Source organism: Nonomuraea sp. NPDC049624 (genome assembly GCF_040675255.1).
Lineage (GTDB): Bacteria > Actinomycetota > Actinomycetes > Streptosporangiales > Streptosporangiaceae > Nonomuraea.
In genome coordinates, this window is sequence record NZ_JBFAOR010000001.1 from 324793 (window position 1) to 379700 (window position 54908).

General features: G+C 70.9%; 57 protein-coding genes (3 of these 57 cut by a window edge). 15 read left to right on the forward strand and 42 right to left on the reverse strand.

Translation table 11 applies throughout. The features are described 5' to 3' along the window. Positions 1 to 997: the 5' portion of a hypothetical protein gene (locus tag AB0J76_RS01830; RefSeq protein WP_352322468.1), read on the reverse strand. 986 nt of this gene lie to the left of the window's left edge; the window shows 997 of its 1983 coding nt (coding positions 1-997); its start codon is at positions 995 to 997; the stop codon falls past the left edge of the window. Positions 998 to 1346: 349 nt separating this feature from the next. Between AB0J76_RS01830 and AB0J76_RS01835 the strand changes: the two genes are divergently transcribed. Together AB0J76_RS01835 and AB0J76_RS01840 are read left to right on the forward strand one after the other, a co-directional pair. Continuing rightward, positions 1347 to 2156 (forward strand): AfsR/SARP family transcriptional regulator, encoded by an 810-nt coding sequence (locus AB0J76_RS01835; RefSeq protein ID WP_352322498.1) that lies wholly within the window; start codon positions 1347 to 1349, stop codon positions 2154 to 2156. 64 nt (positions 2157 to 2220) lie between these two features. Beyond that, a complete protein-coding gene (locus AB0J76_RS01840) occupies positions 2221 to 3312 on the forward strand; it encodes an acyltransferase (protein ID WP_352322467.1) in 1092 nt (363 codons plus the stop codon). On the opposite strand, the gene AB0J76_RS01845 is transcribed toward AB0J76_RS01840, so the two are convergent. From AB0J76_RS01845 to AB0J76_RS01865, 5 genes are read right to left on the reverse strand one after another with little or no spacing between them, the layout of a single operon-like run. Beyond that, positions 3309 to 4184, reverse strand: a complete 876-nt coding sequence (locus AB0J76_RS01845; RefSeq protein ID WP_352322466.1) for a Gfo/Idh/MocA family oxidoreductase — start codon at positions 4182 to 4184, stop codon at positions 3309 to 3311. The genes AB0J76_RS01840 and AB0J76_RS01845 overlap by 4 nt on opposite strands. Beyond that, entirely contained in the window at positions 4181 to 5473 is a 1293-nt protein-coding gene (locus AB0J76_RS01850) for a hypothetical protein (RefSeq protein ID WP_352322465.1), read from the reverse strand. The genes AB0J76_RS01845 and AB0J76_RS01850 overlap by 4 nt, the downstream gene beginning before the upstream one ends. Positions 5474 to 5484: 11 nt before the next feature. Next, complete coding sequence (locus AB0J76_RS01855) at positions 5485 to 6774, reverse strand: hypothetical protein (RefSeq protein ID WP_352322464.1); 1290 nt, start codon at positions 6772 to 6774, stop codon at positions 5485 to 5487. Positions 6775 to 6799: 25 nt separating this feature from the next. Beyond that, on the reverse strand, positions 6800 to 8893 hold the full coding sequence (locus AB0J76_RS01860) for a glycosyltransferase (RefSeq protein WP_364388444.1): 2094 nt from the start codon (positions 8891 to 8893) through the stop codon (positions 6800 to 6802). A gap of 24 nt (positions 8894 to 8917) precedes the next feature. After that, on the reverse strand, positions 8918 to 9781 hold the full coding sequence (locus AB0J76_RS01865; protein WP_352322252.1) for a WecB/TagA/CpsF family glycosyltransferase: 864 nt from the start codon (positions 9779 to 9781) through the stop codon (positions 8918 to 8920). A gap of 62 nt (positions 9782 to 9843) precedes the next feature. Between AB0J76_RS01865 and rfbC the strand changes: the two genes are divergently transcribed. Continuing rightward, complete coding sequence (gene rfbC / locus AB0J76_RS01870) at positions 9844 to 10389, forward strand: dTDP-4-dehydrorhamnose 3,5-epimerase (RefSeq protein ID WP_352322251.1); 546 nt, start codon at positions 9844 to 9846, stop codon at positions 10387 to 10389. On the opposite strand, the gene AB0J76_RS01875 is transcribed toward rfbC, so the two are convergent. Beyond that, entirely contained in the window at positions 10328 to 11680 is a 1353-nt protein-coding gene (locus AB0J76_RS01875) for an O-antigen ligase family protein (RefSeq protein ID WP_364388448.1), read from the reverse strand. The genes rfbC and AB0J76_RS01875 overlap by 62 nt on opposite strands. Beyond that, positions 11677 to 12396, reverse strand: coding sequence for a hypothetical protein (locus tag AB0J76_RS01880; RefSeq protein WP_352322247.1), 720 nt, complete (start codon positions 12394 to 12396; stop codon positions 11677 to 11679). The genes AB0J76_RS01875 and AB0J76_RS01880 overlap by 4 nt, the downstream gene beginning before the upstream one ends. Before the next feature lie 169 nt (positions 12397 to 12565). On the opposite strand from AB0J76_RS01880, the gene AB0J76_RS01885 reads away from it, so the two are divergent. After that, positions 12566 to 13450, forward strand: coding sequence for a DUF6492 family protein (locus tag AB0J76_RS01885; protein WP_352322246.1), 885 nt, complete (start codon positions 12566 to 12568; stop codon positions 13448 to 13450). Here AB0J76_RS01885 and AB0J76_RS01890 read toward each other — a convergent pair. After that, a complete protein-coding gene (locus AB0J76_RS01890; protein WP_352322244.1) occupies positions 13447 to 14193 on the reverse strand; it encodes a hypothetical protein in 747 nt (248 codons plus the stop codon). The two genes, AB0J76_RS01885 and AB0J76_RS01890, sit on opposite strands and share 4 nt — an antisense overlap. Before the next feature lie 257 nt (positions 14194 to 14450). Here AB0J76_RS01890 and AB0J76_RS01895 point away from each other — a divergent pair, with 257 nt between their 5' ends. Further along, positions 14451 to 15407, forward strand: a complete 957-nt coding sequence (locus AB0J76_RS01895; protein WP_364388452.1) for a glycosyltransferase — start codon at positions 14451 to 14453, stop codon at positions 15405 to 15407. A gap of 10 nt (positions 15408 to 15417) precedes the next feature. Here the strand turns inward: AB0J76_RS01895 and AB0J76_RS01900 are convergent, their stop codons facing one another. Genes AB0J76_RS01900 through AB0J76_RS01930 form a run of 7 tightly spaced genes read right to left on the reverse strand, consistent with a single transcriptional unit; the run spans position 15418 to position 22767 of the window. Then, positions 15418 to 16869 carry an oligosaccharide flippase family protein gene (locus AB0J76_RS01900; protein WP_352322240.1) on the reverse strand — a complete coding sequence of 484 codons (1452 nt, stop codon included), beginning with the start codon at positions 16867 to 16869 and terminating at the stop codon, positions 15418 to 15420. Beyond that, positions 16859 to 17839 (reverse strand): hypothetical protein, encoded by a 981-nt coding sequence (locus tag AB0J76_RS01905; RefSeq protein WP_364388456.1) that lies wholly within the window; start codon positions 17837 to 17839, stop codon positions 16859 to 16861. Before AB0J76_RS01905 ends, AB0J76_RS01900 begins: the two co-directional genes overlap by 11 nt. After that, entirely contained in the window at positions 17827 to 19104 is a 1278-nt protein-coding gene (locus AB0J76_RS01910) for a DUF4910 domain-containing protein (protein ID WP_352322236.1), read from the reverse strand. The genes AB0J76_RS01905 and AB0J76_RS01910 overlap by 13 nt, the downstream gene beginning before the upstream one ends. Further along, positions 19101 to 20123 carry an SDR family oxidoreductase gene (locus tag AB0J76_RS01915; RefSeq protein ID WP_352322235.1) on the reverse strand — a complete coding sequence of 341 codons (1023 nt, stop codon included), beginning with the start codon at positions 20121 to 20123 and terminating at the stop codon, positions 19101 to 19103. The genes AB0J76_RS01910 and AB0J76_RS01915 overlap by 4 nt, the downstream gene beginning before the upstream one ends. A 6-nt stretch (positions 20124 to 20129) precedes the next feature. Continuing rightward, positions 20130 to 20783, reverse strand: a complete 654-nt coding sequence (locus AB0J76_RS01920) for a PIG-L family deacetylase (protein WP_352322233.1) — start codon at positions 20781 to 20783, stop codon at positions 20130 to 20132. After that, complete coding sequence (locus AB0J76_RS01925) at positions 20780 to 21553, reverse strand: glucose-1-phosphate cytidylyltransferase (RefSeq protein ID WP_352322231.1); 774 nt, start codon at positions 21551 to 21553, stop codon at positions 20780 to 20782. Before AB0J76_RS01925 ends, AB0J76_RS01920 begins: the two co-directional genes overlap by 4 nt. Further along, the gene (locus tag AB0J76_RS01930) at positions 21550 to 22767 is read right to left on the reverse strand and encodes a class I SAM-dependent methyltransferase (protein WP_364388461.1); all 1218 of its coding nucleotides are present in this window, start codon (positions 22765 to 22767) and stop codon (positions 21550 to 21552) included. Before AB0J76_RS01930 ends, AB0J76_RS01925 begins: the two co-directional genes overlap by 4 nt. Positions 22768 to 23072: 305 nt before the next feature. Here AB0J76_RS01930 and AB0J76_RS01935 point away from each other — a divergent pair, with 305 nt between their 5' ends. Beyond that, positions 23073 to 23678: a dTDP-4-dehydrorhamnose 3,5-epimerase family protein gene (locus tag AB0J76_RS01935; protein ID WP_352322227.1), complete on the forward strand. Its 606-nt coding sequence runs from the start codon at positions 23073 to 23075 to the stop codon at positions 23676 to 23678. On the opposite strand, the gene rfbD is transcribed toward AB0J76_RS01935, so the two are convergent. The 8 genes from rfbD to AB0J76_RS01975 all read right to left on the reverse strand — a co-directional run bounded on the left by rfbD (position 23601) and on the right by AB0J76_RS01975 (position 30563). After that, positions 23601 to 24521, reverse strand: a complete 921-nt coding sequence (gene rfbD / locus AB0J76_RS01940) for a dTDP-4-dehydrorhamnose reductase (RefSeq protein ID WP_352322225.1) — start codon at positions 24519 to 24521, stop codon at positions 23601 to 23603. The genes AB0J76_RS01935 and rfbD overlap by 78 nt on opposite strands. Beyond that, positions 24522 to 25445: a dTDP-glucose 4,6-dehydratase gene (rfbB, locus tag AB0J76_RS01945; RefSeq protein ID WP_352322224.1), complete on the reverse strand. Its 924-nt coding sequence runs from the start codon at positions 25443 to 25445 to the stop codon at positions 24522 to 24524. Beyond that, positions 25442 to 26509: a glucose-1-phosphate thymidylyltransferase gene (locus AB0J76_RS01950; RefSeq protein ID WP_352322222.1), complete on the reverse strand. Its 1068-nt coding sequence runs from the start codon at positions 26507 to 26509 to the stop codon at positions 25442 to 25444. The genes rfbB and AB0J76_RS01950 overlap by 4 nt, the downstream gene beginning before the upstream one ends. 2 nt (positions 26510 to 26511) lie before the next feature. Continuing rightward, entirely contained in the window at positions 26512 to 27966 is a 1455-nt protein-coding gene (locus AB0J76_RS01955; protein WP_352322220.1) for a sugar transferase, read from the reverse strand. Positions 27967 to 28231: 265 nt separating this feature from the next. Next, positions 28232 to 28582: a hypothetical protein gene (locus tag AB0J76_RS01960; RefSeq protein ID WP_352322218.1), complete on the reverse strand. Its 351-nt coding sequence runs from the start codon at positions 28580 to 28582 to the stop codon at positions 28232 to 28234. Between the two features lie 70 nt (positions 28583 to 28652). Next, on the reverse strand, positions 28653 to 29285 hold the full coding sequence (locus AB0J76_RS01965; protein ID WP_352322216.1) for a GntR family transcriptional regulator: 633 nt from the start codon (positions 29283 to 29285) through the stop codon (positions 28653 to 28655). Beyond that, positions 29282 to 30166, reverse strand: coding sequence for an EamA family transporter (locus tag AB0J76_RS01970; RefSeq protein ID WP_352322214.1), 885 nt, complete (start codon positions 30164 to 30166; stop codon positions 29282 to 29284). Before AB0J76_RS01970 ends, AB0J76_RS01965 begins: the two co-directional genes overlap by 4 nt. 19 nt (positions 30167 to 30185) lie before the next feature. Continuing rightward, positions 30186 to 30563, reverse strand: coding sequence for a hypothetical protein (locus AB0J76_RS01975; protein WP_352322213.1), 378 nt, complete (start codon positions 30561 to 30563; stop codon positions 30186 to 30188). A 518-nt stretch (positions 30564 to 31081) separates the two neighbouring features. Here AB0J76_RS01975 and AB0J76_RS01980 point away from each other — a divergent pair. After that, positions 31082 to 32920, forward strand: a complete 1839-nt coding sequence (locus tag AB0J76_RS01980; RefSeq protein WP_364388469.1) for a PIG-L family deacetylase — start codon at positions 31082 to 31084, stop codon at positions 32918 to 32920. Positions 32921 to 32987: 67 nt separating this feature from the next. Here AB0J76_RS01980 and AB0J76_RS01985 read toward each other — a convergent pair whose 3' ends face one another. Genes AB0J76_RS01985 through AB0J76_RS01995 form a run of 3 tightly spaced genes read right to left on the reverse strand, consistent with a single transcriptional unit; the run spans position 32988 to position 34324 of the window. Further along, complete coding sequence (locus tag AB0J76_RS01985; protein WP_352322211.1) at positions 32988 to 33482, reverse strand: GNAT family N-acetyltransferase; 495 nt, start codon at positions 33480 to 33482, stop codon at positions 32988 to 32990. A 22-nt stretch (positions 33483 to 33504) separates the two neighbouring features. After that, the gene (locus tag AB0J76_RS01990; protein WP_352322209.1) at positions 33505 to 33864 is read right to left on the reverse strand and encodes an MmcQ/YjbR family DNA-binding protein; all 360 of its coding nucleotides are present in this window, start codon (positions 33862 to 33864) and stop codon (positions 33505 to 33507) included. 40 nt (positions 33865 to 33904) lie between these two features. Then, on the reverse strand, positions 33905 to 34324 hold the full coding sequence (locus AB0J76_RS01995) for a VOC family protein (protein WP_352322207.1): 420 nt from the start codon (positions 34322 to 34324) through the stop codon (positions 33905 to 33907). Positions 34325 to 34478: 154 nt separating this feature from the next. Here AB0J76_RS01995 and AB0J76_RS02000 point away from each other — a divergent pair, with 154 nt between their 5' ends. Genes AB0J76_RS02000 through AB0J76_RS02010 form a run of 3 tightly spaced genes read left to right on the forward strand, consistent with a single transcriptional unit; the run spans position 34479 to position 36616 of the window. Continuing rightward, positions 34479 to 34769, forward strand: coding sequence for a hypothetical protein (locus tag AB0J76_RS02000; protein WP_352322205.1), 291 nt, complete (start codon positions 34479 to 34481; stop codon positions 34767 to 34769). A 32-nt stretch (positions 34770 to 34801) separates the two neighbouring features. Continuing rightward, on the forward strand, positions 34802 to 35632 hold the full coding sequence (locus tag AB0J76_RS02005; RefSeq protein ID WP_352322204.1) for a hypothetical protein: 831 nt from the start codon (positions 34802 to 34804) through the stop codon (positions 35630 to 35632). Positions 35633 to 35662: 30 nt separating this feature from the next. Then, positions 35663 to 36616, forward strand: a complete 954-nt coding sequence (locus tag AB0J76_RS02010) for a helix-turn-helix domain-containing protein (RefSeq protein ID WP_352322202.1) — start codon at positions 35663 to 35665, stop codon at positions 36614 to 36616. A gap of 35 nt (positions 36617 to 36651) precedes the next feature. Here the strand turns inward: AB0J76_RS02010 and AB0J76_RS02015 are convergent, their stop codons facing one another. The 3 genes from AB0J76_RS02015 to AB0J76_RS02025 all read right to left on the reverse strand — a co-directional run bounded on the left by AB0J76_RS02015 (position 36652) and on the right by AB0J76_RS02025 (position 42687). Beyond that, positions 36652 to 40407 (reverse strand): S8 family serine peptidase, encoded by a 3756-nt coding sequence (locus AB0J76_RS02015; RefSeq protein ID WP_352322201.1) that lies wholly within the window; start codon positions 40405 to 40407, stop codon positions 36652 to 36654. Positions 40408 to 40552: 145 nt separating this feature from the next. Continuing rightward, positions 40553 to 41470: an RNA polymerase sigma-70 factor gene (locus AB0J76_RS02020; protein ID WP_352322199.1), complete on the reverse strand. Its 918-nt coding sequence runs from the start codon at positions 41468 to 41470 to the stop codon at positions 40553 to 40555. Further along, on the reverse strand, positions 41467 to 42687 hold the full coding sequence (locus AB0J76_RS02025) for an FAD-dependent oxidoreductase (RefSeq protein WP_352322197.1): 1221 nt from the start codon (positions 42685 to 42687) through the stop codon (positions 41467 to 41469). Before AB0J76_RS02025 ends, AB0J76_RS02020 begins: the two co-directional genes overlap by 4 nt. Positions 42688 to 42815: 128 nt before the next feature. Between AB0J76_RS02025 and AB0J76_RS02030 the strand changes: the two genes are divergently transcribed. Further along, on the forward strand, positions 42816 to 43418 hold the full coding sequence (locus AB0J76_RS02030; RefSeq protein ID WP_352322195.1) for a hypothetical protein: 603 nt from the start codon (positions 42816 to 42818) through the stop codon (positions 43416 to 43418). Here the strand turns inward: AB0J76_RS02030 and AB0J76_RS02035 are convergent. From AB0J76_RS02035 to AB0J76_RS02045, 3 genes are read right to left on the reverse strand one after another with little or no spacing between them, the layout of a single operon-like run. Then, a complete protein-coding gene (locus tag AB0J76_RS02035; RefSeq protein ID WP_352322193.1) occupies positions 43415 to 44608 on the reverse strand; it encodes an MFS transporter in 1194 nt (397 codons plus the stop codon). The genes AB0J76_RS02030 and AB0J76_RS02035 overlap by 4 nt on opposite strands. Further along, a complete protein-coding gene (locus AB0J76_RS02040) occupies positions 44605 to 44808 on the reverse strand; it encodes a thioredoxin domain-containing protein (RefSeq protein WP_352322192.1) in 204 nt (67 codons plus the stop codon). The genes AB0J76_RS02035 and AB0J76_RS02040 overlap by 4 nt, the downstream gene beginning before the upstream one ends. Positions 44809 to 44835: 27 nt before the next feature. Further along, positions 44836 to 45789 carry an NAD(P)/FAD-dependent oxidoreductase gene (locus AB0J76_RS02045; protein ID WP_352322190.1) on the reverse strand — a complete coding sequence of 318 codons (954 nt, stop codon included), beginning with the start codon at positions 45787 to 45789 and terminating at the stop codon, positions 44836 to 44838. 93 nt (positions 45790 to 45882) lie between these two features. On the opposite strand from AB0J76_RS02045, the gene AB0J76_RS02050 reads away from it, so the two are divergent. Further along, positions 45883 to 46476 carry an XRE family transcriptional regulator gene (locus AB0J76_RS02050; protein ID WP_352322189.1) on the forward strand — a complete coding sequence of 198 codons (594 nt, stop codon included), beginning with the start codon at positions 45883 to 45885 and terminating at the stop codon, positions 46474 to 46476. Positions 46477 to 46486: 10 nt separating this feature from the next. On the opposite strand, the gene AB0J76_RS02055 is transcribed toward AB0J76_RS02050, so the two are convergent. Then, positions 46487 to 46876 carry a PPOX class F420-dependent oxidoreductase gene (locus tag AB0J76_RS02055; protein WP_352322187.1) on the reverse strand — a complete coding sequence of 130 codons (390 nt, stop codon included), beginning with the start codon at positions 46874 to 46876 and terminating at the stop codon, positions 46487 to 46489. A 70-nt stretch (positions 46877 to 46946) separates the two neighbouring features. Here AB0J76_RS02055 and AB0J76_RS02060 point away from each other — a divergent pair, with 70 nt between their 5' ends. Next, the gene (locus AB0J76_RS02060; protein ID WP_352322186.1) at positions 46947 to 47369 is read left to right on the forward strand and encodes a MarR family transcriptional regulator; all 423 of its coding nucleotides are present in this window, start codon (positions 46947 to 46949) and stop codon (positions 47367 to 47369) included. A 128-nt stretch (positions 47370 to 47497) separates the two neighbouring features. Here the strand turns inward: AB0J76_RS02060 and AB0J76_RS02065 are convergent, their stop codons facing one another. From AB0J76_RS02065 to AB0J76_RS02075, 3 genes are all read right to left on the reverse strand, one after another. Beyond that, positions 47498 to 48382, reverse strand: coding sequence for a GNAT family N-acetyltransferase (locus tag AB0J76_RS02065; RefSeq protein WP_352322184.1), 885 nt, complete (start codon positions 48380 to 48382; stop codon positions 47498 to 47500). 53 nt (positions 48383 to 48435) lie between these two features. After that, positions 48436 to 48735: a hypothetical protein gene (locus AB0J76_RS02070; protein WP_352322182.1), complete on the reverse strand. Its 300-nt coding sequence runs from the start codon at positions 48733 to 48735 to the stop codon at positions 48436 to 48438. A 304-nt stretch (positions 48736 to 49039) separates the two neighbouring features. Further along, complete coding sequence (locus AB0J76_RS02075) at positions 49040 to 49552, reverse strand: hypothetical protein (protein ID WP_352322180.1); 513 nt, start codon at positions 49550 to 49552, stop codon at positions 49040 to 49042. Positions 49553 to 50152: 600 nt separating this feature from the next. Between AB0J76_RS02075 and AB0J76_RS02080 the strand changes: the two genes are divergently transcribed. Beyond that, positions 50153 to 50749 carry a hypothetical protein gene (locus tag AB0J76_RS02080; RefSeq protein WP_352322178.1) on the forward strand — a complete coding sequence of 199 codons (597 nt, stop codon included), beginning with the start codon at positions 50153 to 50155 and terminating at the stop codon, positions 50747 to 50749. A 199-nt stretch (positions 50750 to 50948) separates the two neighbouring features. Here the strand turns inward: AB0J76_RS02080 and AB0J76_RS02085 are convergent, their stop codons facing one another. From AB0J76_RS02085 to msrA, 4 genes are all read right to left on the reverse strand, one after another. Continuing rightward, positions 50949 to 51503 (reverse strand): PIN domain-containing protein, encoded by a 555-nt coding sequence (locus AB0J76_RS02085; protein ID WP_352322177.1) that lies wholly within the window; start codon positions 51501 to 51503, stop codon positions 50949 to 50951. 3 nt (positions 51504 to 51506) lie between these two features. Beyond that, positions 51507 to 51962 (reverse strand): helix-turn-helix domain-containing protein, encoded by a 456-nt coding sequence (locus AB0J76_RS02090; protein WP_352322175.1) that lies wholly within the window; start codon positions 51960 to 51962, stop codon positions 51507 to 51509. An 873-nt stretch (positions 51963 to 52835) separates the two neighbouring features. After that, positions 52836 to 53168 carry a hypothetical protein gene (locus AB0J76_RS02095; RefSeq protein ID WP_352322173.1) on the reverse strand — a complete coding sequence of 111 codons (333 nt, stop codon included), beginning with the start codon at positions 53166 to 53168 and terminating at the stop codon, positions 52836 to 52838. Then, positions 53165 to 53827: a peptide-methionine (S)-S-oxide reductase MsrA gene (msrA, locus tag AB0J76_RS02100; protein WP_352322171.1), complete on the reverse strand. Its 663-nt coding sequence runs from the start codon at positions 53825 to 53827 to the stop codon at positions 53165 to 53167. Before msrA ends, AB0J76_RS02095 begins: the two co-directional genes overlap by 4 nt. 170 nt (positions 53828 to 53997) lie before the next feature. Here msrA and rarD point away from each other — a divergent pair, with 170 nt between their 5' ends. Continuing rightward, positions 53998 to 54908, forward strand: the 5' portion of a protein-coding gene (rarD, locus tag AB0J76_RS02105) for an EamA family transporter RarD (protein WP_364388485.1). 19 nt of this gene lie beyond the right edge of the window; the window shows 911 of its 930 coding nt (coding positions 1-911); its start codon is at positions 53998 to 54000; its stop codon lies beyond the right edge, outside the window. Further along, positions 54889 to 54908, reverse strand: partial view of a polyprenyl synthetase family protein gene (locus tag AB0J76_RS02110; RefSeq protein ID WP_352322500.1) — the end only. The gene runs 970 nt beyond the window's last position; only the last 20 of its 990 coding nucleotides appear in the window; its start codon lies off the right edge, out of view; its stop codon occupies positions 54889 to 54891. The genes rarD and AB0J76_RS02110 overlap by 39 nt on opposite strands.

A 54908-nucleotide genomic window follows, 5' to 3' on the forward strand; every position in this document is an offset into this window, starting at 1 on the left:
GGTCGGCGCCCTCGCCGTTGTAGGCGAGGTTCAGCTTGAAGCCCGAGGCGAGCGGGTTGGCGCCGGTGAAGGCCACCTGCTGGTTGTACGTGCTGATCGCGTCGGCCCTGGTCATGCGGTAGCCAGGGTTGGACTCGACGTGGCCGTCCGGGTAGAGGTGATCGGTGGAGTTGAAGTAGTCGTCGACGTCGGCGTTGAGGTAGTGGCGCTGCTCGCCCAGGTAGAGGCCGCGGGTGGCCCAGCGGAACAGCCCGAAGGTGAGCAGGTCGGCCTGCGGCAGGTACTGGTTGGAGGTGAACGTCAGCGCCATGCGCTCGCGGCCGTCGCCGGAGGTGCTGCGTACGCCGAGCACGTCGGAGCCGCTGGTCATGACCACGTCGGCGGCGCAACCGGGCGCGACCGTGCTGCGGTAGACGTACGACAGCGAGATCGGCACGTTCACGCCGGTCTTCAGGTAGTCGAACACGCCGGCGCCCGCCGTGGTGAGCTGGGTGCCGATGGGCGTGCTCGCGACACCGCCCTCACTGCCCGCGCGCAGGCAGTAGTCCTCGGGCCAGGTGCCGTAGGCGGTGTAGAGCGAGGCCTGACGGACGCCGTAGTCCCGCTCGTACGCCCATAGAACGTTCCATTCGGTGGCGTCGAGGCCGCTGAGATAGCTGGAGCCGTCGTAGTAGAGCAGCGAGTTGTTGGTCAGCAGGACGGCGTTGTACTTGCCGACGCCGTCCGGGCGTACCAGGTCGGCCGCGGTGAGCGCCTGGGTCTTGCTGAGCAGCACGTCGTACTGGGCGCCGACCCGGTCGAGGGTGGCCCGCCAGGTCGCGATGCCCCAGTCGTCCTGGTCCACGGCGACGACGAGCACGCGCAGGCCGACCTTGTCGTCGGCGGCTGCCGCGAGCGCGGCGGCCGACCTGGCGACCGTGGTGGAGCGCTTGACGGGAACGGTCCCCTGCCTGGTTCTGGGCAGCGGACCGAGTTTGGCCGCCTTGGCCCGCTGCACGTCGGCGCGTACAGGTGCGGCGTGCGCATGATCCTGTCCACGTCCGTCGGCACCGGCCGTAAGAGAAGAGACGAGCACGAAACCGCCGGCCGCGGCCAGAGCGCGCCGACGCCAGAGTGAAAACACCACGATCCCCCCCATTCGGGCAAGTCCCCCGAATGCTTCCAAGTCGCTATAGACACCAACGACCAGCATTGAGTGTGAGATCACTGAGTTTCAGTTGAGTTTCAGCCCAATTTCCTCCCATACGGCTCCCGCCCCTCAGGAAACCCCCATATGCTTGCCGTCTAGAAAAGTCGGGCACTTGCAGGGGGGACCCATGCAGTTCGGCATCCTCGGAACGTTGGAAGTGACCGACGGGGAGCATGACTTATCCCTCCGTTCGATCCAGCAACGCACCCTGCTGGCCCTGCTGCTCTGTCACCACGGCACCGTCGCTCGCAGCGACGTGCTGATCGACGCCCTGTGGGGCAGCGGCGCGGGCGAGGCCGGAGCCCGGCGCCTGCGCCTGCAACTCCACCGGCTGCGCCACACGCTGGGCGACCGGGCGCCGATCATCCACCGCTCCACCGGTTACCGGCTCGACGTGCCGCGCGAGGCGGTGGACGCCTTACGCTTCGAGGACCTGGTGCGCAGAGGCCGGACCTTGATCCAGTCCGGGAACGATCCAAAGGGCGGCGACCTGATCAGGAGCGCCCTGGCCATGTGGCGCGGCCCGGCCCTGTCCGGCCTGAGCGACATCTCCCTCCTCCACCACCAGGCCACGCGGCTGGAGGAGCAGCGCCTCGGCGCGCTGGTCGACCGGATCGAGGCAGATCTGCGCCTGCGCAGGCACGCCGACCTGGTGGCCGAGCTGTCCGACCTCGTACGCGAGCATCCCCTGCGGGAGAAGTTCCGGGGCCAGCTCATGATCGCGCTCTACCGGACCGGCCGGCAGAGCGACGCCCTGGAGGTCTACCGGGAGGGCAGGCGCATCCTCGCCGCCGACCTCGGCCTCGAACCCTCCCAGGAGCTGCGCCGCCTGGAGCTGGCCATCCTCACCAGCGACTCGTCGCTGGCCCCCGGCCACCCGCCGGCGGCGGCCAAGCGGCCGGTGCACCGGCGCCTCGCGCCCCGGCACGCCGCGGGCTGTCCACATTGCGCCAGATACGTCCGGTAACGCGGCTCCGCGCTGGATCGATACATCTCCGGACGCGTCGGAGTACTCCCCAGGGGGCTGCTGAGTGGCCGGAGCAAGCGCGTTACGCACAGGTCCCGGCTCCTCCCGGGCCAACGCCTTCAACCTGCTGCGGCTGCTCGGCGCGTTCGCCGTCGTCGTCGAGCACAGCTGGGTGCTCTCCGGGCACGGCACGCCGCTCACCCCGGCCAGCGGGATCGGCGCCGGCGGCATCGGCGTCGGCGTCTTCTTCCTCATCAGCGGCTACCTGATCAGCGCGAGCTGGCTGGCCGACCCGTCGCCCGCCCGCTACACGCTGCGCCGGGCCCTGCGCATCTACCCCGCGTACGCGCTGGTCATCGTCCTGACCGCGCTGCTGCTCGGGCCCCTGGTGAGCACGCTGCCCGCGGCCGGGTACTTCTCGGGACCGGGCGCGTGGACCTACGTCGCCCGGGGGCTGCTCGTCCAGCCGGTGAGCTACGCGCTGCCCGGCGTCTTCGAGGGGCTGCCCTATCCAGGCGCGGTCAACGGCTCGTTGTGGACGATCTGGGTCGAGGTCCTGTGCTACGCGGGCGTGGCCGTCATGGGAGCGCTGGGACTGCTGCGGCGCCGTACGGTGCTGGCCGGGCTGGTGGCGGTCACCCTCGCCGTCACCACGGTCATCCATCTCACCGGCTACAGCGGCCCCCTGATCCCGCTGGTCGTCTCGGCCTTCGCCGCGCAGCCGCTGGCGTTCTTCGCCCTCGGCATGCTGGTCAGGGAGCTGCGCTGGGTGCCGCCCGCGTGGCTGACCCCGGCCGCGCTGGTGGCCTGGTGGTTGTCGTGGGGCACGCCCGCGGCCAACCTGTGCGCCATCGCCGCCATCACCTGCGCGACCTTCTTCGTCGCCTTCCGCTCGCCGGCGGCGCTGCACCGGCCCACCGGCTCCTACGATCTGTCCTACGGCGCCTACCTGCTGGCCTTCCCCGTCCAGCAGGTGCTGGTACAGCTCGGCGTCCGTACGCCCTGGCTGGTGCTGACGGCCACGGCCTGCGTGGTGCTGCCGTTCGCCGCGCTGAGCTGGCGCCTGGTCGAGGCCCCCGCCCTCCGGCTGCGCCGGCACAGGCCCGACCCCGTCCCGCCGGACGCGGCTCCGGAGGCGGCGGCGGGCGCGCCCTAGGACGGTTCGGCCTGCGCCAGCAGCCGCTGCAGGTGCAGGCCGCGATGCACGTCGATGGGGTGCGGCTCGCCGGTGCGCACGGCATGCGCGAACTCCGCCCGCAGGTTCGCCCTGGTCGCCCCCGAATCCTCCGGGAGCCGGTCGAAGTCGAGGGTCAGCGTGCCGCGGGGGCCGTACAGCTCGTAGTGGCTGCGGCGGCGCGGCGGCACCCGGCCGCAGATCGTGAGCTGGCTGACGGCGTCGTTCTCGTGCCGGCAGGTCAGCGCGAGCAGGCCGTCCTTGTTGCTCATGCTCCTGACCTCCTCGATCCGCCCCAGCGCGGCGTCGAGCAGGTCGAGCCCGTGCGGCCCGGTGTTGTAGAGCACCCCCGCCGTCGCCCGCCACGGGCTGTCGTCGTACGTGCCGTCCAGGAACTCGCCGGTGAGCTGGCAGCCGCGCGCCCCGAACACGGGGAAGTCGCGCAGCCGCGCCAGGAAGTCGCGGATGACCGGCCGGTACCGGTGGGTGAGGACGATCTGCGTGGCCACGCCCGCGGCCGTCACGGCCTGCGCCAGCGCCTCGGCGTCGGCCACCGACAACGCGATCGGCTTCTCCAGCAGCAGGGCACGGCCCGCGCGGGCCGCCCGCACCGCCAGCGCGGCCTGGACGTCGGGCGGCACCGCGAACACGACCCCCGCGCACCGCCCGAGCAGTTCCTCGTACGAGCCGAAGGCCGGCACCCCGTACTCTGCCGCCAGGCGTTCGGCGGCCGGGCGGCTCCTGCTCCACACTCCGGCGAGCCTGGTCTCGGGGCCCGCCGCGAACGTGGGCGCGTGGAAGATCCGCGCCCACGGACCCGCCCCGACCAGGCCCACCTCCACCGGCGCGGTCACGGCGTGATCCGGTAGACGTGGTAGGAGTCGGCCCGCGCGAACGCGTCGGTGAAGGAGCCGCCGCGTACCGGAAGGCTGCGGTTCTCGAACATCACCTCCACGTTCCGCGCCCCGGCGAGGGTGCCGGGCAGTCGCAGCGCGTACTCGCCGGGCGCGGCGTCCTCCTTGGTCATGGCGAAGACGTAGAAGGAGCCGTCCTTCTCCTTGAGCATGGTGTCGAGCCTCGGGCTGAAGGAGTGGGCGTACGACTGGGTGTTGAGCACCGGCGCCAGGCCGGTGATCCTGCGGTTCAGCTCGGTGACGGCCGCCCTGGTCTCCTTGGCGCACGGCTCCCGCAGCACGTGCTGGCTGGCGCAGGGGCCGCCGAAGCTGTGGTTGAAGTAGATGACGCCGCGGGCCTCATGGATGAGGGAGCTCATGACGGCTCCGGCGATCTCGTCGGGGGTGATGGCCCGCCGGCCGTTCGAGCCGGGCCAGCCGAGTTCCACGAACGCGTAGACGGGCTGCCTGCGGCCGTCCAGGGCGTCGAGCTGCCGGCCGCGGTCGACGACCCGCCCGTAGTTGGCGGCGCGCGGGCAGCGGTCCCTCGGGAGCTTGATGAAGTTCTCCGCCTCCGGGCAGATGCCGGTGTCGGTGTACCAGTAGACGTCGGTGGACATGACGTCGGTGTAGCCGTTGACGAACCGGGTCGCCTCCTGGTCGGACTCCCACATGGCGATGCCCTTGCCGTAGTTGGCGTAGTGCAGGCGGCCGTCCCCCTTGGGGAGCCTGTCCTTGAGCGTGCGCATCGCCGTGTAGCCGCAGGGCGGCTTGTCCGGCAGGCACACCTGCCCTTCCCCGCCGTACTTGCCGCTCCAGACGCCGTCCCCGGGGCCGGCGAACATGTCGGGCTCGTCGGCGATCATCCAGCCCACCGTCTCGGCGCCCGCGCCGGGCAGCGGCTTGCTGGTGATGGCGTACATGCCCGAGGAGCGGACCAGGTCCATCCTGCTGTTGGCGGTCAGCTCGACGTAGGTGTTGAGCCCGGCCTCCTTGTCCAGCCGTACGTCATGTTCCTCGACCACGGACTCGAACCAGACGCCGATCGGGAAGAACGCCGGATCGGTCCAGCCCGCCTTCGCCGGGGCGCCGAACCCGGCGTAGTAGGCCGGGCCGCCCTCCCAGGGGATGCGGGACAGGCCGGGGTGGCCGGGCTTCGGTTCCGGCCGCGTGACGAGCCACCCCGCGCAGAACAGCACGACGATCACCGGCAGCACGAACGCCCACCTTGGTACCTTGCGGAAAGCCATGTTCCTCCCAGCTAGGGCCTGATGCGATAGACGTGGTAGACGTGCTCCGCGTCGAACGTGGCGGTGAACCGGCCCTCCTGGTCGGCCGCGATGGGACGGTTCGTCAGATAGTCCTCGATCCGGCCGCTCTTCGACAGGTTCGCGGGCACGGTGAGCGTGTACGTCCCGGGCGATCTGCCGCCCGCGAGCATGGCGAACAGGTAGTAGGAGCCGTCGTACGCCTTGACCATCGTGTCCAGGTCCGGCGCGAAGTCATAGGCGTAGGACTGCGTGTTCAGCACGGGGGCCAGGCGGTCGATCTGGCCATCGACCTCGGTCACCGCCTTCCTGAGCGCCTGGCCGCAGGCGCTGCGCAGCACGTTCTCGCTCCGGCACGCCGGGCCCGCGGCGTGGGCGTCGTAGACGATGCCGCGGGCGCCGTGGATCAGCGAGCTCATCACGGCTCCGCCCACCTGCGGCGGCGTCAGCCCGGCAAGCGCGATGACCGAGAAGACGGGCTTGCGGCGGCCGTCGGCGGCGTCCAGCTCCCGCACCCGGTCCACGGTCGCGCCGTAGTTCGCGGCCCGGCGGCACCGGCCGGACGGCAGTTGCCGCCAGCGGGCGGCCTCGGCACAGATGTTCGGATCGCCGTACCAGGAGACGTCCACCCCGGCGATGCCGGCGTAGTCGTCGACGAACCTGGCCCCCTGCGGGTCGGTCGCCCACAGGGCCACTCCCTTGCCGAACGTGGCGTAGCGCGGACGAGAGTCGTGCGGCAGCCTGCCGTCGAGCGTGCGCAGGACGGTGTAGCCGCAGGCCAGGAGCTCGGGCCTGCACGGCGGCGGTGTCGCGCCCACCGAGCCGGTCCAGCGGGCGTCGCCGATGCCCGCCCACACGTCGGCCTTGTCGGCCAGCGTCCACCCCACCGTCTCCGCGCCCGAGCCGGGCAGCCGCCGGGCGGTCAGCGCGCTCATGCCCGCCTTCCGCAGCAGGCCGGGACGGCTGTCGCCGGTGAGCTCGACGTAGGTGTTGATCCCCATGGCCCGGTCCGCGGCGACCTGCTCACCCCGGCGGACGGCGGCGAACCAGAGCCCGACGGGGAAGAAGGACGGGCGCGTCCAGCCGGCGCCCACCGCCGCGGGCCATCCGGCGTAGGCCGCCGGGCCACCCTCCCAGGGCAGGGCGCGCATGGACATCGACGCCGCCGTCATCGACCTCGGAGCCGGGCTCGCCGGGTGGCCGCGCAGCCAGGTCCAGCCGGCCAGCGCCACCGCGGCGGCCGTCACGACCGCTCCGGCCTTGGACAACGTCAGCAGCTTCACAGCGCCTCCTCCCCCGGGCGCCCGCCTAGGCGGGCGGCGTCCGCTCGACCAGCGCCGCCAGGTCCGCGGCCCGCGCGGCCCACGTCTTGCCGGCCAGCGAGGCGCGTAACGCCGCGGGCGGGCTCGGCGCGCCCTCGACCAGGCTCACCTTGATCGCCGTGATGAAGTCCTCGGGCGTACGCGCCACCCTGACCCGGCCGGCGTAGTGGACCAGCTCGTCGAACGCGGTGCTGACCACCGGCAGGCCGAGCGCCAGGTACTCCTTCAGCTTGATCGGATTGGCGTGCCTGATCCACTCGTTGTCCAGCCACGGCATGATCGCCACGTCGAACCCCGACCCGTACGCCGGGATCACCGAGTACGGCCGGAATCCGAGCCAGTGCACGTTGGGGTACTTGGTCAGCCGCTCGACGTCGCCCGTCGCGTCGCCGACCAGCACGAGCGAGACGTCCGGCAGCTCCGTGGCAACCCGTTCGAGCAGCGCGAAGTCGACCACGAAGTCGTCGAGCGCGCCGAAGAAGCCGACGCGCGGCCCCGGGACGGCCAGCAGATCCGGCGGCTGACTCCCGGGCGGCACCCGGGTGAAGTGCTCCAGGTCCACGCCGTGGTCGAGGAAGTGGGCGCGGTCCCCGGTCAGCGACGACTCCTCGCACATCAGGCCGCGGCCCGCGTAGACCACGTGGTCGGCACGTTCCAGCAGGCGGCGTTCCAGCGCCTGGATCGTGGCGGCGTCCGACTCCGGGAAGGCCGAGTGGCGGTCGGAGCGGTTGAACACCAGGGCGCGGCGGCTCATCGGGCGCACCGCGTCCCAGGCGGTCGGGATCGTCACCACGATCACCGGGCGGCGCAGCCCGAGCCAGGCGCAGACCGCCCGCACCTGCGTCCTGATCAGCCAGGCGTTCAGCGCCCGGCCCTGCCGACTGTTGTAGAGGGGGACGGGAAGCGGCGACATCACCCACAGGCGCGGCCCCACCCGCCGGACGAACTTGGCCACGCTGCGCAGCTTCCTGACGATGCGCCTGGCCGGGAACGTCGTCCGTCCGGGCACCGGCATGCGCATGCCGATGCTGTTGACGATCAGGACCCGGCGCGAGCCGGCGAGGTGGCGCATGAGCTGGAAGTCGGAGTGCGCCCTGTTGTGGTACCACCAGTCCTGGGCGGAGAAGCAGACGTAGGGCGGCGGCTGCGGCCGCGCCGCCCGGCCCGTCCCGGGCGGCGCGGGCCATTCGGTCATCGTGGCCAGCTCGCGCAGGGCGCGCAGATGGCGCTCGCCGTCCCGGCTGCCCCGGCGAGCCGCGCGCAGCGCCTCGTTCAGCGCGACAGCCAGCCTCATGAGCTGGGCCCGGGGCCGCCCGTGCCGCTCGCGGTGCAGGCGGACGCGGTTGAGCGCGGCCAGCGTCCACAGCGGGCTGGAGTTGGCCTGCTCGCCGCCGAGGTGGACGGCGTGCGCCCGCGGTTCGTAGGCGATGGCGAACCCGTGGTCGCGGGCGCGCAACATGTACTCGGTCTCCTCGGAGTACAGGAAGTACCGCTCGTCGAGCAGGCCCACGGCGTCCAGGCAGGCTCGGGAGATCAGCCAGGCCGCGCCGGTCGCCCAGTCGGGGCTGCCTAGGCTGTCGTAGCGGCGAGGGTCCACGACCAGTTCGCCGAGCGGCGCGTACCTGCCTGCTCTGAGCCCGCCGAGCAGGGCCTCGCCGAGCGCCCTGAGCACGGTCGGACGACGGCGCAGCGACAGCTGGAGCGTGCCGTCCGCGTCCGTCAGCCGAGGCACCGCGATGCCCGCGCCCGCCCGGCCCAGCCGCTCGCGCAGCAGGCGCACCGAGCCCGGTCCGAGCCTGATGTCGGCGTTCAGCACGAGGACGTCACAGCCGGGGGCGGCGGTGATGCCCGCGTTCACGCCGGCCGCGAACCCTCCGTTGCGGCCCGTCCTGACCAACTCGACGCGCGGCCCGGCGGCGAGCACCCGATCCACCGTGTCGTCGGCCGAGTCGTTGTCCACCACGATCGTCCTGGCGGCTCCCGCCCCGCGCAGCGCGGGCTCCAGGCTGGCCAGGCACTCCTCGATGATCTCGCCGCTGTTGTAGGTGACGATGACGACGGCAAGCCCGGGCACGCTCATCTGCGGAAACCAATCTCTGGACGGTCAGGGACGGTGGTCTGCGGTCAGGCGCCGCCACGCGGTCCCGGCCAGCAGCCTGAGCGCGAAGGGCAGGTCGTCGCGCAGGTATCGGCGCACCAGGCGGCGGGGCTCCAGCGCGAGCCGGAAGATCCATTCGCCGCCCGCGCGCTGCATGGCGCGGGGGGCCCGCCTGAAGTGCCCGGCGGCCATCGGGATGCCCGCCCCGCAGCCCAGGTACCAGGCGCGCGGCAGTTCGGGGCGGAGCGCGGCCATGACCCGTTCCTGCTTGGGGAAGCCGAGCCCCACCAGGACCAGGTCGGGCGCCGCCGCGCGGACCTCCCGCACGACCTCCTCCATGCCGCCCGGCTCGCGCTCGAAGCCGAAGGGCGGCGAGGACGAGCCGGCCACCCGCAGTCCGGGGCAGCGTCCGGCGAGCACCTCGCCCGCCGTCCGCGCCACGCCGGGTTCGCCGCCCAGCAGGAACACCGAGCGTCCTTCGCGCGCGGCGCTCTCGCTGAGGGTGAAGACCAGGGAGGCGCCGGTGACGCGGTCCGGCAGGGCCAGGCCCGCCAGCCTGGCGGCCCACACGACGGGCATGCCGTCGGCCACGACCAGTTCGGCCTCCGCCACGAGCGCGGCGAGCCCGGGATCACGGGTGGCGGCCCTGACGATGTCCACGTTCGCGGTGACGATCGAGCCGCCGCGGCCGTCCCGCCAGCCCTGAGTGACCAGGCCGGCGACCTCGGTCTCGGTCAGGGCCATGACCTCGACGGCCCCGACACGGGCGCGTGGGACGACTTCGTACGGGGAGTGGTCCACCAGGATGCCCTCACCCTCCTCGGGCTTGACGCCACTTGACCCGCGCCGCCAGTCCTTCCTTTTTGTCATCGGAGGAGGGCATTCTCCGTTACACACTGGATGCCAGAGTCGTCAGAGGTCAGGATGGCTTCATGAGAGTCGAGCGCGGCGCGCTGGCCGGGACCCTGCTGTTCGTCCCCACCCCTCACCTCGACGATCGCGGCCTGTTCACCAGGACGTTCGACGCCGCGATCGCCAGGGAGCACGGGCTGGACCCGGCCGCCTTCATCCAGGACAGCCAGTCGCGCACGGTCGCCGGCGGGATCAGGGCCCTGCACGGCAGGTCGGGGCGCGGCGAGGCCAAACTCGTCAGGTGCGCGCGCGGGGCCGTCCACGACGTGCTGGTCGACGCGCGTCCCGGCTCGCCCACCTTCGGCGAGCGGATGACGGTGGTGCTCGACGACCGTGCCTTCACCCACTTGTACGTGCCCCCCGGCCTCCTGCACGGCTACCAGGCGCTCACCGAGGCCGACGTCTGCTACCGCATCGACCGGGAGCACGACCCGTCCGAGGACGTCTCGGTGCGCTACGACGACCCCGACCTGGACATCGCCTGGCCGCTGCCGGTCACCGCGATCAGCGCGCGGGATCTGGCAGCCGGCTCGTGGAAGGAGGCACGGCGGCGCCTGGGGGCGTGACCTCCCGGCGTACCGCCCGCAGCAGCGCGCCGGCCAGGCCGATCAGCAGGAAGGCCAGCGAGTTGGCGGTGCTGAAGGAGTTGAGGTCGAACGTGGCGCAGCCGATCAGCGGCACGGCCAGGCACGCCGTCAACGTCAGCCCGAGGTCCTTGGCGCGCACGTCCGCGCTGATCCTCCTGGCCCGCATCGCCGCCCACATCCCGATCAGGAAGAGCCCGACGAACGCCAGCAGCCCCAACACCCCGCCCTGCACGCCGGTCAGCAGGTACTGGTTGTCGAAGACCGGGTGGTGCGGCGGGAACCAGGTGCCGTTCCCCCGCCCGAGCAGGGGATGCCGGGCGAACTCGGAGACCGCGGTCGAGTAGTCGTTGGTCCGCCAGCGCAGGCTCTCGTCGTTGTCCAGGTTGGTGAACAACCCGAAGATCGCCCCGAGCAGCCCGGGGACGAACAGCCGCAGCAGGACGAGGAACCCGACCAGCCCGGCCGCCGCCCTGAGCCGCCTGGCGTTGTTCCAGCCCACCAGCAGGATCGCGCCCGAGGACGCGAGGCCCAGCACCGTCGAGCGCGAGGCCGAGAACGCCATGCCACAGGCGACCAGCGAGCACAGGATCCACCAGCGCAGCGCGGGCACCCTGCGCTCCCAGGCGTCGTAGGCGTAGTGCAGCGCCACCGGCAGCACCATCGCCGACACGACCCCGAACTCGATGGGGTGCCCGGCCGTCGAGGCCACCCTGTTGACCCCGTTGCGCTGCAGGATCGTCTCCTCGACCGCGCGCAGCCGGGCGCCGGGGACCTGCATGTACTGGGTGATGTCGAACGACAGCAGGAACTGGATCCCGCCGATCACGCCCATGACGGCACCGGCGACGACGAGCGTCTTCAGCACCAGGTCGAGGCGGTCGCGGCCGGACACGCCGTCCACGGCGAGCAGCGACATGCCGACGATGCCCACCGTGATCACCAGGATGTGGTCGGACAGCTCCAGCTCGTAGGAGGGCAGGTAGCCGGCCGCGGTGTAACCGTAGGTGATCAGGAAGGCCAGCACGTAGAAGTAGATCCCGTACCTGACCGGCGACGGGCCCTTGGCCGCGCCGAGCGTGCTGGTCAGGTGGGCGCAGAACCACCACACGGCGGCGAACAGCCCGACGGCCTCGGCGTAGGTGAGGTCGAACGGCAACCCGCCGATCACCTGGCGGGCCGGCACCAGCATGAGGACCACCACGAAGATCGCGCACAGGGTGGCGCCGTCGGCGCTGCGCACGGCTCCCACGGGACGAGGGGCGACGTTCAAGGCCGCAACACCGCTTCCTTGTCCGGGGCGGACGTTCCCGCGTCGTCGGGCGGCCCCTCCTCCCGCCGCCTCCGCAGCCCGTCCATGATGCTCTCGGCGGCGAACGACGAGCCCAGCGCCGCCATGACGCCCAGCGCGAACACGGCGGCGGCCGTACGGGTCTTGCCGCCGCGCTGTCCCTGGGGTTCGGTGGGCGCGACCATCTCGGTCAGGTTGATGTACGTCTCCGGCGGGGCGTTCAGGACCTGCTGCCGCCGCTTCAGCTCGACCTTCGCCCGCTCGGCCACCCGCTCGACCAGCGCCTTGGCGTCCTGGGGCGAGCGGCTGGTGCCCTCGATGACCACGAAGGGCGCGCTGATGAGCAGCTCGGGGTTGGGGTGGCCGTTGTTGACCTTGTAGCTGGTCGTGGAGTCGGGCCGCACGCCGAGCTGCCCGGCCACCTCGGGCCCGTTGAGTATCTGGACCAGCACCGAGGCCGTCATGTTGAGACCGCCGTCGAAGTTCAGCATGGGGTTGACCAGCGGGTTCGGCTCGGTGGGCCGCGCCGGCCGGTAGGAGCCGCTGGTCGGCACCGTGAGCACCAGGAGCGACGTCGAGGAGTACTGCGTCGGGATCGTGGCGTATACGCCGTAGGCGAGCGTGAGGGTCAGCAGCAGGGCGGGGAGTGCCACGTACCAGCGGCGCAGGAGGACGGTGATCGCTTTCCAGAAGTCCAACACAGCCCCCAGACAGGTTTCCCCCGATATCCAGGCAATCGCCAGGAACGCGGATGGTGTTACCCCTCACCTGTAACGTGCCAAAGTCGCGCGTCGATAGACGGTGGGCCGACACAGCCGTCCACGAAAGGTGAGCCGTGGAAGAGTGCCGCGCGCCGGAGGGCCGACCATGAGGACGCTCTCGGTCGTGACCCCGAGCTACGGACCCGATGCCGGGCAGTTCGCCGACCTGCACCGTTCGGTGCTGGAGTGCACCCCCGACGACACGGTCCACCACGTGGTCGTCCCGGCGGCCGACCTCGGGCTGTTCCGGGCGTACGAGGGGCCGCGCTGCCGGGTCCGGACGGTGGAGAGCCTGCTGCCCGGCCGGTACGTCAAGGTGCCGCGGAAGGGCCTGTGGGTCAACGTGCTGCGGCCCTGGCCCCCGGTACGCGGCTGGGTGATGCAGCAGATCGTCAAGCTCGCCGCCACCGCGGCCATGGACACCGACGTGGTCCTGGTGGCCGACTCCGACGTGGTGCTGGTCCGGCCGGTCACCGCCGAGCGCGCCCTGATCGACGGCCGCGTGCTGCTGCACCGGCTGGAGGACGGCGTCCATCCCCTCATGACCCGGCACGTCCTGTGGCATCGCGTCGCCCGCGAGCTGCTCCGGCTTCCGCCGCCGCCCGAGCCGCCGCTGCCCGACTACATGAGCCCGCTGACCTTCTGGCGGCCGGCCGTCGTACGCGCCCTTCAGGACAGGTTGCGGGAGACCACCGGGCGGCACTGGATCGACGCCTTCGGCTCGCGGCTGCACGTGTCGGAGTTCATGCTCTACGGCGTCTTCGTGGACGAGGTGCTCAGCGCCACGGAGGGCCGCCCGCCCTCGGACACCTCGATCTGCCACAAGAACCCGGACGAGTCGCCGATGGACCTGGCGACCGCACTCGACTTCGCCGGACGGCTGGGCCCCGGCGCGATCGGCATGCTGATCTCCTCCAAGTCCGGCACCCCCGACGACGTGCGGCAGGGGGCCATCAGACGCTGCACGGAGATCGCCGGCCGGACGCCCTAACGATGCGGGTTCGGCGCGGCCTGTCCGTCGGGAACGTCCTCGTCGTCGGCGACGCTGTTCAGCGGGGTGCCGGCGGGAACCTGGCCGTTGGCGGAGTGTTCCTTGGCGGGCGTCCCCGCCGCCACCTCGGCCTCCTGGGGCGCGTCGTCGTCCGCCTTCGCGGTCCCGGCCGGCGGGCGGCGGGGGAAGAGCCCCCGCACCACCACCCCGTACGCGCCGGCGAGGCCGAGGAACAACGTGGCGACCAGCACGCCCACGGCGAGCTGCGTCCGCCGGGCGCCGTCGTACTCGGGCGGCAGCAGGGCGACGGTGTTGATCGCGATGAACGTGGTCTTGGGCGCGCCGAGCTTGGTCTGGTAGGCGATCAGCTCCTCGCGCAGGCGCTGGTGCGCCCGCTCCAGGATGCGCTGGGCGGTCCCCGGCTCGCCGCTCTCGACCTTGACGTGCAGGAACGGGCCGAGCGTCACGACGCCGAGCAGGTCGGAGTTGGACCGTCCGTCGTCGATCACGACCTCGGTGCCGTCGTTCTCCCGTACGCCCAGCTTGCCCATCTCCTCCTTGCTGTTGATCGCGACGATCAGGATGCCCGCCACGGTCCGCAGCCCGTCGTTGTACTGGAGCAGCGGGTTGGTCAGGCCGACCGGCTTGGTCGGGTCCATGGAGAGCGTGCCGCCGCTCGGCGGCGCGGTCAGGATGAGGGACGACTCGGCCTTGTAGCGCGACGGGCCCAGGAGGAAGGCCACCGCGGCGAGGAGGAGGCCGGCGGCGAGGATGGGGATGACAATGTTCTTCCGTCGAACGAGCCGCAGCAAATCGTTCCAAAAGGCCATTGTCCCGACCAACCCCCTGCCAGTACGGGTTTGTCTCGCCATATTGCGATGCAGATGGCTTATCGTGTCCAGAAGGTGGGATGTTACGAATGGTTGGTACATCTTGCCGCACGGCACCCTTCGCGAGACCATGTCGCCCGCCCGCCGAAGAATCCTCGAGAGGTCGCCGGATGACGTCCCGAATTCCGGAAGAACGTTCCACAGCGTCCTTGATCGGCCAGGCGGAGCCGCCGATCGGCGTGGGCCTGCCGGTCTACAACGGCGAGCCGTACCTGGCCGGCGCGTTGCGTTCGGTGCTCGCGCAGAAGGACGCCGACTTCGAACTGGTGATCGCCGACAACTGCTCGACCGACGGCACCGAGGAGTTGTGCCGCGAGACCGCGCGGACCGATCCGCGCGTGCGGTACATCCGCAGGGACCGGAACATCGGCGTCACGGCCAACCACAACGCCCTCATGCACGAGACGCGCGGCGAGTTCTTCTCCTACGCCACCTCCGACGACGAATACCGCGAAGACCGGCTCGCCCTGCTCTCCGCGGCACTGCGACGCCATCCCGAGGCCGCCGCGGCCCTCTCGGCCGTCGAGGAGATCGACGAGGACGGCCAGACGATCGGCTTCTGGCGGGACGAGTCGCCGACGGTTCAGCCCGCCCCGGCCGCCCGGCTGCGCCACCGGATGCTCAACTACGACGACACCATGCACTTCTACGGCCTCATCCGCCGCGAGACGCTGCTGCGGGCCAGGCCGCTGGAGCCGATCCTGCCCGCCGACCGGGTGATCATCGCGGGCTGGGCGCTGTTCGGGCCGCTCGTCGTGGTGGACGAGCCGCTGCTGCGGCACCGCAACCACCCGGGCAGCGACAGCCAGGCCAACCACGCCCGCCGGTACCGTGCCCGGGAGATGCCCGGTGACCAGCGCTTCTTCCTCCCCAACGTGGAGGAGGGCAGGGCGCTGCTACGGGTGATCCACGCCGCGCCGATGGGCTTCGGCCAGCGGTTGCGCGCCTACGCGGCGTTGCGTCCCTGGCTGGCCAGGAACGCCGTGCCGATGGCGCGCAACGTCGCCCATTCCGCGATCGACGTGGCGCGCAGCCTGCGTCCCCGGCGCGCGGACCCCGGGCCCTGACCGCCCCGGCTCAGCCGGTCGCCACCTCGCGGATCTGCCTGAACCGGGCGCGCGAGATCCCGACGACCACGTAGACGGCGAAGCCGGCCGCGCCCGCCGCCACGAGCTGCACGAGCACGACGGCGTCCGAGGTCAGCCCGGCGACGAGCCAGGCCGCCGCGCCGCCCGCCAGGCCGCCCAGCAGCAGCCGCGCGACGGGCGCCGCGACCGGCGCGATCACCACGCCCGACCGGTGCAGCTGCCAGACCGCCACGGGCAGCCCGACCAGGAACGCGGCCACCACGTGCCCGATCGCCACGCCCCGGATGCCGCCCAGCTCGGCCCCCAGGTAGAGCGCGGGCAGCAACACGGCCGCCCAGCTCAGGTTCATCCACACGATGCGCCGGGTGACGCCGAGTGAGGTGAGGATGTCGAACGCCAGCGCGGTGAGCATGCGCACCACCATGAGCGCCATCAGGAAGGACAGGGCAGCCGCGGCCGGTTGCCAGCGGGGTCCGTACAGCAGGGCGACGAGCTGCGGCGCGAGCACGCCGATCAGCACCGCGACCGGCGTCACCAGCATGATCAGCATGGGCACGATCTGCTGGACGCGGTCGGAGAAGGCGGCCGGGTTCTCGTCGGCGACCCGGGAGAAGCCGGGCAGCGTGACGTGCCGCAGTGCCTCGCCGATCAGGCCGGGCACCCAGCTCGACACGTTCATGGCCAGCATGTAGTAGCCCAGCATGGTGAGGCCCAGCGTCCTGCCGACGATGACCGCGTCTGCGTTGAGCACCAGGGCCTCCAGCCCCAGGCTGCCGGCCAGCGGCACGCCGAAGCGCAGCAGCCGGCCCGCGATGGCCCGGTCGAAGCCGAGCCGGAAGGGCACCTTGGCCCACCACAGCACCAGCGCCCCACTGACCAGCGAGTTGGCCACCGCGCCGAGGGCGAAGCTGTAGACGCCCGCGCCGAGCGCCGCCAGCGTGATCGCCAGCGGCACCTGTACGGCGATGCCCATCATGTTCGCCTTGGCGATCATGTCCTGCCGGAAGCCGCGCAACATGATCGCGCTGCGGACGTTGACGAAGCCGTCGATGACGATGATCAGGGTGAGCAGCCGTACGACGGGGGTCGCCGACTCGCTGCCCGCCATGGCCGTGAAGAACGGCGCGGAGAACCAGAACAGCGCGTACACGGTCACGCTGATCGTCAGGACCACGGTGGTCGCGGTGGCCACCATGTCCTCCAGCCTGCCCCGCCACTGCACCACGGCCGCCACGATCCCGGCGTCGTTGACGTAGAACAGGAACTGGTTGGCCGAGAGCGCGACGGCGTACAGGCCGAAGTCCTCGCGCGCGAGGAGGCGGGCCAGCACCAGGCTCATGGCGAAGGTGGCCAGCTTCGAGGCGCCTCTGGCGACCAGCCCCCAGCGCAGCCCCCGGGCCGCCGACCCCGCCCTGGTGCTCTCGACCGGCTCACTCGTCATCCGCGACCCGCTCCAGCCAGATCTCCCGCCAGAACGGGAAGAACTCCCGGGGGCAGTTGAGCGAGTGCACGCCCGCGCACACCACGTCCTCCAGGACGATGCACGGCGTCTTCATCTCCAGCATGCGCCCGGTCCGCTCGTCCAGGCACCGCTCGACCCTGGCGCGCACCCGGGCGGTCGTGCCGCAGTAGCGGGCCAGCTCGGCGTCGAAGTTCATGCCGCGGTTGGACAGCTCCTCGTTGACGGTGTCGAGGATCTCCTCCCTGGACCGGACGCGCACGAGCTCACCGGGTCGCAGGTCGAGCGTTCTCACCGGGGTGCGGCCGCGCACGCTGCCGGTCATGTGCCCCCAGGGCCTGCCCTTGTTGATCAGGATCGCCGCCGGCAGCCGCTTCCTCGTGGCGTGCTGGAACCGGTTGTACAGCCCGATGGCGACGGCCCGCGCCGTCTGGCCGAGGCCGGCGTTGCCCGTGCGCACGTCGGCCACGAACTGCTTGACGTCGGCCATCGGCAGCGGCTGGGGCGCGGCTCTGAGCAGCTCGGTCGCCTGGCAGGAGTACCGTGCGCAACCGTCTTCGCCGGGGGGCTTGCGGGTGTTGACCTCCAGCAGCGGCAGCAGCCGCGAGTCCGGCACGGTGTCGGGCGGCGGATCGCCCGCCTCGACCCGCCGGATCCAGGCCGTCTTCCAGTACATGGAGCAGGCCGTCTGGCAGCCGCCGTGCGCCGCGCCGTCGCAGCGCGCGGAGACCAGGTGCACGGCGTCCTCCATGCGGCGCAGGCCCGTCTTGTACAACGTGTCGCACAACTTGTGCGCCACCTTGTGCACGGTGAGGCGCTGGCCGCAGAACTTCACCATCTCCGGCATGAACGGCAGTCCGTCCAGCTCGCCGTTCTCGTCCAGGGTCGCGAGGATCTCGGCCTCGCCGCGGACCTCCACCAGATCGCCCGCGCGCAGGCTCATTCCGTGCATTCCGCCACCAGTTCCGCCTCTCGTAGGCTCTGCGCGGCCTCGGCGATCGCGGCGAACGGCAGGCCGGACCGCTGGGCCACGTCGAGCAGCGTGTTGTCTCCGTCGGAAAGGTTCAGCACCCAGAGCATCGCCAGCTGCGCCTGTTTGGTGTCGCTGCGCCCGCCCAGCGCGTCGTACAGCCCGCGCCGGCCGAGCTGCGGCTCCCCGTACGGCCGGAGGTTGACGTAACGCCGGTTGCCTTCGAGCACCGCGAACGTCTCCCAGCAGGTCTCCAGCGTGTCCTCCAGCGACTCCGGCAGCACGAAGTCCGGGTCGTCGCCGGAGGTGTGGTACTCGGGATAGCTCGCGTAGGTCGAGCGGGTCAGGGAGCCGACCGGCAGGTCGAAGCCGGGCGAGCAGTACTGCCGCTCGTCGTAGCCGTAGGGCGAGAAGTCGAGCGTGGAGTGCGGCCGGCCCGAGGAGGCCAGCACGTACGCCATCGCCCGGTCGATCTCGGCGTCGCCGCGCCTGCTGCGCTTGTAGGTGAGCGCGCCGGCGTCTCCCGCGCAGGCCAGCACCAGACCGTGCCGGACCCGCCCGGCCGCCTCCCGGTTGCGGGCCAGCCAGGTGATCGAGCCGATGGTGCCCGGCGCGAACAGGAACCGGTAGGTGTGCCGCGGGCGGGTCCCGGCCAGCCGCCGGGCCAGCCAGACGGCCACCGCGATGCCGGCGAGGTTGTCGTTGGCCAGCGAGGGATGACAGGTGTGGCAGGAGATCAGCACCTCCTCCTCGCTTGCGCCGGGCACGACGTGCTCGGCGTAGGTGAGGTGCCCGTCGGCCAGCGTGGAGTCGATGACGACCTCGTAGTCGCCGTCCGCCAGGCCGTCCAGGGTCTCCTGGCGCAGGCAGAAACCCCAGTCCTCGGCCCAGTAGCTGGTCCGGTACGGGACGAGGTCCGGCTGGTCGGGCAGCGTGTGCAGGCGGCCGCGCAGCTCGCGCAGCGGCATCGTCGCCGAGACCGGGACGCTGTAGCCCACGACGTGCAGGTTGGACTCGGCGAAGTCGACGACCTTGCGCCCGGCGGGGTCCCGGACGTAGGCGTCCCGGATGTTCCACTCGCGTGGCACGTGCCAGTCGAGCACCGGGGTCCCGGTGGGCACCTCGTACACCTTCAGCGGCAGATGCTCGCCGATGACATCGAGGGTGGCCCTGACCCCGTCGCCCGTGATGCTCCTGCACAGCGGGTAGAGGCGTCTCACCAGCTCGTGCATCTCCTTGCCGCTCACTGTGGCCGCAGCTCCCCGTCCACCGTGCCGTCGGCCTGCCGGTCGGCCAGCCGGGCCAGCCGGGTGAACCGCCGTTCGAAGCCCTGGCTGGTGAGGCCGTGGCGGCGGTAGGCGTCGATCAGCTCGATCGCGCCCTCCTTCACCGTCCAGCGGGCCTCGTAACCGGGGAGCGCGGCCCGCACCCGGGAGAAGTCCACCCGGTACGAGCGCGGGTCCGCCCCCGTCTCCCCCGTGATGACCAGCGTCGATCCCGGCACCGCCGCGACCACGGCGGCGGCGATCTCGGCCACCGTGACGTTGTTCTGCTCGCTGCCGACGTTGAACGCCCGCGCGTGCACGGCCTCCCGGGGAGCGGTCAGCGCGGCCGCGAACGCCTCGGCGATGTCGAGGGCGTGCACGAGCGGCCGCCAGGGTGTGCCGTCGGACAGCACCCTGACCTCACCGGACAGGTGGGCGTGTCCCACCAGGTTGTTGAGCACGATGTCGGCGCGCAGCCGGGGGGAGAAGCCGAAGGCCGTCGCGTTGCGCAGGAAGACCGGGGTGAAGTCGTCGTCGGCCAGGTCGAGCAGCGCGTCCTCGACCCTGACCTTGGACTCGGCGTACGGCGTCAGCGGACGCAGCGGCGCGTCCTCCGTCACCAGCTGCCCGCCTCCCGACGAGCCGTAGACCGAGCAGGTGGAGGCGTACAGGAAGCGCTTGGCCCCCGCCTCACGGGCCAGCCGGGCCAGCCGGACCGAGGCGTGGTAGTTGATGTCGTAGGTCAGCTCGGGCGCCAGCGAGCCCAGCGGGTCGTTGGACAGCGCGGCCAGGTGCACGACCGCGTCGAAGCCGGCCAGCGCCTCGGCGGGCACGTCGCGCAGGTCGGCGGCCAGCCCGAGCGGCTCGGGTGGGGGCGGGCCGAGCACGCAGTCGGCGAACAGGCCCGAGTCGAGGCCGGTCACCTCGTGCCCGGCCGCGACCAGGACGGGGGCCATGACGGTGCCCAGGTAACCCTGGTGCCCGGTCAGGAGTACACGCATGTCCGGCTAGCCTCCGGCTGTGAGGTCGATGACGAGTTTGCTGGCGTGGAAGGCCTCGGCGTACCTGGCGCCGCACTCGATGCCGCGGATGCGGGCCAGGCCGATGAACGCCTCCGGGTCGTACCAGGGGCGGTGCCGCTGCGAGGGGTAGTGGCGCTGGAGCAGGGCGACCTTCTCCCGCGCCACCTCGGGGCGCAGCGGCTGGTAGAGGGAGGGACGTCCGAGGTCGCCGTCCCATTTGACGATCTCGTAGCCGAGCGTCAGGTGGTCACGGAAGGTGGTGGGCACGAGTTCGGCCAGGCCCCGGTGGTCCTGGTGGGCGTCGGCCCGGTGCGGGGCGAGGATCAGGTCCGGGTCGCTCGCGCGGCACAGCTCCTCCAGCGCGTCCTTGGCCTCCTGCCAGTACGCGGGCAGCCGGCCGTCGGGCAGCTTGAGCACGTTCAGCCGCAGGTCGGCGTCCGGGCAGAAGGCGGCCAGCGCCGCCCTCTCCTCCTCCTCGCGCCCGGTGCCGCCGCCGGACAGCACGAGCGCGTGGATCCGTAGTCCGGGGCGGGCCGCGCAGAGGGTGAGCAGGGTGCCGCCCGCGCCGATCGCGAGGTCGTCGCAGTGCGCGCCGAGCGCGACGACCTCGCCGAGGCGTGCCGGGAGGAGCCCGATCATCTCTCCCACAAGGCCCACGGCCGATCGCCGCGCGAGTAGGCCTCGTCCAACTCGACGCGCTGGTTGACGGTGTCGGTCGGCCGCCAGTACCCGCGGTGCCGGTAGGCCGTCAGCCTGCCGCGCTTGGCCAGCTCCACGCAGGCGTCACCGACCAGGTCTCCGTTCTCCGGCAGATGGTCGAAGACCTCCTGGCGCAGGACGAAGTAGCCGCCGTTCACCCAGAGCGGCATCTCGCTGACCGGGACGATGTCGCGGGCCAGCCCGTCGTCGGTGACGTCGATGCAGTGGAAGGTGCCGGGCGGCGGCACCACCATCATGGAGGCGCCCGCGTCCGCCGCCATGAACCTGTCGATGACGTCGGGCAGCGGGGCGTCGGTGAGCACGTCCGCGTAGTTGGCCAGGAAGACGTCCTCGCCCTCCAGGTACGGGCGGACCCGGCGCAGCCGCTCCCCGATCGGCGACTGGATGCCGGTCTGCACGAAGGAGATCGACCAGTCCGAGGTGTCCTGGGAGAGCATCTCGACCTCGCCCTTGCGCAGCACGAAGTCGTTGGAGAGCGTCTCCCGGTAGTTGAGGAAGAACTCGGTGATGTGCTGGGCGCCGTAGCCGAGGCAGAGAACGAAGTCGGTGTGCCCGAAGTGCGCGTAGTAGCGCATCACGTGCCACAGAAGCGGACGGGGGCCGACGAGCTGCATCGGCTTGGGCACGTCTCCCGGCGCGCCGCTGCGCATGCGGGTGCCGTAACCGCCACAGAAGAGCACGACCTTCATGGCGCGACCTCCAGTGACGGGATGGGGAAGACCAGCCGTCCACCCCATTCGCGGACGTAGGAGAGTTGTTCGAGGAGTTCGGTCCGCAGGTTCCACGGCAGGACCAGCACGTAGTCGGGCCTGTCCTCGGCGATCTTGCTGGGCGGCAGCACGGGGATGCGCGTGCCGGGCGTGAACCTGCCGTGTTTGTACGGGTTGCGGTCCACCGTGTAGGCCAGCAGGTCCGGACGGATGCCGCAATGGTTGAGCAGGGTGTTGCCCTTGCCCGGGGCGCCGTAGCCGACCACCGTCTTGCCCGACTCGGCCGCGTCGATGAGGAACCGCAGCAGGTCGCGGCGTACCTTGGCCACCCGCTCGCCGAACTCGGCATAGCCGCCGGTCTCCGCCAGCCCGGCGGCCTTCTCCCTGTCCAGCACGTCGGCGACGCGTGGCCCCGGGCCGGCGGCCGCCTCTGCGGGCCTGGCCCACAGCCGGATGGAGCCGCCGTGCGTCGGCAGGAGCTCCACGTCCACCAGGGTCAGTCCGCCCGTCGCCAGCGCCCGCTGGGCCGAGGCGACCGTGTAGTACTGGAAATGCTCGTGGTAGATCGTGTCGTACTGGTTCAGCTCCATGAGCGTGAGCAGGTGCTGCACCTCGATGGAGACCCAGCCGTCGTCGGCGACGAGCGCGCGCAGCCCTTGCGTGAAGCCCACGATGTCGGGCACGTGCGCGTAGACGTTATTGGCCACCACCAGGTCGGCCGGCCCGTGCTCGGCCCTGATCGCCGCCCCGGTCTCCGGGTCGAGGAACGCGGTGAGGGTGGGCACGCCCCTGTCCCTGGCGGCCTGGCCCACGTTCGCCGACGGCTCGACACCCAGGCAACGGACGCCGCGCTCGACGACATGCCGCAGCAGGTAACCGTCGTTGCTCGCCACCTCGACCACGAAACCGGGGGCCAGGCGGTCGAGCGCGGAGTCGGCGAACCGCCGCGCGTGCTCGACCCAGGAGGCCGAGTAGGAGGAGAAGTAGGCGTACTCCGTGAAGGTGTCCTCCGGCCTGATCAGCGGAGGGAGTTGGGCCAGCCGGCAATCGGTGCAGACCCGTAGGTGCAGGGGGTAGGTGGGTTCGGGCTCGTCGAGCTGTTCCTCGGTGAGGAACAGCTCGCACGGAGGCGTGGCGCCGAGATCGACGACGCTCGCCAGCCGGTCCGAGCCGCACAACCGGCACCGCCTCACCGGCCTCGACCTCTCTCACACTGGTACCGACGAGCCATGGTCCCTCCCCAATGACAGGCGTTCTGGATTCAGGTGAATTTCTGGGACGTGCGGTTCGGCGCGGTTCATCTGCCTTCTACGGCCGGGTGGCGAAGGAAATAAATTTCGCGGCCGGCGAGCACGACCGCGAATTCCGCGACGGGCATGCGGTGCCGGGTGCTCATTTGACGCCGGCCCCTTACCCGCGCCAACTGACATTTCGCGGCCATGACCACAGGCGTTACAGGCACTGGTCGGAACGTTCCCGCTGTGCCATCATCCGCCTCATGGACCCCCTTGATCTCGCCGGTGCCCGGCTGTTCAGCCCGCGTATCCACGGTGACCACCGCGGGTCGTTCCTTGAATGGTTCAAGAGGGACGAGCTCGACCGCCCCATGGAGGTGGCCCAGGCCAACTGCTCGACCTCCTTCAAAGGCACCCTGCGCGGCGTGCATTTCTCCAGCGTGCCGCCCGGACAGGCGAAATTCGTGACGTGCGTGTCCGGGAAAGTGCTCGACGTCGTCGTGGACGTGCGCACCGGATCGCCCACCTTCGGCCGTTCGGTGACCGTCGAGCTCGACGACCGGCGGCGGCAGGCGGTCTACCTCGCCGAGGGCCTCGGGCACGGCTTCTTCGCGCTCAGCGACACCGCCACGGTCGTCTATCTGTGCTCCACCCCCTACACGCCGAAGATGGAGCACGGCATCCACCCGCTCGACCCGGCCCTCGGCATCGCCTGGCCGGCCGGCATCGAGCCCGTCCTGTCGGAGAAGGACGCCGCGGCGCCCACGCTGGCGCAAGCAGCCGAACAAGGTCTACTGCCCTCCTACGCCGACTGCCTGGCCCATTACGGGGTCCCAACCGGCCAGCAGGTGGGGCCAGGCGGCGGATAAGGCGGCGCGCCACTCGCGCATCGGCGTCACCGTCCCCCAGGCGTCGTGGCCCAGCACGCTGTAGGCGGGGCGGGGCGCGGGCCGGGGGAAGGCGGCGGAGCCGACCGGCTCGACCAGGCCGGGGTCGGCCCCGGCCAGCGAGTAGACCAGCCGGGCCAGGCCGTACCAGCTCGTCCGGCCCGTGCTGGTCGCGTGGTAGACGCCGGGCGGGGCCTGGCCGCGGCCGAGCAGGATCAGCCGTTCGGCCAGGTCCGCGGTCCAGGTGGGCTGGCCGAGCTGGTCGTCGACCACCCTCGCCGGCCTGCCCGCCGCCGCCATCGCCGCCATCGTCCGGGTGAAGCTGCGCCCGCGCGCGCCGTAGAGCCACGCGGTGCGCACGACGTAGTGTCCGTGGCCGAGGGCGGCACGCTCACCGGCCAGCTTGGACCTGCCGTACGCGTTGATCGGGCACGCCGGGGCGTCCTCCGGGTACGGCGTGCGCGCCGTACCGTCGAAGACGTAGTCGGTGGAGGGCTGCAGCAGCCGCGCTCCCCTCTCCGCGCACACCCGGGCGAGCCCGGTCACCGCGGTTCCGTTGACGGCCATGGCCCCGGCCTCGTCCGCCTCGGCGCCGTCCACGTCGGTCCAGGCGGCGCAGTTGACCACCACGTCCGGCTCGGTCGCGCGCACCGCCGCCGCCACCGCCGCCGCGTCGCACACGTCGAGCTCCGCCCTGGTGAACGCGGCCACCCGCGTGTCCGGCAGGGCGCGCAGCAACCGCGTCAGGTCGTGGCCGAGCATCCCGCCCGCCCCCGTCACCAGCCACGTCAGGGCGGCGCCGGGCGCCGCCTGCTCTCGCGTCACCTACGCCCACCAGGCCCGGTTCTCGTGGTACCACCGCACGGTCTCCTTCAGGCCCTGCTCGAAGGAGATCTGCGGGCGGAAGCCCATCGCGCGCAGCTTGCGGTCGTCCAGCGAGTAGCGCCGGTCGTGGCCCTTGCGGTCCTCGACGTAGGCGACCAGGTCCCAGCTCCGGCCGCAGGCTTCGAGCAGGCGGCCGGTCAGCTCCTTGTTGGTCAGCTCGGCCGTACCGGCGATGTGGTACACCTCGCCGGACTGGCCCGCCTCCGCGACCAGGCGGATCCCGGCGCAGTGGTCCTCGACGTGGATCCAGTCCCGGACGTTGCCGCCGTCGCCGTAGAGCGGCACCTTCCTGCCGCGCAGGAGGTTGGTGATGAACAGCGGGATGAGCTTCTCCGGGTACTGGCGCGGGCCGTAGTTGTTGCCGCACCGGGTGACGCTGACGTTCAGCCCGTGGGTGACGGCGTACGCGCGGGCCAGCATGTCGGCGCCAGCCTTGGACGCCGCGTACGGCGACCGCGGCTGGAGCGGCGCGGACTCGTCCCAGGAGCCGATGTCGATCGAGCCGTACACCTCGTCGGTGGAGACGTGGACGACCTTCGGCACCCCCGCCTCCAGGCACGCCTGCAACAACGTCTGGGTGCCCAGGACGTTGGTGCGCACGAACTCGGCTGCGCCCGCGATCGAACGGTCCACGTGCGACTCGGCGGCGAAGTTCACCACCAGGTCGTGCCCCGGGACGACCCGGCGCAGCAGGTCGGCGTCGCAGATGTCGCCGCGGACGAACGCGTGCGGCACCCCCTCCAGGTTGGCCAGGTTGCCGGCGTACGTGAGCTTGTCGAGCACGGTCACGTCGGCGTCACGCAGCCCTCGGACGAAGTGGGACCCGATGAATCCCGCCCCTCCGGTCACCAGAATCCTCTTCATGTACCGATCTGCACCTTGCTGTGATCGCCCAGCACGAGACGGTGGGCCTTGGGTGTGTTGAGTGAGGCGGTCACCTCGACGTGGTGGCCGATCAGCGAGGACTCGATCCTGCCCACCCCGGTGAGGGAGGCGCCGGGCATCACGATCGAATATTCCAGCTCGCTGCCGCTGACCAGGCAGTCGGCGCCGACGGACGTGAACGGGCCGATGTAACTGTCCGCGACGCGGGTGCCCGGCCCGACGATCACCGGGCCGACCAGGCGGGAGCGCTCCACCACGGCGCCGGCCTCGACCACCACCCGGCCGACCAGCTCGCTGGCCTCGTCCACCAGGCCCTCGGCCCGCGCTTCGAGCGCTTCGAGCACCAGCCGGTTGACCTCCAGCATGTCGGTGACGTTGCCGGTGTCCTTCCAGTAGCCGGTGATCACCGACGAGTCGACGGCCATGCCCGCCTCGATCAGCCACTGGATGGCGTCGGTGATCTCCAGCTCGCCCCGCCACGACGGCTTGAGCTCCGCGACCGCGGCGTGCACGGCCGGGGTGAACAGGTAGACGCCGACCAGGGCCAGGTCGCTCTTGGGCCGGGCCGGCTTCTCCTCGAGGCCGACCACCCTGCCCAGGCCGTCCAGCTCGGCCACGCCGAACTGCGAGGGATCGCCGACCCTGGTCAGCAGGATCTGCGCGGCCGGCCGCCGGGCGGCGAACCTGTCCACCAGCGCGCCGATCCCGCCGACGATGAAGTTGTCGCCCAGGTACATGACGAAGTCCTCGTCGCCCAGGAAGTCCCGTGCGATGAGCACGCCGTGCGCCAGCCCCAGCGGAGCGCTCTGACGCAGGTAGGTGACCTGCAACCCGAACGCCGAGCCGTCGCCGACGGCGGCCTCGATCTCCGGCTGGGTGTCGCCGACCACCAGGCCGACCTCCTGGATGCCGGTCTCCGCGATCGCCTCCAGGCCGTAGAACAGCACCGGCTTGTTCGCGACCGGCACCAGTTGTTTGGCCGAGGTGTGGGTGATGGGCCGTAGCCGTGTACCGGATCCTCCGGCGAGCACGAGCGCCTTCACTGCTAGTAAGCCCCTTCTCCACGGGTGACGACGGACCAGGTCTTCCAGAGGATCTGCAGGTCGAGAATGAGCGACCAGTTCTCCACGTATCGCAGGTCGAGACGGACGGACTCCTCCCAGCTCAGGTCGGATCTGCCGCTGACCTGCCAGAGACCGGTCATGCCCGGCTTGACCACCAGGCGGCGGCGCACGTCGGTCCCGTACCTGGCGACCTCGTCGGGCAGCGGCGGTCTCGGGCCGACCAGCGACATCTCACCGCGGATGACGTTGAGCAGCTGGGGGACCTCGTCCACGGAGTACTTCCGCAGGAACGCGCCCACCCGGGTGATCCGTGGATCGTGCCGCATCTTGAACAGCACGCCGTCGAACTCGTTCGAGTCGAGGAGTGTGCCCTTCAGCCGCTCAGCGTCAGCCACCATCGTACGAAATTTCACGACCCTGAATTCGGCGCCGTCCTTGCCGATCCTGGTCTGCCGGAACAGCGCGGGCCCGTCGCTGGTGCTCCTGATCAGCAGCGCGACCAGCAGCAGCGGCATGGCGAGCAGGAGCAGGGCCACGCCGGCGACCAGGCGGTCGAAGACCGACTTGACGAAGCGCCTGGCGCCGTCGAACTCCGGGTGCTCCACGTGCATCAGCGGCATGCCCGCCACCGGCCTGATGCTGATGCGCGGCCCCGCCACGTCCAGCAGCGCGGGGGCGACGAACAGGTCGGTCCTGGTCGGCTCCAGGCTCCAGGCGAGCCTGCGCAGCGCAGCGCCGTCCAGCTCGGGACAGGCCAGCACCGCCACCGCGTCGGCGCGCGCGTCCGCGACCACGTCCGCCACATCGTGGAACGAGCCCATCACCGGGACGCCGTCGAGGTCGATGTCGGGATCGCCGGTCGGCAGGCAGGCTCCCACCACCTCCATGCCGTGATAGGGCTGGCGGCGGAACTGCACCATCAGGTCGAGGATCGAGTCCCGATGGCCGACGGCGATGACCTGGCGCATGTAGTCGCCGCTCACCCGCCGGCGGTGCAGGTATTTGCGCATTCTGTAGCGGAAGTACAACGTCGAGAGCAGCGCCATCGGCAGCATCGCCATGACGAAACTCCGCGCGACGGCGGTCTGCGTGGCATAGGCGCCGATCGCCACCGCCGCCATGAGGCCGATCCCGCCGTTGAAGACCGCCTTGAACTCCTCCGTTCCTTCTCCGTTGGCCCGCTGCCGGTAGGCGCCGCCGAACACGAGCGCGACCGGCCAGGCCAGTACCAGAACGAATCCGAACACGAACTCCTCGAAAGGAACGTACGCGTCGTCGAGCGCTCGAACTCCAATCACTCCGACACACGCCGCGAAAGCGCAGGTAGTGTCCCCGAGCAACAGAAGTCGCGAGTAGGCTCGCGTCCAGATACTGGACGAATGACGCGGTACGGCCTCAAGGAGCACGACAGCGGACTCCCCAGTCCCCACCCTCATAGAAACCACCCTGATGACTCCGTACACCGCTGTACATGACGTCTCTTGAGCCACATGGGTTGACATAGCCCATGTCTGATCAAGGGCGGCGGCCCCCACTAAAGGGTAAAGATCAATCCGAAGCAGGGAAATACCGAGCAAATGTCCACAATCGGACGAAGGTTAGTTGACAAGAGACCTTGACGGAACGGTCCAAAAATGCAACGCCCGCGAGGGGTAAATGTGAGGTTTAAGGCGATATTTCGGCAGGTGACGCCGTAACGGCCTAGTCGTACTCCAAGTCCGGCAGCGCGCTGGGCGGGTCCGGGCTGCGCCAGACGACCACGACGGCGTCGCCGGCCGAGTCGGCCGCCAGGCGGAGACGATCGACGTCGAAGTCGGGCAGGTACCTCAGCCGGGCCAGGAAGGTGGCGTCCGTCGCGCTGCGCGGGACCACGCAGCCCTCGCCGTCCCGATCGAGCAGGATGTAGTGGATGTCTTCCCCGGAGGCGGCGACGACACGGATCTCGACCACGTCCTCCCACGCGAGGGCTTCGACGCTCCCGTCCGCGTAGTGACGAGTGACGCCCTCTTCCGTGACATACACGTAGGAGTCCGGCATCGCATTGCCGTGCATGGGCGCGATTCTTGCGAGTCGCGGGCGGATCACGCAAGGGTTCGTCCTGAATGCCCCGTCCGAAGGACGGTCAGCCGTCCGTTTCCTGCCCCCACGAGTGGTTGAGGTGCGCGGCCACCGCCGCCCGCGCGGCGTCCTGCGGCCCGTCGGCGATGGCGTCCAGCAGGGCGCGGTGCTCGCGGACCAGCACGTCGCGGTCCTTGTACACCTGCTTGAGCCGCACCAGGCCGAGCCTGGTCTCGGCGGCGAGACCGGCGTAGAGACGTTCCAGCCGGGGGCTGCCCACGGCCTCGATGAGCGCCTGGTGCAACGCCATGTGCTCGGCCACGACCGCCGACCACGGCGCCTGCTCCGGCAGGCCGTCCATCCTGCGCAGCGCCGCCTCCGCCGGCTCGACCCGGCGTCCCGCCACGGCCCTCGCCATCAGGTCCTCCAGCGGCCGGCGCACGTACATGAGGTCGTCCAGGTCCGAGATCGTCACCTCGGGGACATAGGCGCTGCGGTTGCGCTCGCGCCTGAGCAGCCCCTCGTGGACCAGCATCGCCAGCGCCTCGCGAACGGTCGGCCGCGCGACGCCGTACGCGGCGGCGATCTCCTGCTCAGGCAGGGATGTGCCCGGCTCGATCTCGCCCGACAACACCCTGGTGCGCAGGGCGCCGGCCAGCGCGTCGACGGCGGAGACTGGTTTGAGGGACAACGTCACGGCTGTGACTCTAACGCCCCCGCCCGCGCCTTATCCGGTACGGCCACCGCGACGAGCCCGATCGCCATCAGCACGAGCCCCGCGACGGAGACCAGGCCGAGGTGCTCCCGCAGCACCACGACGCCGAGGAGCGCCGCGACCGCCGGTTCGGCGAGGGCCAGGGTCGCCGCCGTGGCGACCGGGGTGGTGCGCAGGCCGCGGCCGTACAGGAAATAGGACAGTGCCGTGGTTCCCAGGCCGAGATAGGCGACGGCGATCAGGCTCTCCGGCTCGGCCAGCCACTCGACGCCGGTCAGCAGCAGGACCGGCAGCATGATCAGGGCCGCCCCGCCGAACAGGACGCCCATGACGGCGCCGGACGCCGCGCCCCCGCTGATGGCCCGCGCCGCGGTGACGGCGTAGAAGGCGTAGAGCAGTCCGCCGAGCAGGGCGAACGCGACTCCGATGACCACCTGACCGCCCGCGACCTGGCCGCCCGCCGGGTCGCCGCCGACGATCAGGGCCGCGCAGCCGCACACGGCCGCGGTGGTCGCCAGCGCCCACCGCGCGTCCGGCTTTCTGCGGTGCAGCAGCCAGGACAGCAACCCGGTGAAGACCGGCCCGCTGCCGATCGCCGCCACCGTTCCGATGGCCACGCCCGTGCGGCTGACGGCGGCGAAGAAGCACAACTGGTACGCGGCCACGGCGGCGGCGGCCAGCAGCAGGGAGGGGGTGATCGTGCGCCGCAGCCCGGACCCGGCGAGCAGGGCGAGCGCCGTGCCGCCGACGACCAGCCTGGCCGCGGCCAGGGCGACGGAGTCCGCGGAGACCAGCAGCCCCGCTGTGCCGGCCGTGCCCCACAGCACGGAGGCGCCCACGACGGCGAGAGGACCGTTCTTCATGCCAGACATTGTCTGACAACTATACAATATCCTCCAGTAACTGGTCGATCAGCCGACCCGACGCCGCCGCCACCTCCCCCGCGTGGTCCTCCAGCACCGCCAGCGCGTCCTGGATCGCCGGCGCGCTCGCGCGCGGCAACTCCAGCAGCACATCGCTCTCGACCGTCACCGAACCGTCCACGTGGAAGGCGTCGCCGGCGACCGCGACGGAGACGGCGAAGGACACCTCGCGCCCGTCGGGAAGCGTGAACACGGTTCCGACCCTGACCCCGGCGGGCGGGACGAAGAAGGAGAACGGGGTGCTGCACACGAAGGGGTGCCGCGACTCGGCGAGAACCACCGCGGCCCGGCTCAGAGTTTCCAGCAGGCCCGCCGCGGCCAGACTCTCTCCATTCACGTCCGAAAGCCTAGATCAGGGCACGCCACGCCGACCACTCGTGTCCATTCGCATGCGTGCCGGCCGGGAATACCGGCCCTCGGCGTCCGTTTCCGTCGGGCTGCGGGGAACGAATGGAACCGTCCGGAATTCCGCAGCGCCGGCCCGCGGGCGCGTGACCGCATTCACGGCCGCCGGAGCGATCCCGCGATCACGGAACGCCATGGGCCGCGCCATATTCGCCCGTGGATTGTCGGGAACGTTTTCGTACCGACGGGAAAGGCGTGGCCGAAAACCGCGAGGCAACCGTTTTCCCGTGCGGTCCGTGCCATAACATTGCCTTACTCGCGGCGCGAGTTACGCAGTTGTTATCTCTTTTCCCCTTGCTCGCCAATTACGGGCTGATCAGCATCGGCTTCTGGGCACGCAACGACGGCCCGGAGGACCTGGTGGGGGGAGCACACATGCGCAGAAACGCGTTCACGTCCTTATCCGTTCGGCTGACTGCCTTGGCCGTGGCACTGGTCACGCTGATCCCGATGACCGGAGCCGGAGGCACCGCCTCGGCCACCACGGCGGGCGACCAGTTCATGCAGGTCGTCGCGCACGAGGACGACGACCTGCTGTTCATGAACCCCGACATCCACGACTCCATCCGGTCGGGGCAGTCGAGCGTGACCGTGTTCATCACCGCCGGCCAGCTCACCGGGCTCGGCAGCACCGACGAGCAACGCGCCCGCAACCGGCAGCGCGGCATCCAGGACGCCTACGCGCGCATGGCCGGGGTGCCCGACGCCGACCCCCATGCCCAGGAGGAGTGGAGCCGCGACGCCTGGTCGCTGGCCGGCCGCCAGGTCGAGAGGTACACCCTCACCGCCGAACCACGGGTCCAGCTCGTGTTCATGAACCTGCGCGACGACCAGCTCGGCTGGTTCACCGTCGTGGACGACTTCGTCGATCACACGATCATCCCGCAGGGCAGCCTGGTGACCCAGTCGTACACCTACGCCTACGACGACGTGGTCGCCGTACTGCGCGGCCTGATGCAGCATTACCAGCCCACCGTCCTGCGGGCGATGGACCCGATGCCCGACAACCGCTACAACCCCGGGCACGGCGACCACGTGGCGTCCTCCGCGTTCGCCTCGGCCGCCGCCACCTCCTACGGCGTGCCGCTCGTCGAGGTGAACTATCGCGACTACAACATCTCCGACGTGCCGGTCAACCTGTCGGCGGCCACCGTCACCCGCAAGAACACCGTCCTGCAGAGCTACTTCCAGTACGACCCCTTCGACCCCGACGGGTGGGAGTCACGCATGTACTACCGGTGGGCCCGCGGAACGGCCTGGGCAGGGCGGAACGCCGACGGCCGGCCCCAGGTCTTCGTGGTCCGCAGCGGCGTGGTGAGCACCTACTGGCAGACCGCGGCCGGGCAGTGGGGCGGCCCCGCCGTCCTCGGCGGCGCGGGCGGCCCCCTGAGGCCGGCGGTCAGCGTGGGCGTCAACGCCGACGGCCGCCTGCAGATCTTCGCCCAGCGGCTGTCCGACCACCACGTCGTGTCGTTGAGCCAGACCACCGCCGGCGGCTCCTGGGCCGCCACCTGGAGCGACCTCGGCAACCCGGGCACGGGCGCCCCCGAGCAGATCGGCGTGCCCGCGGTGGCCGCCAACGGCAACGGCCGGCTGCAGATCTTCGTCAAGAACGGCGCGGGCGGCGTCAGCACGCGCACCCAGTCGGCGGCCAACAGCGGCACGTGGGGCTCGTGGACGGCCCTGTCCGGCGGCGGCAGCGACATCCAGGACGGGCTCACCGCGGTCACCAACCCGCAGGGCCGCATCGAGCTGTTCGCCGCCAGCAGGACCCGGATCGTGCGCTGGTACCAGGCCATACCCGGCGGGGCCTTCGTCGCCGACACTCTGCTGCCGTCGATGACCCCGGCCAGCCCGCCCACGGCGGCCCTCGCCCAGGACGGAAGGATCGAGCTGGCCTATCGCCGGGCCGGCACCGCGGAGCTGGTCGTGACCAAACAGACGACGGCCGGTGGCGTCTTCACCCTCGCGCCCGTCGTCATCGGGGGCGAGGCCGGGGTGGGCGAGCCCGAACTGGTCACCACCCCGCCCGGCCCGGACGCGAGGATCCTCATGTTCCACCGCAACGCCGACGCCGGGGTGAGCATGGCCAAGCAGGTCAGCCCCAACGGGACGTACGGCGGGTGGAGCAGCCTCGGCGGCGCCATCACCGACTATCCGGCAGCAGCCCTCGACCAGGCCGGCGGCGTGGTGCTGTTCGCCGTCGGCACCGACGGCAAGCTGCACCTGCGCGAGCAGACCGCGCCCGGCGCCGACAGCCCCTTCGGCGTCTGGCAAACACTTCCGTGACCCGCCGTCCGCGGTGCCGGCCCGCTCCGGCCGGCACCGACGGGCCGCGACCGGGCGGGACGGGCGTTCAGTCGGTGGCCAGGCGGGCGTGGCGTTCGACGTCGAGGCGCACGCCCTCGTCGCGGAGCTTGCCGCGCTCGATGCCCTCCGCCCGGAACCCCGCCTTGGTCGCCACCCGGCACGACGCCGGGTTGTCCGTGCGGTGCCCCAGCTCCAGCCGGAAGAGCCCGCGCTCGCCGAACGCCCACCGGGCCAGCTCCTCGGTGGCCGCCGTCGCGATCCCGAGCCCCCGGTACGCGGGCAGGACCCAGTAGGACACCCAGCCGTTGTCGTGGGCGTCGATCCCGGCCACGGCCACGTTGCCGACCACCGCGCCGCCCTCGACGGTCACCGCGAACGCGTGCCCGACGCCTGTCCAGGAGGTGATCCAGCCCACCGCGTCCTTGAGCGTGACGACGGGGAAGGACGACTGGCGGCGCAGATCGGGCGTACGGAACGCGCGCAGCACGGCCGGGGCGTCGTCCTCGCGCCACTCGCGAAGCCGGATGTCGACGGGGGTCACGCTGCCCGAGACTACCCCCGGCTCACGACGGCGCGATCTGGTGCTCCGCCTCGAACACGCTGACCAGCGGCCGGGGCGCGGTCAGGCACCACGCCTCGGCCGTCAGCTCGAACAGCTCGTCGATGTCGATCTTGTCGAGATGGACCACGACCCACCCGAAGCGCCCCGCGGTGAACTGCACCTCGAACACCTCGGGCCGCTCGGCCACCAGCGCCAGCTGCTCCTCGATCGTGGCCTTGACCCCGACCGTCTCGGTCTTCTCCCACAGGTAGCCGAAGCCCTTGCCGTGGACCTTGAAACCGACCCACTCCGGGCCGGGATGCTCGGTCACCTCCGGCAACCCACGCACCAGATCGAGGAACTCGTCGACGCTCACACCCATGCCGCCTGTCTACCAAACCCGACCGACAACTCCCGCCGGCTCAGCGGTAGTAGCGGACCTCGATGACGTTGCGGTCCGGGTCGGGGAAGAAGATGGTCTCGGGGGCGATGCCCTGGGCGCCGAAGGAGTTGGAGCCGGTGCCGGTGACCTCGACCCCGTGGTCCTTCAGCCGGGCCTTGAGCGCCTCGAAGTCCTCCCTGCTCACCGACAGGCAGAAGTGGTTGATCTGGTGCCCGGCGCTGCCCGTCACCCCCGTGCCCTCCTCCACGCCCTTCGACACGTCCTGCGCCATCAGGTCGATGATCGTCCCCTCGGCGATCCGTACGCTCGGGAACCCCGCTTCGCCCTCGCGGAACTCCTCCCCCCGGACCCCCGGCAGGCCCACCACCTGCTCGTAGAAGCGCAGGGCGGCAAGCTGGTCGGAGACCCAGAGAACGAGATGGTCCAGACGCGCATCCATGTAATAGATCCTCCATTCCCGTCCAATATCCGTTGCGCGCATGCCGCTGTCCAATTGGGGGCCTCCGGGACGGACGATCGTCCCCTGCTCGAAAGACGGGGTTCACTCGGGCTTTCCCTGTCCCCGTGGGGGCGGCGCGGCGTTGTCCGGCTTCGTGCCCGCTCTGCTCCTCCTGATCGCGTGGGAAGTGGCGTTCCTCTGGGCGGCCGGCTGGCTGATGGGGCGCTTCGGCGGACGCAGGACGTGGGTGCTCTGGGCGGCCGTCGCCCTGGAACTGCTTGAGGTCGTCGTTTCCGTCGTGATCGACGTGGCCGACTCCGGCCGTCTCGACCTGCTGGGGCTGCTCCCCCAGAACGCCGCCGGGCCGTTGCCCGTCGTCGTCCTGCTGCTGCCGCCGTCCTGGCGCTGGTTCTCGCAGCGGAAGCGGACGGATGCCCCCTCTTGACAGGAATGGGCGAAGATCGTCCATGATCGGGCATGAACGCGTTGATCCGGGCGGCCCTCGTGGGGGCCGTCGTGGGGCTGGCACAGGCCGTCCTCGCCTTCCACGGCCCTGACGACGCCGCGGGCAACCTGCTGCTGATGTTGTTCGCGCCCCTTCCGGCCGGGATGTTGCTGTCCTGGTACGCCATGTTGCGCAACTGGTGGCTGGTGGCGTTGCTGGGGCAGTTCGCCCTGATCGCGCTGCACGTCGGCCTGACCATGACCGCGCCCTTCTCCGCCCTCCTCGCCTTCGGCGCCTGGCGCGTCGGCCTGATCACCATGGCCACCGGAGCGTGCGGCTACGCGCTGGGAGCGGGGATCGCCCTGCCCGTCGCCACGCCGCTGCGCCTCTCGGCGGTCGGCGTGGCCGCGTCCGTGTTCCTGGCGGCCTGGTCGAACCACGACGTGACCGCGCTCGCCGCACAGGCGCAGGCCATGGCCGCCCGGAACGCCACGAACGTCGTGCCCGACCTGCCCGGTTTCCGGCTGACCGAGGTGGAGATCCACCACCCGGACCTCAGCCTCACGTACGAGCGCGCCGACGCCGCCACCGTCGCGGTCGATGTGCTGCCGGAGACGGTGTCTCCCGAGCACGCGTGCGAGCGGGAGGGCACCGACCCGGGACACATGACCTGCACGGAGGCGGCGCCGGACCTGTGGGTGCTGAGGTACGACTACGGCAGGGTCGTCTTCACCGCCCGCGGGAACACCCTGCTGCGGATCGCCGCCGGCGACGTGCCCGAGAAGCAGTTGCTCGCCGCCGCGCGCGCCCTGCGTCCCGTCGGCCTCTGGAAGCTGGCCGCGCCCGCGTACGAGCGACACTGATGCTGCGAGGCAGCCGGAAAGTGCTGAGAGATGCTGGATAGGCTGGGGTTCAGCGACGAGGAGGAGGTCGTCTACCTGGAGCTCCTGCGCCGCCGCCGGGTGACGATCCCCGAAGTGGGCGAGGCGCTGGACCTGCCGGTGACGGCCGTGACGGCGGCCGTGACCCGGCTCGTCGCGCTCGGCCTGGCCAGCCGCGACAACACCGGGCTGTACATGGCCGTGCCCCCCGACGTGGGCCTCGGCACGTTGATCGCCGAGCGCCAGGCCGCGTTGCAGCAGGTGCAGGGCAGGCTGGCCGAGCTGGTGGAGGTGTACCGCACGGGCGCGGCCTCCCCGGCGGGCGAGATCGAGGCGCTCACCACGCCGGAACAGCTCGCCACCTGGCTCGGCAACCTGGAACGCGGCGCCCGGCGGGAGGTGCTGGCCTTCTTCCGGCCTCCGTACGTGCTCGACGTCAGCCTCGACGACTCCACCAACGCCCTGGCCACCTACCGCTACGTGTACGAACGCGCCGCGCTGGACGACCCCAGGGCCCCGGCCGAGATCGCCAGGTTCCTGAAGGGCGGCTACGAGATCAGGATCGCCGCCGAGCTGCCCAGCAAGATGATCATCGTGGACCGGGAGGTCGTGCTGCTGCCCGTCCTGCCCGACCAGACGAGCGTGGAGCCGGGCTTCCTCCTGGTCAGGGGGCAGTCCCTGGTCCATCTTCTGGTGGCGTTGTTCGAGCGGGTGTGGCAGGCGGCGACCCCGCTGCGGCTCACCGCCACGAGTGTGACCGAAGGGGTCGCGGCCTGGGACGACACCGATGTCACGCTGATGACGTACCTGCTGTCCGGGATGCCGGACAAGACGGTCGCCAGCCGGCTCGGCACCAGCGAGCGCACCGTCCAGCGCCGGATCCGGCGGCTGATGAAGCTGGCCGGGACCGACAGCCGCATGCAGCTGGCCTGGTACGCGGCCCGGTCCGGCATGATCCCGCCGTGAGGGGCGCCCCCGCCGGGGACGCCCCTCACCTGGAACTACCGGCGCAGCTGGTACGCGCGGGTCACGGTCTGCTCGACGGTGCCGCCGTCGGCGTCGGTGGCCTGCACGCGCAGCGACACGAACCCGCCGGGCTCGGCCGGGTTCCTGATCGTGCCGGTGAAGGCGCGCTCACCGGCCCCGGCGAGCCGTACCGGCTGCCAGGTCGCGCCGTCGTCGGCGGAGGTCCACAGGGCGGCCCGGGTGATGCGCGGCCCGGCCAGGCCCTTCGGGTAGCGCAGGCCGAGGCCGACGCGGGTGGGGGCGTTCGCGCGGGCGCTGTTGCTCTCGTCCACGTCGAGGTCGTAGTCGATCGACAGGACCGGCAGCAGGTCCTGGGCGGCCACCTGCTGCGAGTGGAACGTCCAGTCGGTGCGCACCTTGGTGGAGGTCGTCCAGAACGGCTGGTTCCGCTGCACGTCGGTCACCACGCGGTACTGGGCGCGTTCGGGCACCACCGGGAAGGCGACGGCCGCCGACGGCGCGGAGCCAAGCAGCTCGCCGTCGCGGTAGACCGTCGACTGCTCCTTGTCGGCGGAGGCGCGGAACAGGTACGTCTGGCCGGGCGCGGTGTCGAACAGCCCGCCCGCGAAGACCACGCCGACCGCGCCCTCGCGGACCGCGGACTTGTCCACCGCGGCCGGCAGCGCCGTGCGGACCACCGCCTTGTTCCAGTCGCGCGACACCCGCTGACCGGCCTTGAGCACGGACGGCGCGGTCTGCTGCCACGCCTGGCCGCCCTCCCAGACCGAGCCCACCTGCATCGACTCGAAGGTCCGCAGGTCGGCCGTGACGTACTCGGTGAGCGGCCGCGGCGTGATCAGCCGGGTGAAGACCGCGTAGGCCGTGCCCTGCATCGGCGAGACCAGCGACCGGGCGTACCCGGCCTCCGTGGCTGGCGCCGAGGCGTGGAACGACGACTGCACGGTGGCCAGCTCGCCCTCGCGCACCTTGTACCGCTGGTCCACCGGGACGCCGCCGTTGCGGTACTTGACCAGCTCGTAGGCGTACGGGCTCACCGCCGTGCCCGAGAGCCGGACCTGCAGCCTGCCCTTGGCCGCCGCCGCGGCCAGCCGGGCGCCCTGCTCACCCGCGAGCGTCATCGCCGGGATCCTGGTCGGCGACGTGCTCCAGTTGTCGGCGCCCCAGTTGTCGGGCTTGTCGTTGTAGATGATGACCGCGCCCGCGCCCGCGGCGGCGGCGTTGTCGACCTGCTGCTGCGGCGTGACCTCGGCGCTGCGCTTGACCAGCGCGAGCCGTCCCCGGACCGCCTGCCCCGCGTAGTCCTCGGGACGCCCGGTCCCGGCGTCCGCGGCCCGCAGGACCTGGGTGCCGTCGATGCGCGCGGAGCCGGCCCGGCCCCGGAAGTAGGCCGGCTCGATCGGCTCGGCCCCGGCGCCGAGGACCTGCGCCTTCAGCTCCGGCGCGGTGAGCGACCAGGCGACCCGGGACTCGAAGCGGCTGCTCGTGCCCTGGGACGGGACGGAGTACACCTTCGTCTCGCCGTTCATCCACTGTTCGAGGCCGTAGGCGCTGGTGCCGGCCGCGTTCTGGATCGCCAGGCCGAGCCGGACCCGGTCCGTCTGGTTCGGCTTCGGGGTGTCCATGGTGACCGGCCCGGCCTTGGCGCCGTCGAAGGTGACGGTCCGGTCGGAGTCGATGACCGCGCCCGGCTCGGCGCCGTAGGTGTACTCCCAGACCCGGTTCCCGTCGGCGGCGTAGTGGAAGATCTCCGCCATGAAGGCGTGCTCGCCCCGGGGCAGCCGGACCTTGGCGGTGCCGTCCGCGCCGATCAGGTAGCTGTCCGGAAGGGCCAGCCTGTCGAGGTTGATGTCGTGCACGACGGCGGCGCCGGTGGTCGGCCTGCCGTCCCGGTCGAGCACCTTGAGGGTGACGTCGAAGCGCTCCACGTCCCGGACGAAGCCGACGGCCGTGGTCACGGCCGTCTGGCCGTCGGCGGTGGTCGCGGTGACGTGCGCGCCGTGCGCCCCCGCCGGCACGGCCGAGGTGTCGACGGTGACGGCCGCCGACGCGGTGCCGTGCGCCGGCACGGTCACCGTCTGGGCGCCCAGGGTCAGCGCCGCGGCCGGCAGGTCCTCGCCCGCGCCCTTGGCGGCCAGGGTCAGGGTGACGGGCTGGTCGCCGTCGTTGACGTACTCGATCTGCTTGGTGGCCGGCTCTCCGGCGTCCCAGTCGGCGAGCCTGAAGTCGATCACGCCGGAGCCAGAGACGGGCTGGCGTACGGCGCGGCTCACGTCCACCCGGCCGGCGCCCTGGCTGTGCACGGGGGTGCCGGCCGTCGTCCGCGCGGTGCTGACGAGCTGGTTCTTCAGCCTCACGGCGGTCCAGTCGGGGTGCCGCTGCGCGAGGATGGCGGCGGCGCCCGCCACGTGCGGCGTGGCCATCGACGTGCCGCTCGCCGTGGTGTACGTGCCGTCCACGGGCGTGCCCATCGAGGTGCCCGCGGCGCGGGCGGCCACGATCTTGAAGCCGGGAGCGGTGATCTCCGGCTTGAGCGCCCCGTCGCCGCCGCGGGGACCGCGGCTGGAGAAGCCGGTGACCGCGTCCGCCGAGTCGACCGCGCCGACGGTGAGCGCCGCGTCGGCCACGCCGGGCGAGCCCACCGTGGTCGCCCCCGGGCCGCTGTTGCCCGCGGCGATGGTGAACAGCACGCCCGTCTCGGCGGTCAGCTCGTTGACCGCCACGGCCATCGGGTCGGTGCCGTCGGCGCCCTCCTGGCCGCCCAGGCTCATCGAGACGACCTTCGCGCCCGAGTGGGCGGCCCAGTTCATCCCGTCGAGGATCCACGACTCCATGCCGGCGCCCTCGTCGGCCAGCACCTTGCCCACGAGCAGCCGGGCCCCGGGGGCCACGCCCTTGTACTTGCCGCCCGAGCCCGCGCCGCTGCCCGCGATCGTGGAGGCGACGTGCGTGCCGTGCCCGTGGCCGTCCTGCGCCGTCTCGCCGGGGACGAAGCTGCGGCTGTCGGCGATCCGGTCGGCCAGGTCGGGGTGCTTGGCGTCCACGCCGGTGTCCAGGACGGCGACCTTGACGCCGGTCCCGTCGTAACCGGCGGCCCAGGCCTCGGGGGCGCCGATCTGCGGCACGCTCTTGTCGAGCAGCGTCTTGACCTTGCCGTCCAGCCAGAGCTTCTCGATGCCGCCGGACAGCCGGGCCTTGGGCGTGCCCGCCTTGGCGGTGTCGTCGTCCACGGCCTCCCAGAACGCGCCGCCGCGCTTCTTGTCCGCGGCGACGGCCGCTCCCCGGATGCCGGGCAGGGACCGGGTGAGCCGGCCGCCGTCGGGCGGAGCGGCCTTGGCCAGGCCCTTGCCGGAGTAGCGGACGATGGTCGGGATCGACTCGCTGTGGGCGTCGTCGTACCCCTGGGCGATGAGCTGGGTGACGTTGAACAGCCGCTTGTCCACCTGGCCCGAGGCGACCAGCGGCGCGGCCTGGGTCGGCATCACGTACACGTCGGCGCCGACCGTGTAGGTGCGCAGGTCGCCGGCCGACCGTTCGCCGGGGGTGACGGTGACCGAGACGGGACGGCCGGCCTGGCTGGCCACGACGACCTCGTCCCCGGTGATGAGGGTGACCCGCGCGGTGGTGACCGACGACGCCGGGACGCCGGTGACTCCGGCGGCGACTCCGGGGGCGGGGGCCGTCGCGTCACCGTGGGCGCTTCCGGTGCCGGCCGCGACGAGCGTGGCGGCGAGGGCGGCGCTGAGCAGCGCCGCTCTACGACTGAATGGCATGGCGGTGGCTCTCTTTCTACCGGTTGGGGGGTTGCGCAACCGGCAGAACAAAGTTTCGCCAGAAAGGGACGTACACACCATGACTAGGGCATGGCGGACAACCGACATGTCAGGTCGTCGCCACCGCCTGGGTCAGCAACGGTTGTCAAGGCGTGAGGTCGCGGGCGGTGCCCGCCGCGACCGCGCCCAGCTTGTCGGGGTTGGCGACGTTGTGGATGGCGGTGATGTGCCCGTCGGCGTCGAAGTCGAACGTCACGGTGGCGACGACCCGGCCCCGGCCGCTGAACACCACGCCGGGGCCGCCGTTGATCTCGGCCAGCTCGGCCCGCATGTCGCCCGGCTCGACGCCCTGGTAGGCGACCGTGCCGATCGCGGCGAACCACGCGGCCACCGTGTTCGCGCCCACGACCGGACGCAGCGCCTGGCGCACCTTGCCGCCCCCGTCGGTCCACAGGGTGACGTCAGGGGACAGCAGTTCCATGAGCGTGTTGATGTCGCCGCCGGTCGCGGCGGCCAGGAAGCGCCGCGTGACGTCCCGCTGCCGCGTCCGGTCCGCCGTGAAGCGCGGCCGCCGGGCCTGTACGTGCTCCCGCGCCCGATGCGCGACCTGGCGCACCGCCGCCTCGGAACGCTCCACCGCCTCGGCGATCTCGGCGTGGCTGAATCCGAAGACCTCCTTGAGCACGAACACCGCGCGTTCGAGCGGGCTCAGGGTCTCCAGGACCACCAGCATCGCCGTCGAGACAGAATCGGCGCCCGCGACGTCGTCGGCGGTGTCGGCGCTGGTCAGGATCGGCTCCGGCAACCACGGCCCCACGTACGTCTCGCGCTGGTACTGAGTGGACCGCAGCCGCTGCAGGGCCACGTTCGACACGATCCGCGCCAGGTACGCCTTCGGATCGGCCACCTGCGAACGGTCGTCGGCCGACCACCTGATCCAGGCGTCCTGGACCGCGTCCTCGGCGTCGGCCGCCGAGCCGAGCACGCGGTAGGCCACCGAGAACAGCAGCTTGCGATGCTCGTCGAAGACCTGCTGGTCCTGCTCCGGGTACGCGCGGCTCATCGCGCGGCGCCGATCCGGGTGAACCGGCCGCCACGCGGCCAGAGCGCGCCGGAGACCGGCATCTTCTTCATGCGGAGGTACGTCGGCCAGGGTGCTGCGGTCACCGTCTCCTTATACCGTGCGGCCGTGCGACCGGTGAGATACACCCTGCGCGGGCTGTCGTCGGGGTGGGTGAACTGCACGACCCCGTCGTTGCGGCCGAGGCTCACCGGGGTGTGGTAGTAGCCGAAGCGGAACGGCTTGAGCCGCCGGCCGTCCAGGGCGCGCAGGATCGACACCGCGGCGTGCACGCCGGTCGGCATGCCGCTCTGGCAGGTGCCGTGCATGACGCCGTAGCCCTGGCGGATCGCGGCGGCGTCGCCGAGCGCGTACACGTCCGGGTGCGAGACCGAGCGCAGGAAGGCGTCGGTGACGATCCGGCCGCGGTCGTCCACGGTGAGCCCGGCGGCCGCCGCCAGCGGCGAGACCCGCGTGCCGCTCGTCCACAGGACGACGTCGGCGGCGACGCTCTCCGCGTCCGGCCCGCACACCACCTCGACCGACCCGGGCAGCACCTTCGTGACCTCGACGCCGCTGCGCACCCGGACGCCCAGCCGGGCCAGCGCCTTGCGCACGTACTCCCGCGGCCCGGCTGCCATGGCCGCGCCGGGCTCCTGCCTGCCGAGCAGCACGACGTCCAGCTCGGGGTGGCGCTCGGCGATCTCAGCGGCCGACTCGACGCCGGTCAGCCCACTGCCGCAGACGGCCACCGCGCCACGTCCCAGGCGGCCAAGCTGGTCCAGCCGGACGGCCAGCGCCTCGGCGTCCTGCACGCTGTCCAGCGTGTAGGCGTGCTCCTCCACCCCCGGGACCGTCGCCGTGTCGGCCACGCTGCCCAGCCCGTACACGAGGGTGTCGTAGTGCAGGACCTGGTTGTCGTCGATCCGCACGCTCCTGGCCCGCACGTCCACGGCGGTCACCCAGCCGCGCACGAACCGGGCCCCGGTGCCCTCCAGCAGCTCAGGGATGCGCATCTCGGCGACCTGCTGCCCGCTCGCCACGACGTGCATCCGCAACCGCTCGGTGAACCGCTCCTGCGGATTGACCAGGGTCACCCGGACGTCCGTCCGGCCCTTGGTCCGCGCCGCGAGCTGGATCGCCGCCGCCATCCCCGCGTACCCCGCCCCCAGCACCAGGACGTGGTGCGGAGCCTTGCCGTTCTCGCGCTGTGTGGTCATCGCCGTGCCCTTTCCTACGGTGCGTCTGACCACGTGATGCAAGACCCCGCCCCATCCGTGACACGACGCCCCTGTGATCCGCGCCACACACCAAGAACCAAGCCGGTCCCGGCGGCATCCAACTGTTCATGATCGGCGTGACGCTCTCCCTGCTGCTGGCCCTGTCTCCGGCGGCCGTGACCGAGATTCCGAAGAACTTCCTGTTCACCGAGCGCGAGGCGCGCGTGCCGCTGAGCCCGGACGACGCCGCCGAGCAGGGATACAAGATCAGCGACAGGCTCACCGCGCCCTTCGAGCTGAACCCGTGCGGGCATCGGCGTGCCGTCGACCGTGGCCGGACGGCCGCCCGCACGATCAGCCACTGGACCACCGGGCCCAGCGAGTCGGCCGAGCAGCTCGTCCTCTACAGGAGCCCCCGGGCCGCCCACGCCGCGCTCACGGGCCTGCGCGCCGAGGCCGCGCGGTGCGCGCACAAGGGCGACCCGTCGGCGCCCACGCTCAAGATCCAGTGGCGGACGACCAAGGTGAAGGCGGGGGACGAGGCCATGGGCATGGGCTACCGGACCCGGCAGGACGGCAACGTGGACCAGACGGTCACGGGGGTCGTCGCGCGCCGGGGCAGCGCACTGATCATCTACCGGACCGACGAGGGCGACTACGACCCCGGCCGGCTCACCAAGAACGCCAGGAAGATGGCCGTCAAGGTCTGCGGCCTGCCCGGCGTCTGCTAGCCCGTCCGGCGCGAGGCCAACCGGTCCAGCAGGACGGGGACGACCGTGAGCGCGGCCAGCCCCGCGCCGATCCACGGGACGGCGGCGACCCCCGCCCCCGCGTCCAGCACGACGGCGGCCGGCACCGGCACCAGGCTGATGCCCAGCTGGAAGGCCGAGACCGTGGTGGCCCCGGCGAGCGCCGGCGCCCCCGACGCGATGGCGAACACCCGCCCGTAGACGGCCGGGTTCAGCACGAACCCGGCGACGCCGAGCAGCAGCACCAGCGGCACGACGGCCGCGACGTGCCGCCCGAGCACGGCCAGCAGCACGGAGCAGGCCGCGATCCCGAGCGCCCCCGCCAGGAGCGCGTGGGTGGGCAGCCGGTCGGCGATGCGGCCCCCGACCGACAGCCCGGCGAAGGCCCCCACGCCGAACAGCGCCAGGATCACCGGCACCCAGACCCCGGGCACGCCCGTGACCTGCGTCAGGAACGCCGCCAGGTAGTTGTAGGAGATCATGTAGGCCGCGGTGCTCAGCAGGGTGACGGCGTACACGATCCACAGCTGCGGCCGGCGCATCGTGCGGAGCTCGCCGCGGACGCTCGCCTGCCCGTGCCCGCCGGTGGCGGGCAGCGCCACGAGCGTCAGGACGGCGCCGGCGACGGTGAGCGCGGTCACGGCCCAGAACCCGCCGCGCCACCCGGTGAAGTAGCTGATCATCGCCCCGGCCGGCCCGCCAGCGATCATCGCCAGGCTCAGCCCGCTGACGACCACCCCGGACGCGCGGGCGGTGCGGTCCGCCGGGACCAGCCCGATCGCGGTGACCGCCGCCACCGCCCAGAACCCCGCGTACGCCAGACCGGAGAGAAAGCGCGTGACCAGCAGCACCGGATGGCTGTCGGTGAGGATGCCGATCGCCACGCAGGCGGCGAAGGCCGCCTGGGCGACCACCAGCGTCGTCCGGCGCGGCCAGCGGAGGGTCATGATGGCCAGCGGCGGCCCGCCGATCACGACCCCCGCCGCGAACGCCGAGATCAGCCCGCCGGCCGAGGCCAGCGTGATCCGCAGGTCCGCGGCGACCGCCGGCAGCACCCCGGCGAGCAGGAACTCCGCGCTGCCCATCGAGAACAGGCTGAAGGACAGCAGGTAGACCCCCAGCGGTAACCTGCCGCGGGCGACCGCCGCCCGTCCGGTGGCCGTGGCGCTCATCGGTCCGCCCCCGCCGCGCGCAGGGCCGAGGCAAGGTACTGGTCGGCTGCCAGGCTCTCCACGATCGGGGTGACCATTTTGCACGGACGGCACCAGGCCGCCCAGAACTGGATCAGAACCGGACGTTCCACCTCCAGGACGCGTTCGGTGAAGTTCGGCTCGGTGACGCTGCGCACCGAGCCGGGAACATGCGCGGGCATGACGAAGTCTCCTTGCGTGCGGGGGGGCTAACGAGCCAGGACGGACGTCGCGCGGCGCCGCTCGACGGCGTCCCGCACCTCTTCGTCCACCAGGTCGGCGTTGACGGCGGACGCGGCGGCCGACCCCGTTCCCGCCGCCGTGACGACCTGCGCGCGCGGGTCGACGACGTTGCCCGCCGCCCAGACCCCGGGCACGCTGGTCCGTCCCGTCCGGTCGGTGACGACCCAGCCGGCGTCGTCCTTGTCGCAGCCCAGACGGGTGAGCACCTGGTCCTGCGGCACCATGCGCGGGAACAGGAACACGGCGGCGCGCGGCAGCACCCGCCCGTCGGTGAGCTCGACGCCGCGCAGCCGTCCGTCCTCGACGACGAGGTGGTCGATCGGGCCCTCGACGATGCGCACGCCGCGGGCCTCCAGCCGGTCGCGGTCCTGCGGCGTCAGGTCGAGGGTGTGGGTGAGGAGGACGACGTCGTCGCTCCACTGGCGCAGCAGCAGGGCCTGGTGGACCGCCCCCGGATGCGTGCCGAGCACCCCCAGCGGCTGGTCGCCGACCTCGTGGCCGTGGCAGTAGGGGCAGTGCAGGACGTCCTTGCCCCACCGCTCCCGCACGCCGGGGATGGCGGGCAGCTCGTCGTACAGGCCGGTGGCGACCAGCAGGCGGCGGGCGCCGAGCACCGGACCGCCCTCCAGCCGCACCGCGAAGCCCGGTTCGACCTCCTCCACGCGCCCCCAGAGGAGCCGCACGCCGTACCGGTCGATCTCGGCCCGGCCGAGCTCCAGCAGGGTCGCGGGCGGCAGGCCGTCGCGGGACAGGAAGCCGTGCATGTGCGCGGCCGGGGCGTTGCGCGGCGCGCCCGCGTCGACCACCGCCACCTTGCGCCGCGCGCGGCCGAGGAGCAGGGCCGCGCTCAGTCCGGCCGCCCCCGCGCCGACCACCACCACGTCGTATTCGGTGTCCTTGCTGTTCGTCGCCGTCGTCATGGCGATCACCTCCGGCCCCGATGCTGCGATCCGGCACGCAGGAACGACAACTTCTGTTGCCATTTCTGGGAAATCGGAGGTGGAATGGGCCCCATGGAGCAGCAATCCCGGATCGACGCCACGCTGGCCCAGGTCGGCGCCCGGCTCAGGCATCTCCGCACCCAGCGCGGCGTGACCCTGTCGGCCCTGGCCGAGGCCACCGGCATCTCCAAGAGCACGCTCTCGCGGCTGGAGGCGGGGCAGCGCCGGCCCAGCCTGGAGCTGCTGCTGCCGATCGCGGAGGCGCACCAGGTGCCGCTGGACGAGCTGGTCGGCGCGCCGGAGGTCGGCGACCCGCGCGTCCGGCTCAAGCCGGTGGTCCGCAACGGCCGGACCGTGCTGCCCCTGACCACCCAGCCCGGCCCGCTGCAGGCGTGGAAGTCAGTCATCCCCGCCGACCAGAACCAGCCGCAGCCCGTCACGCACGAGGGATATGAGTGGATGTACGTGCTCTCGGGACGCGTCCGCCTGATCGTGGGCGACCACGACCTGGTCATGGGGCCCGGCGAGGCCGCCGAGTTCGACACCCATCTGCCCCACTGGTTCGGCCCGGCGGGCGATCATCCGGTGGAGGTGCTCAACCTGTTCGGACGGCAGGGCGAACGCATGCACATGCGCGCCCGGCCCCGCCCCCGGCAGCCGTCCTAGAGGTGTCCGGTCACTGGCTGGTGCAGCGGGTGGGCCGCACCACGATGACCACCCTGCGCTCGGCGTCGCCGACCGGCCGCGCGTAGTCGAGGCCGTACCGCCTGGCCAGCACGTCGAAGAAGTCGCCCTGGGGGTCGGGTTCGACCCGCTCGACCGTGCCCCGCACCTCCAGGTAGCGGTACGGCTGCTCGGGATCGTTGACCGAGATCGCCACGTGCGGGCGGGCGCTCGCGTTGCGCCCCTTCTGCCGGTCGTACGTGGTGGTGAAGCGCAGGAACTCGCCGTCCCAGATGGTCCACACGGGCGTCACCTGCGGGGTGCCGTCGGGCATCAACGTCGCCAGATGGACGTACAGGGGACGGGTCAGCAGGTCGAGATGGCTCTCCGGAATCACAGACATGCGTGGAACACTATCAAAGCTTTTATGCTCATAAGAGCTTTGAGTGCCTGCCGACTTGTAGGCTCCAGGCATGGACATGCCCCCGGAGGAGCGGCTCGGCCTCGACGTCAAGCGCGCCGAGCAGCGACTCATGGCGGCCAAGCACGCCGCGGTCAAGACCGCCGGACTGACCGTGCCCCAGTACGCCGCCCTGCTCGCCCTCCACGCCAACCCGGGCATCTCCGCCGCCGCCCTGGCCAGGGAGTGCCTGGTCACGCCGCAGGCCATGAACGTCGTACTGAAGAACCTGCTCGAACACGGCCTGATCGAGCGTTCCCCCCATCAGTGGCACCGCACCATGCTGGAAACCCACCTCACGGACGCCGGCCGCGAGGCGCTGCGGGTGGCGGACCAGGCAGCCGTGATCATCGAACGCCGCATCTCCGCCGCCTTCACCCCCGAGGAACGCACCACCCTCCGCACCCTCCTCACCCGCTTCACCGACGCGATCTGACCGGCCGCCAAGCCGCTCATCCAGCCGGGGATCCATGGCGCCGGTCCGCGACGGCCCTGCCAAGGATCAGATCCGCCATCCGCAGCAACCGATCCACATACGTCCTCGCCTCCCGGCCACGCGCTCGGTCACCGCTCTACGCGAAGGCTTACCTGTAAGCCCAGCTCGCGGAACCCGAGAGCCCGGGCCACCCGCCGCGACGCCTCCGGACGCGCTCGCCACTGCGGCAGCAACCCCGCACCGAGCGCGTCGGCCACCGCCGCCGACGCCACCGCCCGAGCCAGCCCCCTCCCCCGAAACCCCTCGGCAGTCAGTACGGACACATGCGCCGCCATATCCGACCACGTCCGATATCCGGCAGCGGCGACCACCTCACCGCCCTCCGCCCGAACCACCCAGACCGCCGAACCGACCTCCGCCAGCCCGCTCTCGTCGGCATCCTGCTCGCTCACCGCCGCCAGCAGCCCGCCGACGTCCCGATCCCCCACCGCCAGCCGTTCGACCTCTGCCCCGGCATGGCAGGGAACGAACTCCTCGGCATCGACGTACGCGAGCGTCGCCGGCCCCAAGACCTCCCGCACCTCCAGCCGCTCGAACAGCCCCTCAGACAGCCCGTCGGACAGGCGCTCGGAAAGCTGCGGAAGATCGACGCCGTCCCTACCGAGACCGCCGCGCAGGGCCCGGCGCAACGGCTCGACCAACCCGGCATCAGGCACCGTGACCAGCGCCCCGCCGTCCAGCACGACAATCCCCGTCCAACCCGGCGGACACAACCCCGACCCGGCGGCGACCACCACCGCAACCTCGCCACGCCCGGGAAACACGCCAGGCACCCCAGCCAACCCGGCCCACAACCGCCCCGCCGACTCCCGCACCACACTCCATGATCGGCTGTGCGAGCAGCCGACGTCCACGGAGTTACGACTCCACCACGCGGGATGGTCGATGCCCAGAAGTGAGAGCTGCGATACCGAGGTGCGGTCGCGAAGGCGCCCAGCTTTCTCATCGAGCATGAACGCCCTCCTGAACCGCACCATCGCCACGGCTAGGGCTTGGCACCAACCATCTAGTTGCTCTCTGGCCGCTGCCGAGTGCCGGGGCGGCGCAGGAGGCTGCAACGCGGCAGGCCACACTGCGGAACGGCGTCATGGGCGTTGATGTGGTGCCGCAGCCCGGTGATCTCGTCCACCAGGGCCTCGTAGTCTTGTCTCAGCTCAGCCTGGAAGGTGGCGAGTTCGGTCATCATCAGAACGATGCTGATCATGGTGAGGTCTTCCGCGGTGCGGGTGCTCGTCTCGAGCGCCTTGACGCGTAGCATCACCTCGAGGATCTCCGCCTCTAGGTTCACGGCTCCTGCCTGTTCCACGCAGGGAAGAAGATGCCGCACCGGTGGTCCGGCGCGTGCTCTGACGGGAGCACAGTGACAGATGGAAGGCAAAGAAGCCGAGCCCCGGTCCGACACGAGGTGTGGTTCTTTCTCCCACCACCACGCGTCTTTCCTCCCGGGGATGCGGTTTCTCACCAGCTCCTCGACCACAAACACCGCCGAACAGCCGGAAAGCGGGATAAGCAAACAGGCACAAGGATCTACAGCCGGCTCGCGCCCGTCACCGACGCTCACCGCCCGGGCCACGCCCCGCACGTCTCAGGCCCGTCCCGGCCAGAGGCCCTCAACCTCGCCGAGCCCCTTCGGGCCAGATCACCCGGACGGACATCCCCCGCCGCCGGGCCTCGGCCACCACGTCAGCCGTGCCGCCATGCCCTCGGGCCGGCTGCCCGTCCCAGACGGCGACCAACACATCGGCGTCATCCAGCATCCGCTCACTGGCCGCCATGTGCGACTCCGCGGTGGACTCCACGAACTCCAGCCTGTGAGCCCGCCGTGCCCGGCCCAGCAGCTCGTCGTACGCAGCACGGCACTCGCCCGGCAGCCCGTCCCGATACCGCTCGGCCGGGATCACGACCTCCAGCGCACCGCCGAGATCGAGCACCGCGCGAGCGAAGATCTGATCGGCCCCGTCCGCCAGGCAGGACAACCCACTGAGGCCGGGAAGATACTCCGCAAGAGCCTCACGTATCGCCCGATCGACCAGGGCAGCGGTCTCTCCCGCCAAACCCCTGTGCCCGGACACAGCGACGCGCACCGTGATCAGGACACCATCCAGATGTTCGCGCACCGGCACCCAGTTCCCCCTTACAGGTGGAACCAGTGAATCCGCCGACAAGTCGTACAGACGAAGCAGGTCGCGTCCCGGTTGGCCCAGTCCAGGCCCATGAAACTCATTCCGGTCGTCTGCAGCTTCCACTGACGGGCCTCGAAGATCTCACTCTGGCACGTGTCGCACCTGAGGTTCTGCCCGTGCGGGAGCCTTACGGTGTTGGCCTCATCCATGTTCACGATGCTATGCGAAATGATCCGCCAGGAACGCGACACTTTCCAAGACGGAGCCTTTGTCTTTCGACTCCCCCGCATTTCGGCTTGCCCCGGTCGGCCAGGTGAGGCGCACCGGCCGACCGAGATTGTCGGCGCCGGACTCTATGCTTCGTGCCCATGTCGGGCGCGACCTTCCTGGCAGGATGGCTCATGGATTGGGACGACGAAAAGGCAAAAGTTCTTTCCCCGTTGCTTTCCTGTACCGTCTGCGGTATCACGACCGTGGAAATGACTGAAAAGCGCTGCTCATATGGCCTGCGGCACCCCCGATCCGGCCGTACTGAAAACACGAGCACCCCTTCCAGCACTCGCTGAAAGCTGACTCGAATCGAGGAGGAGTTGAAGGACCATGGGTGACTACTTCGAACGGATCGTCGATGTCGAGGTGACCGGCCAAGAGGCTGAGTCGCTCGCAAAGCGGGTGGTCGACTGGATGGTCACCGAGGGACTGATCACACACGAAAGGTCCAGCGACGGCATGTACAGCCTGCAAGTGGACGACGGATACACAGCCGGCCCCAGCTGGAAACGAGCAGTGGCTGACTCCTCGGACCCGTCGTGGATACCGGGCCCGGTTGCGGTCATCGTCGGACGGGATTCCCACGTCGGGGGCCAGGGAATGAGCGAGGCGGACTCGGCGACCTGCCCACGATGTGACGCGACCACCGTGATCATCGACTACCCGAACGCGTGGGAGGCGGACCAGGCGGCTTGGCAGCCGTTCAGTGACGGCATCGACACCTGGAAGGAGACTGGCGAAGGGAGTGTCACCTGCCCCTCATGCAGGGCCTCCGTCCCGGTCACCGAGTGGCAGTTCGGTTCCGGTTTCGACCTCGGGGCACTCGCATTCGACTTCTGGGGCTGGCCACCTCTCAGCGTCAGCTTCCACAAGGAGTTGAGCCAGCAACTGGGACACCGCATAGAGGTACAGTCAGGCAAGTTCTAGCGATCAACCGGGCGACGACCACCCTCACAAGTAGCCGCTGATACCGCCCGCGTCCTGACACGCCCTGTCTTCGCCTAGCCAGATGTCACAGGCCACGCCCGTGGCGCGGATGCCGCAGTGGCCGTTGGGGACTGCCTCTGTACCGCTGGTGCTTGTGGTTGCTGTTCACTTCGCGCTACAGAACCAGCCCGAAGAGGCGTCATCCAGCTCGCAGGGCAGCGACAGCCTCAACGAGGCCGGCCGCCTCCAAAGCGTCGAGCACGTCCTCGACCGTCTCAGGGGGGCTGGTCCGTGAGTCCGCAATCTGCTGCACACACGCCCAGACGACTCTTCCGTCCAAGTCGATTTGGTCGAGAACGAAGTCGTCGGGCGACATCGCCTCGATATCCCACGGATCCAAGTAGTCGGCAGGGAAGTCCTTGAGATTCGACGTGACGATGGCCTTCGCACCCACCTTGATCGCTGCGGCCAGTACATGTCGATCGTCAGCGTCGGGAAGCTTCAGCCCTTCGATCAGTGGCTCATGCCCCTCGACGAGGCAGTCGCGGACAGCGGAGTTCATCAGCCGGCGGAGCTTGTCGAGCTTTTCCACAGGAATGTCGGGGCGGTTGGCGGCGAGGTTGCGTTGCATCTCGTCGAGGATGCTGTTGGTCCACCTGGCTTGCACCCGTGCCGTCATGGCGAGGCGGATGAGCAGGTCACGCAGGGTGTTGCCGTACAACACGTTTGCGTCGTAGATCACCACGAATGTCATGGCTCAGATGCCCAACTCTTGCCCCAGCGCAGCGAGTTCGTCGGCCACGGCCCGGCGCTTGGCGTCATCGCGACGCCTGTACTCCTGGAGGTCCTCGTACTTGATTCGACGGTGCTTGCCAATCAACCGGAACGGAATCTCTCCCGTCTCCAGAAGCTTGATGACGTACGGGCGTGAGACGTTCAGCATGTCCGCCGCTTGCTGTGTCGTCAGCTCAGCATGGGACGGAATCACCGTGACTCCGCGCCCCTCAGCTGCTTGGGCAAGGATGAAGGCAAGCAGAGTCACTGCTTCACGAGGCAGGATCAAAGGGTCCTCGCCCCCGTGCTCACCGACGACCTGCACGGTCGGCTGCTCGGGATACCGCATGAGGTAATCCTTGATCCTGCGGACCGCGCGAGCGGCCACCTCGGCATCGATGCTTCCCGGCTGAACTCGCTTTGCCTGCACGTCAGTCATGACGTCACCCCCTCTTCGCAGTATCCGCAACAAACGAAATAAACGCAAGCACGGTCGCTAGCGGCTAGCGGAAGCACACGGCCGAAGACGTCCAAGCTCAGCGGCCTCTCCAACGTCCGTTGCGATGAGACCTTGTTCCACCTGGGCAGGTCGAACTTGACTGGGATGGCGCCGACCTGCCCCCCTGCACACCTTCACGCTGCACCTGGCCTTCCACGCACCACGAGCAGTAGTCACCGTACGCGCGGAGTAGAGCAGAGAACCGCCACCAGGGGCTACCTCTACGAACTCCTGCCCTCTCTACCTTCACAGGCAACCGTGATGGTGATCAGTCCAGGCTGAACAGGTGCACGGCCTAATGGGCCTCGGACCGGTACTCAGCCCATCTGTCAACCGCCTCTTGAAGGTCAAGAGCGGCGACGTCCTCACGCGCCATCCCGGCCGTGAGAGTCAACCGGTCCGCGAGCCAATCGGGAACCGGTTCTCTGGCGGGTGCCTTCTCCACCCGAATGTGGTCGGCCAGCTCCGGTGATTCTCGAAGACCTCCAAGCGGCATTTCCCGGTTGGTGCGTCTGTGCAAACAGACCCGTCCCACGTCCGTTGCGGGGCGACGTTGGATGAACTGGCTGCGAATCTGCAGGCGGGTAGATCGACGGCAACCCGACCCGTGGCCCAGGGCCTCCAGGCACGAGCACCTGGAAGCGGGGCGGCAGAAATTTGAAGCTCATCGGCGGGGCCGCCGGCCCGCGTGCGGCGGCGGGCACGAACGGCCCCCAGGCCGCACGCGCAAGCCCGCCAGACCGCTGAGCGGGCCGGCGGCCCCGTGGCGAGCGCAGCGAGCCCTTGACCATGTAGAGAGGATTGTCGCCGCGACTACTCAGCGTGGTTAGAACTTCTCCGAGCATCGTCGATGATCAGATTGCCGATCCGGACCAACCGAGCGACGAACATTCGGCCTTCGCGGCGACGAAGACGCGGAAGGAGCGCCCGCAGATCACGGGCGCACTCCCTCACGACTCGCAGCTGATCAGCATCCAGCGCACCCCTCCGGCTGCCGACATAGCTGGTCAGAGGGCCCGCCATGCAGAATTCGAGATAGGCAACCGGCTGATCGTAGATGTCCACACCGCGCAGGTCGTCAGGGAACGGCAGGCTCGAGTGCTCCGCCCAGAGCACACAGACCTCGTCGAAGACCGCCTTGTTCACTCGCCAGCAGGCGCGATGCCCACCGGGCAGGACACGCCGGTGCCGCCGATGCCGCAGTAGCCGTTGGGCACTTTGTACAGGTACTGCTGGTGATAGTCCTCGGCGTAGTAGAAAGGCTTGGCTGGGGCTATTTCGGTGGTTATGGTGCCGTAGCCGGCCTGGGTGAGGACCTGCTGGTAGGCGGCGCGGGACGTCTCGGCCGCCTTCTCCTGCTCCGGCGAGTGGTAGTAGATCGCCGACCGGTACTGGGTGCCGGTGTCGTTGCCCTGCCGCATGCCCTGGGTCGGGTCGTGGTTCTCCCAGAAGACCTTCAGCAGCTCCTCGTACGACACCTGGGCCGGGTCGAACACCACCCGGACGGCCTCGGTGTGCCCGGTGAGGCCGCTGCAGACCTCCTCGTACGTCGGGTTGGGCGTGTAGCCGCCCTGGTAGCCCACGGCGGTCGTCACCACCCCCGGCGTCTGCCAGAACTTGCGCTCGGCCCCCCAGAAGCAGCCCAGCCCGAAGTCGGCCACCTCCAGGCCCGAAGGGTACGGCGGGGCGAGCGGGGCGTCGAGAACCGCGTGCCGCACGGGCACGGGCATCGCCTCCGAGCGGCCCGGCAGAGCGTCCTCGGGACGGACCATCGATGTCTTGTTGCCGCCGAACAGCCAGCCCATCGTGCCACCTCCATCAGGTGTCTCCACCCTACGCAAGCGCCGCGGGCGGCGGTGTGGCGTGGGTGGCGGGATTGCGCCTACACAACGCCCGAACAGTTAAGGGTGCCTAAACATTCCCGTATAGTGACACACATTTGTATTTAAGCTGGTAAGGCCCGAAAATGGGTTACATGCCTGACCTTCGGCGCGGTGTACTGTTCGGGATCGCCGCCTACACCATGTGGGGGCTGTTCCCCCTGTACTGGCCGCTGCTCAAACCGTCCGGAGCCGTGGAGATCCTGGCTCATCGGATGGTCTGGTCCCTGGTCGCCGTCGCCGTCGTGCTGGCCGTGCGCCGGCACTGGAGCTGGTTCAGGGAGCTGGCCCGGCAGCCACGCAAGCTCGTCCTGCTGACGATCGCCGCCCTCGTCATCACCGTCAACTGGGGCACCTACATCTACGCGGTCAACACCGGCCACGTGGTCGAGAGCGCCCTCGGGTACTTCATCAACCCGCTGGTCAGCGTGCTGTTCGGCGTGCTGGTGCTGCGGGAGCGGCTGCGTCCGCTGCAGTGGACGGCGGTCGGGTTCGCGGCGCTGGCGGTGGTGGTGCTGACCCTGGACTACGGCAGGCTGCCCTGGATCGCGCTCACGCTCGCCGTCAGCTTCGGCGTGTACGGGCTGGCCAAGAAGCAGGCGAACGTGGCCGCCACCGAGAGCCTGGCCGTCGAGACGCTGGTGCTGCTGCTGCCGGCGCTCGGATACCTGATCTATCTGGAGTTCGCGGGGCAGGCCACGTTCGGACAGGAAGGCGTCGGGCATGCGCTGCTGCTGGTGGGGGCCGGGATCATCACGGCCGTGCCGCTGATCTGCTTCGGCGCCGCGGCGATCCGGGTGCCGCTCAGCACCGTCGGGGTGCTGCAGTACATCGCGCCGATCCTGCAGTTCGTGGTGGGGGTGACGATCGCCGGCGAGGTCATGCCGCCCAGCCGGTGGATCGGGTTCTCGATCGTGTGGCTGGCCCTGGCCATCTTCACCTACGACAGCCTCCGGGCGGCACGGACGGCCGCCCGGGTCAGGCGGTCAGCCCGAACGCTCGACCA

Excerpts from the sequence above, each read along its gene's own strand:
- AB0J76_RS01980 (WP_364388469.1), top strand. The coding sequence starts at position 31,082 with ATGACCGGAGCCGGAGGCACCGCCTCGGCCACCACGGCGGGCGACCAG.
- AB0J76_RS02015 (WP_352322201.1), bottom strand. The coding sequence starts at position 40,407 with ATGCCATTCAGTCGTAGAGCGGCGCTGCTCAGCGCCGCCCTCGCCGCC.
- AB0J76_RS02065 (WP_352322184.1), bottom strand. The coding sequence starts at position 48,382 with ATGCTCGATGAGAAAGCTGGGCGCCTTCGCGACCGCACCTCGGTATCG.
- rfbB (WP_352322224.1), bottom strand. The coding sequence starts at position 25,445 with ATGAAGAGGATTCTGGTGACCGGAGGGGCGGGATTCATCGGGTCCCAC.
- AB0J76_RS01865 (WP_352322252.1), bottom strand. The coding sequence starts at position 9,781 with ATGACAAAAAGGAAGGACTGGCGGCGCGGGTCAAGTGGCGTCAAGCCC.
- AB0J76_RS02010 (WP_352322202.1), top strand. The coding sequence starts at position 35,663 with ATGCTGGATAGGCTGGGGTTCAGCGACGAGGAGGAGGTCGTCTACCTG.
- AB0J76_RS01970 (WP_352322214.1), bottom strand. The coding sequence starts at position 30,166 with ATGAAGAACGGTCCTCTCGCCGTCGTGGGCGCCTCCGTGCTGTGGGGC.
- AB0J76_RS02080 (WP_352322178.1), top strand. The coding sequence starts at position 50,153 with ATGGGTGACTACTTCGAACGGATCGTCGATGTCGAGGTGACCGGCCAA.
- AB0J76_RS01925 (WP_352322231.1), bottom strand. The coding sequence starts at position 21,553 with ATGAAGGTCGTGCTCTTCTGTGGCGGTTACGGCACCCGCATGCGCAGC.
- AB0J76_RS02045 (WP_352322190.1), bottom strand. The coding sequence starts at position 45,789 with ATGACGACGGCGACGAACAGCAAGGACACCGAATACGACGTGGTGGTG.
- AB0J76_RS01995 (WP_352322207.1), bottom strand. The coding sequence starts at position 34,324 with ATGGATGCGCGTCTGGACCATCTCGTTCTCTGGGTCTCCGACCAGCTT.
- AB0J76_RS01935 (WP_352322227.1), top strand. The coding sequence starts at position 23,073 with ATGGACCCCCTTGATCTCGCCGGTGCCCGGCTGTTCAGCCCGCGTATC.
- AB0J76_RS02090 (WP_352322175.1), bottom strand. The coding sequence starts at position 51,962 with ATGACTGACGTGCAGGCAAAGCGAGTTCAGCCGGGAAGCATCGATGCC.
- AB0J76_RS02050 (WP_352322189.1), top strand. The coding sequence starts at position 45,883 with ATGGAGCAGCAATCCCGGATCGACGCCACGCTGGCCCAGGTCGGCGCC.
- AB0J76_RS02040 (WP_352322192.1), bottom strand. The coding sequence starts at position 44,808 with ATGCCCGCGCATGTTCCCGGCTCGGTGCGCAGCGTCACCGAGCCGAAC.
- AB0J76_RS01915 (WP_352322235.1), bottom strand. The coding sequence starts at position 20,123 with ATGCGTGTACTCCTGACCGGGCACCAGGGTTACCTGGGCACCGTCATG.
- AB0J76_RS01990 (WP_352322209.1), bottom strand. The coding sequence starts at position 33,864 with ATGGGTGTGAGCGTCGACGAGTTCCTCGATCTGGTGCGTGGGTTGCCG.
- AB0J76_RS01955 (WP_352322220.1), bottom strand. The coding sequence starts at position 27,966 with ATGAGGGTGGGGACTGGGGAGTCCGCTGTCGTGCTCCTTGAGGCCGTA.
- rfbC (WP_352322251.1), top strand. The coding sequence starts at position 9,844 with ATGAGAGTCGAGCGCGGCGCGCTGGCCGGGACCCTGCTGTTCGTCCCC.
- AB0J76_RS02055 (WP_352322187.1), bottom strand. The coding sequence starts at position 46,876 with ATGTCTGTGATTCCGGAGAGCCATCTCGACCTGCTGACCCGTCCCCTG.
- AB0J76_RS02085 (WP_352322177.1), bottom strand. The coding sequence starts at position 51,503 with ATGACATTCGTGGTGATCTACGACGCAAACGTGTTGTACGGCAACACC.
- AB0J76_RS02030 (WP_352322195.1), top strand. The coding sequence starts at position 42,816 with ATGATCGGCGTGACGCTCTCCCTGCTGCTGGCCCTGTCTCCGGCGGCC.
- AB0J76_RS01920 (WP_352322233.1), bottom strand. The coding sequence starts at position 20,783 with ATGATCGGGCTCCTCCCGGCACGCCTCGGCGAGGTCGTCGCGCTCGGC.
- AB0J76_RS02060 (WP_352322186.1), top strand. The coding sequence starts at position 46,947 with ATGGACATGCCCCCGGAGGAGCGGCTCGGCCTCGACGTCAAGCGCGCC.
- AB0J76_RS02020 (WP_352322199.1), bottom strand. The coding sequence starts at position 41,470 with ATGAGCCGCGCGTACCCGGAGCAGGACCAGCAGGTCTTCGACGAGCAT.
- AB0J76_RS01850 (WP_352322465.1), bottom strand. The coding sequence starts at position 5,473 with ATGGCTTTCCGCAAGGTACCAAGGTGGGCGTTCGTGCTGCCGGTGATC.
- AB0J76_RS01895 (WP_364388452.1), top strand. The coding sequence starts at position 14,451 with ATGACGTCCCGAATTCCGGAAGAACGTTCCACAGCGTCCTTGATCGGC.
- AB0J76_RS01905 (WP_364388456.1), bottom strand. The coding sequence starts at position 17,839 with ATGCACGGAATGAGCCTGCGCGCGGGCGATCTGGTGGAGGTCCGCGGC.
- AB0J76_RS01900 (WP_352322240.1), bottom strand. The coding sequence starts at position 16,869 with ATGACGAGTGAGCCGGTCGAGAGCACCAGGGCGGGGTCGGCGGCCCGG.
- AB0J76_RS01960 (WP_352322218.1), bottom strand. The coding sequence starts at position 28,582 with ATGCACGGCAATGCGATGCCGGACTCCTACGTGTATGTCACGGAAGAG.
- AB0J76_RS02005 (WP_352322204.1), top strand. The coding sequence starts at position 34,802 with ATGAACGCGTTGATCCGGGCGGCCCTCGTGGGGGCCGTCGTGGGGCTG.
- AB0J76_RS02035 (WP_352322193.1), bottom strand. The coding sequence starts at position 44,608 with ATGAGCGCCACGGCCACCGGACGGGCGGCGGTCGCCCGCGGCAGGTTA.
- msrA (WP_352322171.1), bottom strand. The coding sequence starts at position 53,827 with ATGGGCTGGCTGTTCGGCGGCAACAAGACATCGATGGTCCGTCCCGAG.
- AB0J76_RS01860 (WP_364388444.1), bottom strand. The coding sequence starts at position 8,893 with ATGAGCGTGCCCGGGCTTGCCGTCGTCATCGTCACCTACAACAGCGGC.
- AB0J76_RS01885 (WP_352322246.1), top strand. The coding sequence starts at position 12,566 with ATGAGGACGCTCTCGGTCGTGACCCCGAGCTACGGACCCGATGCCGGG.
- AB0J76_RS02025 (WP_352322197.1), bottom strand. The coding sequence starts at position 42,687 with ATGACCACACAGCGCGAGAACGGCAAGGCTCCGCACCACGTCCTGGTG.